We start from the raw sequence: 41574 nt of genomic DNA, 5'->3' as shown, positions 1-41574 counted from the left end.
CGGCGACCGGGCAGAGGGCGCCTGGCCGCGCCCTCTGCACTCCCCGGCCCTGCGCCAGCCCCGCCCGCCGCTGCGCGGTTCCCTCGCTCACGCCCGCTTCCCCGGGACCGGGCGCCATTCGCTCCTGCTCACCGCGCCCTTTCGCCGACGTCCTGTCGGCTCATCCCGGAACCGTGCCCTCCCTCGGCGGACCCGGATGGCGCTTCCCGCTGCGGCTGGTCTTTTTTTCTTTATGTTGCTTTTTCATGGCTGGCACTCCTGCGCCTGAGCTTCACACCTCGCCACTTTCAAGAATGAAAAAATGAATGTGCAGGCGGGGAGGGGGCGCCATCCGCAGCGCCGGGCGCAGAGTGACGGCCAGGGCGAGCCGGCAGGACGCCGGCGAGAGCGCGGGGTGAGCAGGAGCGAATCCGCGCGGTCCGTTAAGGCCGGAGGGATGCGTCCGGGAATTCGCGAGGACGGCGCGGGGCGCGGATTGCTAAGGGGCGCGCCCACCCGCCCCTTAGCCCGTCCGCATGCGAAAATGCCGCTGAAACTGCCAGAAGCCTGGCGGGCGGAACTCCCTCAGTGCCCCGCGCTGCTAAGCGCCCAGTCCCGCGCTGCCGCGCCCCTCCCCAGCAGACAAAGCAAACTGAAAACCGGCAGATAATGCGCCATTACTTCTGCGGTTGGGACAATTTTCCGAAACTCGTCGGCTTTTCACCTCGTCTGTTTACAGAAAATTCAGGACAGGCAAAATAGCGTTTATTTTCTCACCGTAATTGACTATGTCTGAAGAAGCCCTGCGTCAGCAGATCCAGAACCTGAAAAAACACAACGCGCGCCTGAAGCGCATTGCGCATGATGCGCGCAATAAACTCAGCGCCGCGCTGGATGGCACCGGACTCTGCCTGTGGCAGCTGGATATTCCCAGCGGCAAACTGGTGATATTCAACCGGCGCTGGGGGGCGATGCTCGGCTTTCAGCCGAAGGAGACTAAAGCGCGGTTTGATGCCTGGCGGGAGTGTCTGCATCCGGAAGATGCTGATGAGGTGCTGCGGGCGTTTTACGATCATATCGAAGGGCGGGCACCGTGGTATGAGGCGCTGCACCGTATGATTGGCAAAAATGGCAAAATTACCTGGGTGCTGGACCGCGGTCGCGTCAGCGAGTGGGATGCGGCGGGTAATCCACTGCGTGTGACCGGTACGCATATCGATATGACCAAAGAGAAAAATTATGAGGCTCAGCTTGCGCTGCTGGCGCATCACGATCCGCTGACGGGTCTCGCCAATCGCCATGCGCTCTCCGTTCAGTTTGCACAGATGCAGGCCGGAGGGCCGCTCTGCGTGGCGTTTATCGATCTGGACAACTTCAAACACGTCAATGATACGCTCGGTCATCGCAGCGGTGATGAAGTGCTGATCCAGCTCAGCCAGCGGATGCTGGACGCTCTGCCGCCTGTGGTGCTGGCAGGCAGGCTCGGCGGTGATGAGTTTGTGCTGCTGATGCCATTCCTGATCGACTACCCTAAAGTGCGGATTCTGGCGCAGGCGGTGCTGGAGGCGGCGCTGCAGCCGTTTGATGTCGACAACGGTCTCGCACAGATTGGCGCTTCAATCGGGGTGGCTCAGGTACGGGCAAAAGAGAGCTTTGATGATGCGCTGAAACGGGCGGACGAGGCGATGTATCAGGTGAAGCGTAACGGAAAACAGGGGATAAGGCTTGCTGCCTCCGGACAGGAGAGACGCGACGTTTAATTATTAAACGCATCCGCTGTCACCCCTGTTCGCGTAATGCGCCTAAACTTGTCTGTGATTATTGCTGCAGCGATCTCTGCCGGCAATAAAACTGCCTGTTATCGGCCACACACGGAGAATGAGATGAGCACTTTTCAGACTAAAGATGGCGTTACGCTCTGGTTTAAAGACTGGGGCAGCGGCCAGCCAGTGTTGTTCAGCCACGGCTGGCCGCTGGATGCGGATATGTGGGACAGCCAGCTGACTTTCCTCGCGGAGCGGGGCTATCGCGTTATCGCGTTTGACCGTCGCGGTTTTGGCCGCTCAGAGCAGCCGTGGGAAGGGTATAACTACGATACCTTCGCTGATGATATCCATGACCTGATCGAACATCTTCAGCTGGAAGAGATTACGCTGGTAGGGTTTTCAATGGGCGGAGGCGATGTCACGCGCTACATTGGCCGCTACGGCAGCGCAAAAGTAAAATCGCTGGTGCTGCTGGGTGCCGTAACGCCGGTGTTTGGCCGGAAAGCGGATCATCCGGAAGGTCCGGAACAGGCGGTCTTTGATGATATCAGGGCGGGATTACGCCAGGACCGTGCGCAGTTCATCAGCGATTTTGCCACGCCGTTTTATGGTCTGAATGCCGGACAGCAGGTTTCAGACGGGGTGCTGACCCAGACGCTCAATATCGCGTTGCTCGCTTCGCTGAAAGCGACTATCGACTGCGTTACGGCGTTTGCAGAGACGGACTTCCGGGATGATATCGCTAAAGTCGATGTGCCCACGCTGGTGATCCACGGCAGTAACGATCAGGTCGTACCCTTTGAGGCGACCGGCAAGCTGGCGCATGAGATGATTAAACATTCACAGCTGAAAGTGTATGACAATGCACCGCACGGCTTTGCTGTTACTCATCAGGATCGACTCAACGCCGACCTGCTCGCCTTTTTGCAGCAGCAGAAATAAAAAAAGGTCGCCTGCGGGCGACCTCCTCTGAACTGCAGGGCAGAGTTAATCTGCCAGCAGATGACCATACATCGTCAGCAGACGACGCGTCACGCCGTTGGTCCAGCCAAAACCGTCCTGCAGCGGATATTCGCCGCCGCCGCCCGGACGCGCCCGATCGCCGCTGATATCATATTTCTCAACCAGCTTGTGATGCAGCGAGTAGAAGTTTTTCACCGTCGTCAGCCAGTTCACCGCAATCTCAGTGGCCAGCGTCTCTTCACCGTAATGATTCAGCCCCACTACGGCCATCCACTGCAGCGGTGCCCAGGCGTTAGGCGCGTCCCACTGCTCGCCGCTCTCGACCATCGAGGTCAGCAGTCCGCCCTGCGTCAGCAGCAGCTGGCGCAGCGCAATGGCCTGCAGATGCGCCTGCTCAGGCGAAGCGAGGCCGAGGAACAGCGGTACAACCGCAGCGGCAGTAAAGGCGCCAAACCGCTCGTTGCGCCAGTCGTAGTCACGATAAACGCCTGCGGTGGTATCCCAGAGGTAACGGTTAATCGCCTGCTTGCGCGCATCCGCTTTTTTCTGCCACGCCAGCGCCGTCAGCTCTTCGCCCCGGGCGTGCGATAGCGTGGAGATCATCAGCTCCAGCTTGTAGAGAAACGCATTGAGATCGACCGGGATAAACTGCGTAGTACGGATACTCGCCAGTCGCTGCGGATCGCGTAGCCAGCGTGAAGAGTAATCCCAGCCGGATGCAGCACCGGCGCGCAGATCGCGGTAAACCTCACTGGCCGGACGGCTCGACTTGCTGGCCGTCTCCACATCTTCCACCCAGGATTCATCACGCGGTGTGTCGCGATCGTCCCAGTAGCGGTTGAGCAGAGAGCCGTCGGGCATGCGCACAACGTGACGATAAGCCTGATGCGGCATCAGCTCACCTGCGCCATCCATCCAGAACTGATATTCTTTCATCAGCTGGTCAAGGTAGCGTTTGGCACCGCGAATGCCATCCTCTTCAAACAGCTCCACCATCAGGGCAAATACCGGTGGCTGCGAGCGGCTGAGATAGTAAGTACGGTTTCCGTTAGGAATATGACCGTAGTTATCGATCAGCCAGGCAAAATTGTCCGCCATATGACGCAGCAGATCGTCACGTCCGGCATCAGCCAGCCCCAGCATGCTGAAATAGGAGTCCCAGTAATAGGTTTCGCCAAAGCGGCCGCCGGGTACCACGTAAGGTTTTGGCAGCGGCAGCAGCGAGGAGTGTGGCATATGCTGCTGAGGCATTTTTGTCAGCACCGGCCACAGATCATCGATGTGCTCTTTCAGCGTTTTATCCGGATTTGAGACATAAAAGCTCTCATTTACCTGCGGCAGGTAAAAGTGCTCATGAATAAACTTTTCCAGATCGAGATCGCCCGCCCGTTTGCGGCGACGATAGCGGATAAGAATATCCAGCGGATCGAATTTAGGCGCGCAGTCGGGAAATGTTTTGCTGTCAGCAAAAATATGAGAGGTCTGAACGTGTTCAAACATCTCCAGATAGCGATCGGCAGGCGTCAGCGCATCCGGTGCCGGCAGTCCCTGAATCAGCTCAGGTTCTGGCTCCGAATCTTCTGCGCCTTCACGCACGAACTCATGAGGATCGTATTGATACCCCAGATCAGCATGGGCTTCGTGTTCACCGAACACCTGGCGTGGCTGGTGGTTAGTATTAATAACAGCCTCCTGAAATTCCTGGTTGCTCAAAAGACAAATTATAGAGGGTTCGCGGTTGCAGACAACAATGCGAAATATCTATGAACGTAATAAATATTGTCGATGGATCGCCGTTTTTGCCTTTTTTTCAATATTAACAACGGCCTGTATTTAAAGATATTTAAGGTGTTTCTTAAATATACCTTCAGAAAGCGCACCGGATTAATCTGCAAATAAGAAAATCGCCAGTTTCAGGTGCCGCTCTCCCTTTTTTCTTGATCAATTTATGCGGTTGTTTTCTGCGCCCGTGCCCGACTTACGCGTTTCAGCCATCCGGGCGTCTGTGCATCCAGGAGATGCACAGGATCTCGCCGCGGTAAATTTTTGTGCCAGATGAGCAGGCGCTAAGCGAAAACGTTATTAATTACCTTTCGCTATAAACAGTTTTTTTTTAATTTTAATTTAACTAAAAAACGGCCGTGCAATAATTTTTACACTACGCTGGCGCAAACATCAGGCTGTCGTTTTGGTTGTTACCGTAATTAACAATCAAATGAACTGCTTAAAGAAGTAATCTCTTTTACAGCCGCTAAGCTTAATAACAACATTGTCACAATAGAGCAGGATAATTAACCTTAACTCAGTGATTTTAAACAGATAGTTTCTCGCAAAAACAATGATCTTAATCAAGATTTACTGGTATAGTTTTATTCACTCCTACTTTTCCGTTTGTTCCTGCCGGGGTTCTCACATTTGGCGGGAATTGATGACGGCGTAGCAGAAATTATTCTGTGCGCCATCTTTGTTAATAATAAGTAAAAATTCCGCGTAATTTTGTGGCAATGAGGTAAGCAATGTTTGGATTAGATGCTTTTCATCTGGCCAGGATACAGTTCGCGTTTACTGTCTCCTTCCATATTATCTTCCCGGCCATCACTATCGGGCTTGCCAGCTTTCTGGCAGTGCTTGAGGGGATGTGGCTGAAAACCCGTAACGAAACCTATCGCGATCTCTATCACTTCTGGTCGAAAGTGTTTGCGGTGAACTTCGGTATGGGGGTGGTCTCAGGTCTGGTTATGGCCTATCAGTTCGGGACCAACTGGAGCGGGTTTTCGCAGTTTGCCGGGAGTATTACCGGTCCGCTGCTGACCTATGAGGTGCTGACTGCCTTCTTCCTTGAGGCGGGCTTCCTCGGCGTCATGCTGTTTGGCTGGAACCGCGTCGGACCAGGCCTGCACTTCTTCGCCACCTGTATGGTCGCGTTAGGTACGCTGATCTCCACGTTCTGGATCCTCGCATCAAACAGCTGGATGCACACGCCGCAGGGCTACATCATCCAGAATGGTATTGTGGTGCCGGAAGACTGGTTCAAAATTGTGTTTAACCCCTCATTCCCTTATCGGCTGTTCCATATGTCGGTGGCGGCATTCCTTGCCAGCGCCTTCTTTGTGGGCGCGTCCGGGGCATGGCATCTGCTGCGCGGCAATGACAACCCGGCGATCCGCAAGATGTTCTCAATGGCGCTGTGGATGGCGCTGATTGTTGCTCCGATTCAGGCGATGATTGGCGATGCGCACGGCCTGAACACGCTGGAGCATCAGCCGGCAAAAATTGCTGCCATTGAAGGACACTGGGAAAACCCGCCGGGTGAAGCCACGCCGCTGATCCTGTTTGGTATTCCGGATATGGAAGAGGAGCGTACGAAGTATGCGCTGGAAATTCCTTATCTCGGCAGCCTGATCCTGACGCACAGTCTTGATAAACAGGTTCCGGCACTGAAAACCTTCCCGAAAGAGGATCGGCCTAATTCGCTGGTGATCTTCTGGTCGTTCCGCGTCATGGTGGCGATGGGGCTGCTGATGATCACGCTCGGCGTGTTCAGCCTGTGGCTGCGTTATAAACAGCGTCTTTACAGCTCACGACCGTTCCTGTGGTTTGCGCTGCTGATGGGACCATCGGGCCTGATCGCTATCCTTGCTGGCTGGTTCACCACTGAAATCGGACGTCAGCCGTGGGTGGTTTACGGCGTGCAGCGCACAATTGATGCGGTTTCAGCGCATGGCGACCTGCATATGAGTATCAGCCTGCTGGCCTTTATCCTGGTCTACTCATCGGTGTTTGGCGTGGGCTATGTCTATATGATGCGTCTGATCAAAAAAGGTCCGCACACCGGTGAAGGGAAAGATGTCCGTCACGGTGGTCCGGGTCAGGATAAGACGCCAGCGCGCCCGCTCTCTGCTGCACATGAGAGCCTGGATGCTTCGCAGGAGGGTAAATAAATGATCGATTTTTCCGTTATCTGGTTCGCCATCATCGTCTTTGCCACGCTGATGTATATCGTGATGGATGGCTTTGACCTGGGCATCGGTATTCTGTTTCCGTTTAACAAAGATGCCGTTGAGCGCGACATGATGGTTAACACCGTGGCGCCGGTCTGGGATGGTAATGAAACCTGGCTGGTGCTGGGCGGAGCAGGGCTGTATGGCGCCTTTCCGCTCGCCTATGCGGTGATCGCTGATGCACTGGCGATCCCGCTGACGGCTATGCTGATCGGCCTGATTTTCCGCGGTGTGGCGTTTGAATTTCGCTTCAAGGCGACTGAAGAGCATCGTGCATTCTGGGATAAATCGTTTATTGCCGGCTCGCTGCTGGCGACCTTCAGCCAGGGCGTGGCGGTCGGTGCGATGATCAACGGTTTCCCGGTTAAAGGACGTGAGTTTGCCGGTTCAGCTCTGGACTGGCTGGCCCCGTTCCCGCTGTTCTGCGGCGTGGGTCTGGTCGTGGCCTATGCGCTACTGGGCTGCACCTGGCTTATCATGAAAACCGAAAACGAACTGCACCGTAAAATGTCTGCGCTGGCTACGCCGCTGGTGATTGCGCTGCTGGTGATAGTCGGCATTATCAGCCTGTGGACGCCGTTTGCTCACGAAGCGATTTCGCAGCGCTGGTTTACCCGGCCAAACCTGTTCTGGTTCCTGCCGGTGCCGGTACTGGTTCTGCTCTGCTCGTGGGGGATCATGCGCGCCATCAAACGTGAGGCGCACTATTCGCCGTTCCTGCTGACGCTGGCGCTGATTTTCCTCGGCTTCTCCGGGCTTGGCATCAGCGTCTGGCCAAACATTATTCCGCCATCCGTAACCATCTGGGAAGCGGCATCGCCGCCGCAGAGCCAGGCCTTTATGCTGGTGGGCAGCCTGCTGATTATCCCGATGATTCTGGGCTATACCTTCTGGAGCTACTATGTGTTCCGCGGAAAAATCAAAGCTGACGCAGGATACCATTGAGATGCAAACGGAGGTCAGCAACATGAAACAGCACACTGAACACAAAGCGCCGCTCTGGAAGCGGGTGATGTGGCTGGTGATCATCTATGGTGCAAGCGTGCTGGCACTCGGCGTGGTGGCATCCCTGTTTCGTATGATGATGACCGCGGCAGGTATGCGTTCGCATTAATATCTGTCTGCAGCAGAGCGGCACAGCACAGCGTGCCGCTCGCCTTGCGTTAAAAAAAGTTAGTAACCTAAGCAATTAGTGCGCCGCCCTGAGCGGATCCTTTACTCTTCCTTACGTTGGTTAGGCGATTTTGTTATATTTATGTGACAAATAACGCATTAACGCGCGCTTTCCTGACTCATTCAATTAGAACCATGCTTAGCCTGAACCTGAAAAAGCAGTATATCTCTGACCTGGTTGACTGGATTGAAGCCAACCTGACCGATGAGCTTAATATCGATCTTATCACCCTGAAATCAGGCTATTCCAAATGGCATATGCAGCGCATGTTCAAGGAGATGACCGGCCAGACGCTGGCCTCCTACACGCGCAAACGCCGCCTGACTTTATCCGCTATGGCGCTTCGCTTAACCAGCATGCCGCTGATCGACATCGCCGTACGTTTTGGCTTCGACAATCAGCAAAATTTTACCCGCGTGTTCAAAAGCCATTTCTCGCTGACGCCTGGCGCCTATCGTCGTATTCCGGAAATGCGCATGAAAGCTTTTCACAGCCGCATCTCTGCGCCGCGCCCGTGGGTTAAAACACGGCTCGCCGAGAAACCGGAAATTCGTCTGAGTGGAGAGGTGGTGGAGTGGGAGTGCCGCTTTGGCGAATATATTGACCATCACAATCATATTGTGGCGCAGCATACACGCGACTTTATCGCCTTTGCCGGACAGCACGCCACGCGCGGCTGGCTCGGTTTTCAGTTCAGTCCCGGCGTGAGCTCGCTCGATCAGCAGCATATCAGCCTGTTTCAGGCGCTGGAGAGTGAGCACGCTGACGTTCTGCCGCAGCATGTGCAGAACTGGACCGGCGAGAGCGGGCTGTATGCAGAGATCGACTGGCATGGCGCGCCGGAAGAGATCAACGCCTTCACCGCCGAGATTTACTACAACCATCTGCCCGCGCTCGGCGTGGCACGCCGGCCCGGTAAAGATCTGCTCAGGCTCGATTTGAAATACAGTACGCCGCAGCTGCTGCAGGGCACCTTTCATATTCCGGTAGCACTGGAATAATCAGCAAATTGTGCGGCTAAATGTGACAAACCGCACAATTTTATAAACCCTGCGCCGGTAGCGGCGTAAAATTCTGCTCCGAAGCCTGACCTGCCGCGCCATGTGCTGGCAGCGCAGCATCAGGCTGGATGGCTCTCTGCATTCCCGGTCCGCTCCGGATCTTTAAATGAAACCCTAAATTATCATGCGACTTTTACCGTTGTTCTTGTCCGCGGCGCTTGCCGTTTTTTCATCGCTGGCCGGTGCGCAAATGGCTGAGCCATTTTCACCCCCCGGTGGCCTGCATCCGCACCAGCAGCGCTGTGCTCAGCAGGAAATTGTGGGTGATAACGCACTGCCTCAGTATGAAAACAGTGAGAACGTTTCTCGCTGCTGCAGCGATCTGCACGCCTGACACCTGCCGCCGCTCTCCGCTAATGCGACAACCGCATTTTTCGACATTGTTTCCCGGCGCGGTCACCGCTATCGTTTCGCCACGTAATGAGAATTATTTACATTAATTTAGCGTGGCGGCACAGGCGGAGTGCGCTGCTGCCGCTGCCGGGAGAAGTGAATTGTCACAGAAAAAGAGTCGTGCACCGCAGCGAGTGCGTAATGAGCTGCGCTTTCGTCATCTGACGGTAGCCAGCAAAACCCGTGTTGCCGGCGTCTTCTGGCGCATTGTATTTACCGGGGCCGATCTGGCAGGCTTTCATTCCCCCTCGTTTGACGATCACATCAAAGTCTTTTTTCCCTCCGGGCCGGGCTGCGATGTTGCGCTGCCGCAGCTGAGTGAAGAGGGCATCGTCTGGCCTGAGGGCGTGCGTCCCGCCGCGCGTGACTACACGCCGCTGGCGTTTAACGGCGTCGACTCTCTGATGCTCGATTTCTATATGCATGATGACGGAGTGGCGAGCGGCTGGGCAGCTGCGGCTAAGCCTGGCGACCGGATCGCGATGGGCGGGCCGCGCGGCTCCTGCATTATGCCGGTGGATTACGCCTGCCAGGTGTATGTCTGCGATGAAACCGGGCTGCCTGCTTTTAAGCGGCGCTATGCGGAGCTGCAGGCGCAGCACGTTCACCTGCTGGCGTTTACGGATGCCGCTATCGGACACGACTATCTGGGAGAGATGGAGGGCGTTACCGTTCACTGGCTGGGCAGCAACCGTATGGCGGCCACTACGCCAGCGCAGCTGACGGCAGAACTGGCTGCCATCGATTTTACCGGCGATGACTATTTTGTCTGGCTGACCGGAGAAGGCAATGCGGTGAAGCAGCTCAGCGACTATTTTACGCAGCAGCGCGGCGCGGATACGGACTTTGTCCGCGCCGTCGCCTACTGGCATCAAAAGTCACCTGAAAAGTAAGCAGCGGCAGATATCCCGCTGCCGGCGAGCGGCGCTAGCGCCGTTTGTCGGCATGGCCCAGTGAGCGATCCGGCCAGCAGTAGTCGCGCACGCGCTGTTTCAGCGTGACCGCATCCGGAAAACCGCCGTCGCGTTTGCGCTCCCAGATAACCTGACCATCCACGCTGATCTCAAAGACGCCGCCGGTACCAGGCTGCAGCGTGACCGCGCTGAGATCGTCGCTGAACGTCTGCAGCAGCTCCTGAGCCATCCACGCTGAACGCAGCATCCAGTTGCACTGGGTGCAGTAGTGCAGGGTAATCGCGGGCTTAGACATCGTTAACTCCCTGACGGCAATCCACTATCAGCCGGCCGCGCACGTTGCCCGCCAGCAGCTGTTCGGCACCTTCCTGCGCTTCGCTGAGCGGAATGATGCGGGTTATCTGCTGCAGCAGCGCGCTGTCGGCCTGTTCTGCCAGCCGCTGCCACACCTGCTGGCGCAGCGCCTGCGGACACATAACGCTATCGATACCGGTCAGCGTGACGCCGCGCAGAATAAAGGGGGCCACGCTGCCCGGCAGATCCAGTCCCTGCGCCATTCCGCACGCGGCCACCACGCCGTCGCGCCGCATCCCTGCCAGCACGTTGGCCAGCGTATGGCTACCCACGGTATCAATGGCGGCAGCCCAGCGCTCTTTTGTCAGCGGTTTACCCGGTTCGCTGAGTTCAGCACGATCGATTACCGCTGTGGCGCCCAGCGTATTGCACAGGTAGTCGCGCTCAGCCGTGCGTCCGCTGGCGGCGACCACCTCATATCCCAGGCGAGCCAGCAGGCTCACCGCAAAACTGCCTACGCCGCCGCTGGCTCCCGTTACCAGCACCGGGCCGTGCTGCGGAGTGATGCCCTGTTTTTCCAGCGCCATCACGCAGAGCATCGCGGTAAAGCCGGCGGTGCCTATCGCCATCGTCTGCTGCGGGCTGAGCGCATCCGGCACGCTGACCAGCCAGTCGCCGGAGACGCTGGCTTTCTGCGCCAGTCCTCCCCAGTGCTTTTCACCCACGCCCCAGCCGGTCAGCAGCGCCAGATCGTTCTGCTGCCACGCCGGATGGCGGCTGTGGGTCACGCGGCCCACAAAGTCGATGCCTGGCACCATGGGAAACTGGCGTACGATCGGCCCTATGTTGCAGATGGCGAGGGCATCTTTGTAATTCAGCGTGGAGTAGCTGATATCGAGGATAACATCCCGATCGGGAAGCTGTTGCTCGGAGAGATCCTGCAGGGAGGTGCGATACCCCTGCGCATCATTTTCAATGACTAATGCTTTGAACATGCCGCCTCCGGCGATGGGAAGTGTGCAGCCAATAGTACCCCTGATTGTGAGCGGCAGCAAAAAATGCCATTATCGCGACCGGCGGGTGTCCTGCACCGGTCACGCCGTTCCTTTCTGTGCCACTGGCACCCACTCATCCTGTTATGCCGGGGATTTGAGTTATGAACCCATTGAAAATAGCCGCCAGCGTGGCAATTGCGCCGGGCCTGAGCCTGAATACCACCCGCGATGTCGTGACGCTCGACACGACCGACTTTACTGACGTTGCCGCGGTGGTGCTCTCACTGGCGGATACGCGCAGCGGCGTACTGATGCTGCTGCGCCAGACCGGATTTAACCTGCCGGTATTTGTGGCTAACGCGTTTGATACTGCAGTGCTGGATCTGCCTGGCGTGACCGGAGAAATCAACGGCGCAGCTGAAGAGTGGCAGGCGCTGGAGCAGGCTGCGCAGCAGTATGAGGCCGCACTGCTGCCGCCTTTCTTTGATACCCTGACGCGCTACGTCGATATGCAGAATAGCACCTTCGCCTGCCCGGGCCATCAGGGCGGGGCGTTTTTCCGCCGCCATCCCGCCGGGCGGCAGTTTTATGAATTTTATGGTGAAAACCTGTTCCGCTCTGATATGTGTAATGCAGATGTCCGGCTGGGCGATCTGCTAATCCATGAAGGCTCGGCGAAAGATGCGCAAAAGTTTGCAGCCCGCGTTTTTAACGCCGACAAAACCTATTTTGTGCTGAACGGAACATCAAGCGCTAATAAAGTCGTCACCAATGCGCTGCTGACGCGCGGCGACCTGGTTCTGTTCGATCGCAATAACCATAAATCCAACCATCACGGCGTGCTGCTGCAGGCGGGCGCCACGCCAGTCTACCTGGAGGCGGCACGTAATCCGTTTGGCCTGATTGGCGGCATCGACGCGCACTGTTTCGATGAAAGCTATCTGCGGGCAGAGATCGCAAAGGTTAACCCTGAACGCGCCAGGCAGGCGCGGCCATTCCGGCTGGCGATTATCCAGCTCGGCACCTATGACGGCACCGTTTACAACGCGCGTCAGGTGGTGGACCGCATCGGTCATCTGTGCGACTACATTCTGTTTGACTCCGCGTGGCTCGGCTATGAACAGTTTATTCCGCTGATGGCAGCGGGTTCACCGCTGACGCTTACCCTGACGGAAGACGATCCGGGGATCTTTGTCACCCAGTCAGTACACAAACAGCTGGCGGGCTTTTCGCAGACCTCACAGATCCATAAAAAGGATAATCATATCCGTGGTCAGCAGCGCTTTTGCCCGCATAAGCGGCTGAACAACGCCTTTATGCTGCACGCCTCAACCAGCCCGTTTTATCCGCTGTTTGCCGCGCTGGATATCAACGCGCGTATGCACCAGGGCGAGGCAGGACGCAGCCTGTGGCACGACTGCGTCATACAGGGCATTGATGCGCGTAAAGCGATCCTGCAGCGCTGCACCATGATTAAACCGTTTCTGCCTGCTCAGGTACACGGCGCGCCGTGGCAGCAGGCAGACAGCGCCGCTATCGCCCGCGATCCGGCTTACTTTAGCTTTGAGCCCGACGCAGAGTGGCACGGCTTCAGCGGCTATGCGCCGGGCCAGTATCAGATTGACCCCTGCAAGCTGCTGCTTACCACGCCGGGCATCGACGCACGCAGCGGCGCGTACAGCGACTTTGGCATTCCGGCCACCATACTGGCGAACTATCTGCGTGAAAACGGCATCGTGCCGGAGAAGTGCGATCTCAACTCCATTCTGTTCCTGCTGACGCCGGCAGAAAGCGCGGAGAAGATGGCGCATCTGGTGGCGATGCTGGAGCAGTTTGAACAGCAGGTGCGCGAAGATGCGCCGCTGGCGGAAGTGCTGCCGAGCCTGTATCGCAAGCATGCGGAGCGCTATCGCGGCTATACGCTGCGCCGCCTCTGTCAGGAGATGCACGATCTCTACGTCAGTTTTGCCGTTAAAGATCTGCAGAAAGCGATGTTCCGCGCTGACTGTTTCCCGCCGGTAGCGGTCAATCCGCAGGATGCGCATCAGGCTTATATCCGCGGTGAAGTGGAGCTGGTGCCGGTCGCAGAAGCGGAAGGGCGCATCGCGGCGGAAGGGGCACTACCTTATCCACCGGGCGTGCTGTGCGTCGTGCCCGGCGAGGTGTGGGGCGGGGCGGTACAGCGCTACTTCCTCGCGCTGGAAGCGGGCATCAACCAGCTGCCGGGCTTTTCACCGGAGCTGCAGGGTGTGTATATCGCGGAACAGAGCAGCGGCTATAAGCAGCTGGTGGCGAATATGCTGACCTGAGCGTATCGCGCCCTGACCCGATCGGGCAGGGCGCGACAATCCGGCGCATTTAATAGCGGTGATAGCTGCGCTGCGCCTGGTTAACTTTATAGAGATAACGACGCGACTCGGCAGAAGGATGGCGGCTGGTCAGCGTCTGGTAGACATCGGCTGGCGACATATCGTTGATCAGCGAAAATGCGCGATCTTTATCGCTGGAGAAGACGCGCAGTACGCTGCCGGCACCGCCGTTATACGCGGTGATCACCGCATAGCGACGCGAAGTGGGATCCTGAATGCCGCCCAGATAGCTTTTCTGCAGCAGCGACAGATAAGCCGTACCGGCATCGATGTTGTTTTCCGGGTCCAGCAGATAACTGCGGCTCGGCTTGCCCCATTTACCTTTCATGCGGAAAACATCAACGCCGGCAGTATGCTGCACCACCTGCATCAGCCCCAGCGCATCAGCGTGGCTGACCGCATAGGGGTTAAAGCTCGATTCGGTCTGCATAATCGCCAGAATCAGTGAGGCATCGACACCATACTGCTCAGCAGATTTGCGCACCATCGGCAGATACTTATGTGCACGCTTGTCGAGATGGTTCGGCACCATCGGAATGGTTACCGACCAGATCACATGCAGCCCGGCGGTGCGTTTTTGCAGTTTGTTCTGGATCAGGTAGTCCGCAAAGCTGGCGGCGCGCCCCTGCCAGCGGATCGGCTGCCCGGTATTATCCAGCACCTGGCCATACAGCAGCGGCTCTTTACTGATCTTAATATCGTTAGCGTCAGAGTAGAGATCGACATTGCCCGGATCGTCGCCGATCAGCAGGGTGGTGACGATCGCCTGGCGCAGGCTGGCCATAGGATCGGTACCGGAGATGGTCTCAATGGTGATACTACCCTTGTCGAAGTTGATGTGACTGCGGGTGTAGTAGCTGTCACTGTACTTCACATAATCTTTCGGCCCGGCGATAAGGACTTCATTAATGCCCCAGATATTTTCAATATTGGCGGCAAACTGTCCCATCAGAATGTCAAAGCCGTTGGTATCTTTAACCCACTCTTCGTGATACTGCGATTTTTTTTGTCCGGAGCAGGAGATTAATAGCGGCGCGATCGCCAGCAGGGCTATCAGTTTTTTATTCATCGTGAATCTGTGCCTGACTCAAAAAAGCGGGCCTCAAAGGAAGGCCCGGAACGGTTATTTTTCTGGCGGGGTAAAACCTTCGATATGCACATCTTTGCCTTCAAACAGGAAATTGACCATCTCCTTTTCCAGCACTTTGCGATCTTCCGGATTCATCATGTTGAGCTTTTTCTCGTTGATCAACATGGTCTGTTTCGACATCCACTGCTGCCAGGCTTCTTTAGAAATCTCATTATAGATGCGCTTGCCCAGCTCGCCGGGATAGAGCTGAAAGTCCTGGCCTTCAGCGTCACGTTGCAGATAGGTACAAAAAATGGTGCGGCTCATTACTCTTCCTCTTCGATCGCGCGCGATGACAGTGACAGCTGCTGCGGATGGCGTAATTCATGCAGTAAACGCTCTACCGGGGCAGCAAGGCCCACTGACGGTGGTTGCGCTAAGTTATACCAGAGACCGCCCGCTTCATCCATCAGCGACCCGGCGGATGGCTCTGCCAGCCACATCGGCACAATATCCAGATGGAAATGGCTAAAGGTGTGGCGAAATGCCGTCAGCTGCTGCAGATCGCCGCTAATACCGTGCTGTGTCAGCCACTCCCGCAGTGCATCCTCGCTGCTAAACTGCGGAAAGCAGTAAAGGCCGCCCCACAGTCCCGTGGGCGGGCGCTGCGCCAGCCAGACATTATCGCCATTCTGCATCAGTAAAAACCAGCCGCTGCGCACCGGCAGAGTGACTTTGGGCTTTTTGCCCGGATAGTCAGCCCAGCTCTGGCTGGCATACGCCTCGCAGCCGCTATTGAGCGGGCAGATTTCGCACTTTGGCCGTGAACGGGTGCAGACCAGGGCACCCAGATCCATCATCGCCTGATTAAACTGGCTGACGCCCTGCGCTGGCGTCACTGCTTCGCTGATCTGCCACAGCTGCTTTTCAACCTCTTTTTTGCCAGGCCAGCCGCCTATGGCGTAGCAGCGTGCCAGCACACGTTTGACGTTGCCATCCAGAATCGGAAAGTGCAGGCCAAGCGACAGTGAAAGGATCGCCCCGGCGGTCGAGCGACCCACGCCCGGCAGAGCAGCAATTGCCGTGAAGTCCGGCGGGAACTCACCGCCGTGCTGATCCACGACCTGTTTAGCCGCTTTATGCAGGTTGCGCGCCCGCGCATAGTAGCCGAGGCCGGTCCAGAGATGCAGCACTTCATCCAGCGGCGCGGCAGCAAGATCGCGCACGGTGGGGAAGCGCGCCATAAAACGTTCAAAATAGGGAATAACCGTGGCAACCTGCGTCTGCTGCAGCATGACCTCTGAAAGCCACACTTTGTAGGGCGTCTTTTCCAGCTGCCATGGCAGCGTTTTACGGCCAAAGCGGTCATACCACTTCAGCACCTGTTGCGCGAATTGCGACGCCTGCATCATATGAAGGAAATTTTCCGTGTTTACTCTACAATCAGGCAGGAATTGCAGCACAGAGCGTCAGGGGTGTAAACCGGAAGATTGCAAAGGCTTGCTTCTGACCTTTAACTTTGCATAATGCCCGTTTCCCCGAACAGGCTAACCAGCAGGCTTCAACATGATAAATGACGTCATCACTCCGGAATTTGATGAAAACGGGCGGCCGCTGCGCCGTATCCGCAGCTTCGTACGCCGCCAGGGGCGGTTAACGAAAGGCCAACAGCTCGCGCTGGATCAATACTGGCCGGTGATGGGCGTTGAGTATCAGCCCGCGCCGCTGGACATGACCGCGCTGTTCGGGCGTGACGCACCGCTGGTACTGGAGATCGGTTTTGGTATGGGCGCCTCGCTGGTCACCATGGCGCAAAATAATCCGCAGCAGAACTTCCTGGGCATTGAAGTGCATGCGCCGGGCGTAGGTGCCTGCCTGGCATCTGCGAAAGAAGCGGGCGTGGAGAATCTGCGGGTCATGTGCCATGACGCGGTAGAAGTGCTGGAGCATATGATCCCGGATAACTCTCTGCGCATGGTGCAGCTTTTCTTCCCGGATCCGTGGCACAAAGCGCGTCACAATAAACGCCGTATCGTGCAGGCGCCGTTTGCTGAACTGGTGCATCGCAAGCTGAAGCTTGGCGGCGTGTTTCATATGGCCACCGACTGGGAAGATTACGCGACCCATATGCTGGAGGTGATGAACAGCGTAGCGGGTTACGTTAATCAGTCAGCCACCCAGGATTACGTGCCGCGTCCCGAGACGCGTCCATTGACTAAATTTGAGCAGCGCGGGCAGCGACTGGGCCATGGCGTGTGGGATCTGATGTTTGAGAGGGTAAAATAATGGCCGTACAGCGCAGTCGTCGTTTACGTAAGAAACTGCATATTGATGAGTTTCAGGAGCTGGGTTTCTCCGTAGCATGGCGTTTTGCCGAGGGAACCACCGAAGAGCAGATTGATGCCACGCTGGATCAGTTTATCACTGAGGTGATCGATCCAAACGGTCTGGCTTATGACGGCAGTGGTTATCTGGTATGGGAAGGCCTGGTCTGCATGCAGCAGACCGGAAAGTGCACCGATGAGCATCGTGAACTGGTGCGCAAGTGGCTGGAAGGGCGTGAATTGTCTGATATCCAGATAACGGAACTCTTCGACGTCTGGTGGGACTAAGTTGTAGTGCGACATTCGGCTGCGCATGAAGGCGCGCCCTGTAATGTTTTGCACCAGGGGCGCATTAATGCGCCCCCTGCGATGTAATTTGCCGCAGGGGCGCCATTCATGGCGCCCGTTGTAACACCGCGCCAGAGGCGCATTAATGCGCCCCCTACAATGTAATTTGCCGCAGGGGCGCCATTTATGGCGCCCGCGCCATTGGCCGCACAATACCCACCCCGCACAGCACATTCAGGAGATCTCATGATTCGTAAGGCTCTGTTCGCCGCGCTACTGCTGACGGCAGCGCAGGCACACGCTGACTACCAGTGCAGCGTTAATCCGCAGGATGATGTGGTGATCACCCCACAAAGCGTTCAGGTTGTCGGCAGCAACGGCAATCTCACGATGACTCCACAGGGTGATGTCACCTTTAACGGCAAAACGGTTACCGTTGATAACGCGGCACGTCAGCAGGCGATTGATTACCAGAGCGCGCTGCGTCGCGATTTGCCGTGGGTCAGCAACGGCGCAAAAACGCGCCTTGAACGCGGGCGCGCCGCACTGGATAAAGTGATCGTTGAGAAACTGGGCAGCGACAGCAATGTGCGCAACCGCCTGACCACGCTGGATGGCCAGCTGAAGCAGCAGATGAATCGCATCATTGAGCAGCGCCAGGATGGCCTGACGTTCCACCACCAGGCAATAAACCAGGTGCGCGCTGACGGACAGAAGCTGGTACAGAGCACGCTGGGCGGCGTACTGCAGGATAGCCTGAATGAGATGGGCACGCAGCAGGCGACCAGCGGCAGTAATCCGCTGCAGGCGCTGATGGGCAATCTGGGTGGTCTGCAGCAGTCGATTCAGACTGAATGGAACAACCAGGAGCGCGATTTCCAGAACTTTGGCCATGAGGTCTGCAACCGGGTCATCGCGCTGGAAAACCAGCGTAAAACGCTGGTGAAGAGTATTAACTAGCAAAAAAAGAGCGGCCACCGGGCCGCTCTGATTACATAAACAGTTCCAGCAACGAATTCAGGAACAGTTTGCCTTTCTCGGTGATCTGCCACTCGCTGGCGCTCTCAGTGACATAGCCTGCGGCGATAGCCTGATCCATTTGCACGCGGATCGCCTGCTCATCCAGCCCGGTATAGCGCTGAAACTCCGCGCGCGGTGCCGCTTCCAGCAGCCGGAACCGGTTCATAAAGAACTCAAACGGCTTATCTTCGTTTGCCACCTCATGCTGTTTATCAAGGTAGTTGCCCTTCATAAAGCCGCGCGGGTGTCGGGTTTTTACCGTCCGCACAATGCGACCATCAGGCTGCGTCAGCTTGCCGTGTGCACCGCAGCCGATACCGAGGTAATCTCCGAAGCGCCAGTAGTTGAGGTTGTGCTCACAGCGATAGCCCGGTTTCGCGTAGGCTGAGGTTTCATACTGCTGATAGCCGGCAGCCGTCAGCAGCTGATGTCCCTGCTCGTAGATATCCCACAGCGCATCATCATCCGGCAGCTGCGGCGGTCGTGAGCCAAACAGCGTGTTCGGCTCAATGGTCAGCTGATACCAGGAGAGATGCGGCGGGTTAAGCGCAATTGCCTGACGGAGATCGTCCAGCGCCTCTTCCAGCGACTGGTCAGGCAGGCCATGCATCAGATCCAGATTAAAACTGCGCAGCCCGAGCGCGGCGGCCAGTTCAGCGGCGCGTTTCGCCTCCTGCGGTCCATGAATACGCCCCAGCCGCTCCAGCTTCTGCGGACTAAAACTCTGCACGCCGATGGAAATGCGATTGATCCCCGCGGCCTGATAGCCGCTGAAGCGATCGGCTTCCACCGTGCCGGGATTCGCTTCCATGGTGATCTCCGCATCAGCCGCCAGCGGCAGGCGCGCCCGTACGCCATCCATCAGCGTCTGCATCGCGTGGCTGCTCAGCAGGCTTGGCGTGCCGCCGCCAATAAAGATTGTGCGTACCTCGCGTCCGGCGGTCAGAGGCAGGTCCTGCTCAAGATCCTGCAGCAGGTGCTGCACATACTCCAGATGCGGGACTTCCCCTTTCAACGCGTGTGAGTTGAAGTCGCAGTAGGGGCACTTTTGTACGCACCACGGAATATGGATGTAGAGGCTCAGCGGTGGTAACTCAGCCATTGCGCATCGCGTCCAGCAGCAGCGTTAACGCTTTACCCCGGTGGGAGAGGGCACGCTTATCCTCTTTGCTCAGTTCAGCGGCGGTTTTACCCGCTTCCGGTACAAAGAAGATGGGATCGTAGCCAAAGCCGCCTTCACCGGCCGCCGTACGGGTAATTTCGCCCGCCCAGCTGCCGTGAAACACCAGCGGTACCGGGTCAGCGGCGTGCCGCACATAGACCAGCACACAGTGAAACTGCGCCTGACGCGCGCCATCCGGCACATTTTCCAGCGCCAGCAGCAGCTTCTCCAGATTTTGCTGGTCGCTGGCTTCTGCGCCAGCATAGCGTGCGGAGTAGATGCCGGGCGCGCCGCCCAGCGCATCTACCGCCAGACCGGAATCATCCGCGATAGCCGGCAGGCCGGTTATCTGCGCCGCGTGACGCGCTTTAAGCAGCGCATTTTCAATGAAGGTCAGACCGGTCTCTTCGGCTGACTCCACGCCAAGCTCCGTTTGCGCCACGATATCCAGCCCGAAATCAGCGAGCAGATCGGCCAGTTCGCGAACTTTGCCCGGATTACCGGTTGCGAGAACAACTTTTTGCATAACAGTTCCAGATTAACAAATTACAGCAGATACCAGAGACCCGGGAACAGGTCCATGCCAAGGAAATTCAGCGCATAGAGCACCAGAATGACAATCATGGCGGAGAAGTCGATACCGCCCATAGCGGGCAGCATACGGCGAATAGGTGCCATCAGCGGTTCGGTAAGCTGTATCAGCACGTGATCCAGCGGCCCGCGTCCCTGACTGATCCAGCTCATCAGCGAGCGGATAATAATGACCCAGAACACCAGATTACCGGCTGACTTCAGCAGCGACAGCAGTCCTACCAGCAGATTGGTGGGATCAACCGAGAAAGCGCCGACCTGAATCAGCAGCAGAATCGGATACTTCAGCGTGGTCAGCACAAACGCCAGCAGCAGCGAGGCGGTATCGATGGGGCCGATAGCGGGCAGCACGCGACGCAGCGGTTTGATCACCGGCTGCGTAATCTTCACCACAAACTGCGCCAGCGGATTGTAGAAGTCGCAGCGTGACCACTGCATCCAGATACGCAGCAGCAGTACCATGACGTAGAGATCGATCAGCGTTTTGACTAAAAACGTCAGTGTTAACATGGAGTTCCTCAGTTATTGTTGTGAAGGTCGCGCATAATCCCGCGCGCCAAACAGGGCGGTGCCAATTCTTACCATAGTGCTGCCGGCCGCGATTGCCGCTTCCATATCGTCGCTCATGCCCAGTGAAAGCGTATCAATGGCGGGATAGTCGCGCTGCAGCGCATGAAACGCACTGGCCATCTGCTGGCAGACGGCCAGCTGGCGTGCATAATCCTGCTCGGGAGCCGGAATCGCCATCAGGCCGCGCAGGCTCAGGCGGGGCAGGGCGGCGATAGCAGCGGCCAGCGCCGGAACAGCCTCCAGCATGATGCCAGATTTACTGTTTTCGTCACTGATATTTACCTGAATTAACACGTTCAGCGGCGGCAGGTGCGCCGGACGCTGGTCGTTAAGCCGCTGCGCAATACGCAGGCGATCAACGGTATGACACCAGGCAAAATGTTCTGCGACCAGACGGCTTTTATTGGATTGCAGCGGACCGATAAAGTGCCACTGCAGATCGCCTTCCGTCATCAGCGCCGCGATCTTTTCCACCCCTTCCTGCACGTAGTTTTCGCCAAACGCGCGCTGCCCGGCGGCAACCGCTTCTGCGACAGCGCTCGCAGGTTTGGTTTTGCTTACTGCAAGCAACGTAATCTCTTCTGGCGCCCGGCCGCAACGCACGGCAGCGGCAGCGATACGCTCGCGTACCTGATGTAAGTTGTGCTCAATGGAAGTCATAGTCAGGAGAAATAAATGGATTTAGATGAAATTGTGGCCCTTAGTGTAAAGCATAACGCCGCCGATCTGCACCTGTGCAGCGGACATTTACCGCACTGGCGGCGGCAGGGCGTGCTGGAGCCGGTGCCGCAGCAGCCGCCGCTGTCATCTGCGTGGCTGGAGACGTTTGCTACGCGGTTTCTCAGCGCTGCGCAGCAGTCGGAGCTTGACGTCACCGGACAGGCGGACTTTGCCCTGACGCTCAGCAGCGGCGTACGGCTGCGTGCCAATCTTTTCACCCAGCGGCACGGATTATCACTGGCGCTGCGGGTGATTGCGCAGACAATCCCGCCGCTGGCGCAGCTGCGCCTGCCGCCTGCCGTGCAGCAGCTCCTGCAGCTGCAGGAGGGACTGGTTCTGATTAGCGGCGCAACCGGCAGCGGCAAGTCGACGACGCTGGCTGCACTGGTACAGGCGCTGAACCAGCAGCAGGCGCGGCATATCATCACTCTGGAGGATCCGATCGAGTTTGTGCACCGGAGTCAGCGCTCGCTGATTCAGCAGCGTGAAGTGGGGACGCACTGCCTCTCTTTTCAGCACGGGCTGAAAGCGGCGCTGCGTGAAGATCCCGACGTTATTCTGCTGGGTGAACTGCGCGACAGTGAGACGATCCGTTTAGCCCTGACCGCCGCTGAGACCGGACATCTGGTGCTCGCTACGCTGCATACCCGCAGCGCGGCGCAGGCGGTTGATCGTCTGGTTGATGTCTTTCCGGCCGAAGAGAAAAACCTGGTGCGCACGCAGCTGGCGGGCAGCCTGAAAGCGGTAGTGGCGCAGCGGCTGGTGGCGGCGAAAGCGGGCGGACGTGTTGCGCTGTATGAGGTGCTGATCGCCACGCCTGCGGTAGCCAGCCTGATCCGTGAAGGCAAAGGACATCAGCTGCCGGGCGTGCTGCAGACCGGTGCGCAGAATGGCATGCAGACCTTTGCGCAAAGTGAACAGGCACGCCGCGCGGAGGGCATTATTGACCAGGCAAGCGGATAGCGGAGCTGAAGCAGCACTGATGCTGCAGCTGTGCGCCCGGTCAGCTCCCGGCATCGGCTACACCTGCTGACCGGAGTGCGCTTTATCGCGTTTACGCCGCTTGCAGCGTCAGTGGGTTTCGAACCAGTCCTGCAAAATAATCACGGCCGACTGTGAGTCTACCTGTCCTTTCTGCAGTGCACGAAAGCCGCCGCGCTTAAAGAGATCGGCGCGCGCCTCAACGGTACTCAGGCGCTCATCCTGCAGCTCAACGCGTACGCCAAAGCGGCCGTGCAGGCGATTGGCAAATTTGCGTGCGCGGGCAGTCAGCGGCTGTTCGGTGCCGTCCATATTCAGCGGCAGGCCGACCACCACGTAGTCAGGCTGCCACTCCTTCAGCAGTTTCTCAATCAGGTTCCAGTCTGGCGTGCCTTCCTGAGCTTTCAGCGCTGTCAGCGGACGTGCGGTGCCGGTGAGCTGCTGACCCACGGCAACACCGATGCTTTTGGTGCCAAAATCAAAGCCGAGCAGCGTTGCATTCTGCATCAGGCGTGTCCCGCATCGCTGGTCATGTTATGAATATCGACACCCATGCTGCGGGCGGCTTCGCGCCAGCGTCCGGCAATCGGCGTCTGGAACAAAATTTGCGTGTCGGCCGGGGTCGTAAGCCAGGCGTTCTCCAGCAGCTCGTTCTCCAGCTGATCTTTTTCCCAGGCGCAGTAGCCGAGTGCGACCAGCACATTCTCCGGCTGCTGAGCAGTGCCGATCGCTTCCAGCACATCGCGCGAGGTAGTAATCACGGTGTTGTCTGAGATGCGAATACTGGAGGCATAAGTATGCTGCGCAGAGTGCAGAATAAAACCGCGATCTTCCGCCAGCGGGCCGCCGGCAAACACCGGTTTATCGAGCTTAATCGCCGGATCGCGCTCTGACGGAGTGATTTTTAGCTTCTTCAGAATACCCTCTACCGTCAGGTTCTCCATCGGTTTATTAATAATCAAACCCATCGCACCCTCTTCATTATGCTCGCAGATATAGACAACAGAGCGTTTGAACAGAGGATCCTGCAGAGAGGGCATCGCTATCAAAAAATGATGCTGTAAATTCATTGTCACTCATTTACCGAAGAGAACCGGCGCCAGTGCGGCAGCGCCGGTATCAAAGGGGTTAGGGAGTTTGCACTCCGGCTGCGTCCTCAGCCCAGACGTTTTTCGATCGCGTCCATCAGCATTCCGGTAACTGAAATCGGGAACGCCGCTTCAATTTCCCGTACGCAGGTTGGGCTGGTGACATTCACTTCAGTAAGTTTATCACCGATGATATCCAGGCCAACAAAAATCAGCCCCTTCGCTTTCAGCGTGGGACCGACACGTCGTGCAATTTCCCAGTCGCTGTCAGAAAGCGGGCGCGCTTCGCCGCGACCACCGGCTGCAAGGTTGCCGCGCGTTTCGCCGCCCTGTGGAATACGCGCCAGGCAGTAAGGTACCGGCTCGCCATCGACGACCAGGACGCGCTTATCGCCCTCTTTAATCGCCGGCAGATAATTTTGCGCCATGCAGAAGAACTGGCCGTGATTGGTCAGGGTTTCTGTGATCACGCCAAAGTTTGCGTCATCCTGCTTAACGCGGAAAATGGATGCGCCACCCATACCGTCAAGCGGCTTCAGAATGACATCACCATGCTCCTGCCAGAAAGCGCGCAGCTGCTCTTTATTACGGGTGACCAGCGTATCCGGCGTCAGATCCGCAAACCATGCAGTATAGAGCTTTTCGTTACAATCGCGCAGGCTCTGCGGTTTGTTTACAATCAGCGTACCCTGCTCTTCAGCCCGCTCCAGCAGATAGGTCGCGTAGATAAACTCGGTGTCAAAAGGTGGATCTTTACGCATCAGCACAACGTTGAGATCGGCCAGCGGGATAGTCTGCTCGCTGCCAAACTCATACCACTGCGAAGCATTCTGCTCCACGCTCAGCAGACGCGTACGGGCGTAGGTCACGCCGCCGCGCAGAGAGAGGTCGCCCATCTCCATGTAATGAATTTCGTAGCCACGACGCTGTGCTTCCAGCAACATGGCGAAGCTGGTGTCTTTTTTAATATTGATAGACGAAATCGGGTCCATCACAATGCCAAGCTTAATCATTATTCTCTCCTCAGAGGGGATATCAGCGACGTCCTTCCATGCGAAAGCGTCGTGCTGTGTAGTAGTCTGCGTCTCTTTTACGGCCCGAATTATCCCTTAACCGAGATCGCCAAACCTCACCTGAAGTGCCGTTATGGCGGTGAGGGCAGTGGTTTCCGTGCGCAGCACGCGCGGCCCCAGTAATATATCCGTAAAGCCCTGCTGCGCCGTCATGGCGATCTCCTCAGCAGATAATCCCCCTTCAGGGCCAATCAGCAGCCGCACCCGCTCAACCGGTTGCGGCAGGGTGTTGATGCTGTGGCTGGCGCGTGGATGAAGATTCAGCCTGATGCCCTCATCAGCTTCGGCACACCAGGCTTCCAGCGTCATCGCGTCACGAATCAGCGGTACGCGGTTGCGGCCACACTGCTCGCAGGCGGCGATAGCAATCTTCTGCCACTGCTGGATCTTCTTTGCCAGCCTTTCTGCATCCAGCTTCACGCCGCAGCGCTCAGAAAACAAGGGCGTAATCACGTTTACGCCCAGCTCTATCGATTTCTGGATGGTGAATTCCATTTTTTCACCACGCGACATCACCTGACCCAGATGTAAATGCAAGGGGGATTCCCGGTCATCAGGCTGACCGCTAAGAACCCTTACTTTTACACGCTTTTTATCCGCCTGGGTGATTTCGGCGTTAAAAGTCAGATTAGTGCCATCAAACAGTTCAAGCATCTGCCCGGCGCCCATGCGCAGCACGCGGCCAACGTGGTTAGCCGCGTCATCTTCAAGAAAGATTTCACTGTCAACAGAGAGCGGTTCGGGGTGATAAATGCGGGGTATACGCATGCGGTTCCTGCCAGCGTTATTGCCGCATCCCGTGATGCGGCGCAAAAATAATAAGCTAGTTTAGGGTAGCGCTTTTAGCGCTGGCAAGCGCGCTGTACATACGGGTTGTGATTTCCCTGCACCTGAGCAATACGGCTGTCGCGCTCGCACTCCCAGACGCTGACCGGATAGAGCTTATCCCAGGCGCTGAACAGCTGAGTCTGCTGGCGGGAGAGGCGCAGCTGATAGCGATCGCGCATGTAAAAGTAGGTGCGTGCAATGGCGCCGCGCGCGCGGGCCGGCGGTTCAGCCAGCTTCTGTTTGAAGTCGACTTTCATCGCGCACTGTCCGTAAGGCTGCTCGCCGCCGTTCCACTGGCTGTACTGGAAATTATTGCGATCGCCGTTAACCTCGCCGATGGCGGGCTGAAGATTATGCAGATCGCTCTCTATACGGCGATAGACCGGATCTTTGGCGCAGTTTTTTCGCCCTCCCTCCTGCCAGCACTGGCGCTGATGGCCAAATTCCCACGCCGGAACCACATGTTCCCATTCAATACGCCCGGCGCGGTTGGCATTTTTTCGTACGCTATAGCCGCAGCTTTTAAGATCGGGCACGCCTTTTTTTCCCTGCCAGCTGATTGTGCAGCCGCAGTAGAAATCGGGCGCATCCGCGTTGATTTGCGATGCGACCACTTTTGCCTGGCGAAAATTATTCTGATGAAACGAAGAGAAGCTGAGGCTGTACGCGCTAAGCGGTGCCAGCAGCAGAGGAAGAAGTAACAGCGTTTTGCGAGACATATTCCAGAAATTTACCCGATACCCAAAAAAGGGCGGCAGGGTAGCAGAATGACCGGAGCGGGGAAATGGGATTAGCGCGCTATATGCTGCTGAATTCGCCGGGCTGCAGCAGTGAACCACAGCGAACGCAGCGATATTCACTCTCTCCGCGCAGCACGCGATTATGCCGGCGCACGGTCAGCTGATGCTGCTGACAGCTGCAGCGATAGGTGAAGGTGTTGGTGCGCACCGAGTTCAGGGCAAACTGATGCGTACGGCGTGCCGGCACGCCCAGCACCGTCTCCATCATCCACTTCCACTCTTTGCCGTGCGGCGCGACGCGCCCGAAGCGCTTCCACACCAGCAGGTGCGCCAGCTCATGCGGCACCACTTCGTCGGTGAACGCCTGCAGATTCTCCTGCAGCAGCACCGGATTCAGCCGGATCTCCCACTTCTCCAGCCAGGCGGTACCTGCGGCAGTGCCGCGCTGCTGGTAGAGCAGCGCGGGTTCATCAAAGGTGCATTCAAGGCGCTGTGCGGCGAGCTGCAAAAAGTGCCGCAGCGATCGCATGACCGCCTGCTGACAGGCGACAGGTACGCGGGAAGTTTTCATGGCGCGCAGCATACCATACGCTGCGCTGGCGCGGCAGCGGGCAGTCGCGCCCATAAAAAAGGGCCGCCCGCAGGCAGCCCTTGTCACTCAGTAAAACATTACTGCTGACCGATGTCGCGCAGTTTTTTACCTGCCATCAGGTTACGCTCAATGTGCTCCAGCGAGACGTTTTTGGTCTCCGGGATCAGCACCAGCGTCAGCACAATGAAGAACAGGTTCAGGCCGGCATAGACCCAAAAGGTCGGCGCGTTGCCCAGCGTGTTCAGCATGGTCAGGAAGGTAGCGCCCACGATCATGTTGGCGATCCAGTTCGTGGTGGTCGAGACGGTAATCCCGAAATCGCGCCCTTTCAGCGGCTGAATTTCAGAGCAAAGCACCCAGATCAGCGGGCCGGCTGACATGGCAAAGCCGATGATAAACATCAGCAGCATCGCCACGGCGAAGTACTGTGCGCCCTGAGAGTGGATGCCCAGGTGCAGCATAGTGCCGAGAACGCCCATACCGGCCGCCATAACCATAAAGCCCAGCACCAGCGTCGGTTTACGGCCCCAGCGATCGACCAGACCGATAGCGATAAAGGTCGCCAGAACGTTGACCAGACCAACAATCACCGTACCCCACATCTGCTGCGTGGTGTTGGCGAAGCCGGCAATTTCAAAAATTTTCGGCGCGTAATACATAATGACGTTCATGCCGGTGAACTGCTGCATCACCTGCAGCAGCACGCCGAGGAACACCGCACGACGGAAGTTGCTGTTGCCCTGGAACAGCTGCCAGCCAGACTGTTTTACTTTCAGGCTCTCACGGATCTCATCCAGCTCACGTTTTGCCTGTTCGCTGGTGTCGCGCAGGCGATCCAGCACGCGCTGCGCATCGCGGAAGTTACCTTTCGCAGCCAGCCAGCGCGGGCTGTTTGGCAGGAAGAAGACGCCAACCAGCAGCAGAATCGCAGGGATAGTGATCACGCCCAGCATCCAGCGCCACTCTCCGGATGCGCTGAACGCGGTATCAGAGAGATAGGCACCCAGAATACCGATGGTGATCATCAGCTGATAGAGCGAAATCATACTGCCGCGGATTTTCTCTGGTGCAATTTCAGAGAGATAGAGCGGGGCAGTATAAGAAGCCACGCCAACTGCCAGGCCCAGTACTACGCGGGCAGCAATCAGCATCTCCGGGTTTGGCGCCATAGCTGACCACAGCGAACCGATAACAAACAGCACAGAGCCGGCCATCAGGCTCTTTTTACGACCCAGGTGTGATGACATCCAGCCGCTGCCGATTGCACCGACCGCCGCGCCAAACATCATCGAGCTGACAATCCACTCCTGCTGGTGAGCAGTAACGTTGAAATCTTTAGCGATAAAGGGCAGGGCACCTGCGATGACACCGATATCCAGCCCGAACAGCAGGCCGGCTAACGCCGCCAGAAAGCAGACAAACAGGGTCATCGCCTTGTTTGAGGTTCTGCTTTTGTGAGTATTACCAGGCATAAAGCCTCCGAAAGTTATTTGTCTTGTTTTTTATTAATGCTAAGAGACCTGTACACGATAAAAAGTGAGCGCGATCACACGAATGTAACCGCTTACACGCGCCGAAACCCTGTAATCCAGCATTTTTTGCCCGGAACAGTCTCTTCGCCAGTAAGGTATAGCACCCTTCAAGTTTCTGACATCGCTTTAAATATTGCCTATCAGACGACGCTGAAAATAACGCATTTTCAGAGTGATGACTACGCTGAAAAATCTCTAAATTACAGATTAAAAAAGAGTTTTAGAATGTAATCGTTAACACTTTGTTATCACAGCGGTGATAAGAGTGTAGCCAGTGAAAAATTTTATGCCCGGGAAAGCCTGAAGCCAGCTATGCCGCAGGATTTCACCCGGCAGGAAGCACGCAGGGCGATTAACGGCACGGCACCCAGGGGGCGCATTAATGCGCCCCCTGGTTCAGATGATGTACGCAGCCAGGGCGGCATAAATGCCGCCCCTGTGGTTACACATGACCCACCCCTGGCCCGGATGAGTTACGAAATCAGAGCGGTGGGGTACATTCAGGCATAAAAAAGCCCGCACAGAGCGGGCTATTAAACAGAATACTCTGCGCTTACAGGCCAGCGGCTTCGCGCAGCAGGGCGGCTTTATCCGTCTGCTCCCACGGGAAGTGTTCGCGGCCAAAGTGACCGTAGGCGGCGGTCTCTTTATAGATAGGTTTCAGCAGATCCATCATCTGAATCAGACCGTAAGGGCGCAGGTCAAAGAATTCACGAACCAGCAGCGTCAGCTGTTCGGTCGGTACTTTCTCAGTGCCAAAGGTTTCTACCATGATCGACGTTGGCTCTGCCACGCCGATAGCGTAGGAAACCTGAATCTCGCAGCGATCGGCCAGGCCGGCAGCAACAATGTTTTTTGCCACATAGCGCGCGGCGTAGGCTGCAGAGCGGTCAACTTTTGATGGATCTTTACCGGAGAAAGCACCGCCACCGTGACGAGCCATGCCGCCGTAGGTATCAACGATGATTTTACGGCCGGTCAGGCCACAGTCACCCATCGGGCCGCCAATAACAAAGCGACCGGTCGGATTGATATGGTATTTAGTGCTGGCGTTGATCCACTCAGCAGGCAGCACCGGCTTGATGATCTCTTCCATCACCGCTTCACGCAGATCGGCCTGAGAAACCTCTTCTGAATGCTGGGTTGAGAGCACGACAGCGTCGATGCCAACAATCTTGCCACCATCATACTGGAAGGTGATCTGGCTTTTGGCGTCCGGGCGCAGCCAGGACAGCGTGCCATTTTTACGCACTTCAGCCTGACGCTGCACCAGACGGTGCGCATAGGTAACCGGCGCAGGCATAAGCACATCTGTTTCGTTAGTTGCGTAACCAAACATCAGACCCTGATCGCCCGCACCCTGCTCCAGCGGATCGGTACGATCTACGCCCTGATTAATATCAGGTGACTGCTTGCCAATGGCGCTCAGTACGGCGCAGGAGTTGGCATCAAAGCCCATATCAGAATGAACATAGCCGATCTCACGTACGGTATTGCGGGTGATCTCTTCAATATCGACCCAGGCGCTGGTGGTGATTTCACCGCCTACCAGTACCATACCGGTTTTGACGTAAGTTTCGCAGGCCACGCGCGCTTTCGGATCCTGTTCGAGGATGGCATCCAGCACGGCATCGGAAATTTGGTCAGCGATCTTATCAGGATGTCCTTCTGATACGGACTCAGATGTAAAAAGGTGTTTAGCCATTCTGTTCTTTACCTTAGAAATGGGTTGAATTCGACTGCATAGCGCCAGTGAAAAACCTGCTTAGCGCCCCTTCAGGCAAAGCCACGAGCAGCAGGGAGTGTCAGCACGCCAGGCTCACACCGCCTGGAACTTATTCAGTTTAGATGGAAAACCATCTGGACGGCTATTTTAGGTTACCCGATGTGCATTTTACCAGAGCTTTTTCTGATTCGGTTTGTTTCAAAAAGCGGCTTACTGGAAGCTTTTGCTGACAGCGCGCGCAGGGCGGGGACAAAGATTTTGCAATTTTACCCGGCTGGCGGTATAAAACGCCGCTATTGATGCCAGGACGCCGTCAGGCGTTGCACGATCAGATACCGTGTCTGATTTTTTTCCGCTCCGTTTCCGCATGCTGCCCGCAGGCGCTGGAGGTGAGTAAAGTAATGAACCGTTCCCATCTGCTCTCTGGTTCACAGCGCATATTTTGCGCGCTGGCCTCTCTTTCTGCTGTTCACTCTTCCTGTTCTTTCTGTCGATGTTTGCCGCCGCGCAATCATGACGACATGCATAGCCATTAAACTGCGGCTGAAATCAGACACCAGCACACGCGCGTGATTTATACCCGCAGCCGTGCCAAATCCGATTGGATTTCCACTGACTGCAGCACGATGTTTTACACTTACTGGCAGTAACACCCGGGGTAACCTGATGAGGCGGGACACGCAGCATGAATAAGTTTTTAGCCGCAAACGCACCAGCAGTACCTGATAACTCTCTACTATTTCAACAGAAAACTGAGGTTCGCGATGTCTGACGACATGAAGAATATCAAGGGTTCGTCAGCTGGCGAACAGGGTGTCCTCCGCTCAATGCAGGAGGTGGCGATAAGCGATCAGGAAGCGAGCCGTATGCTGCGCACCTATAACATCGCCTGGTGGGGCAACAACTATTACGACGTAAACGAGCTGGGCCATATCAGCGTATGTCCGGATCCCGATCGGCCTGAGGTGCGGGTTGACCTGGCGAAGCTGGTCAAAGAGCGCGAGGCTGACGGTCAGCGTCTGCCGGCGCTGTTCTGTTTTCCGCAGATCCTGCAGCATCGCCTGCGCTCCATCAACGCGGCGTTCAAGCGCGCACGCGAATCCTATGGTTATAAAGGCGACTACTTCCTGGTTTATCCGATCAAGGTTAATCAGCACAAGCGCGTCATTGAATCGCTGGTTAACTCGGGTGAACCGCTGGGCCTTGAAGCGGGCTCAAAAGCAGAGCTGATGGCGGTACTGGCGCACGCGGGCAAAACGCGCACCGTTATCGTCTGTAATGGCTATAAAGATCGTGAATATATCCGGCTGGCGCTGATCGGTGAAAAGCTCGGCCATAAAGTCTACCTGGTGCTGGAAAAAATGACCGAGGTCCGTCTGGTACTGGAAGAGGCGGAGCGTCTGAATGTGGTACCGCGTCTCGGCATCCGCGCGCGCCTGGCCTCGCAGGGCTCGGGTAAGTGGCAGTCGAGCGGTGGTGAGAAATCGAAGTTTGGCCTGGCGGCATCTCAGGTGCTGCAGCTGGTGGATATCATGCGCAAAGCTGGCCGGCTTGACAGCCTGCAGCTGCTGCACTTCCATCTCGGCTCGCAGATGGCGAATATCCGCGATATCGCGACTGGCGTACGCGAATCTGCCCGCTTCTATGTTGAGCTGGCAAAGCTTGGCGTAAATATTAAATGCTTTGACGTCGGCGGCGGCCTGGGGGTGGACTATGAAGGCACCCGCTCCCAGTCTGACTGCTCGGTAAACTATGGCCTGAATGAGTATGCCAATAACGTTATCTGGGCGATTGGCGACGCCTGCGAAGAGCATGGTCTTGAACATCCGACGGTGATCACTGAGTCAGGCCGCGCCGTAACGGCACACCATACCGTGCTGGTCTCTAATATCATTGGCGTAGAGCGTAATGAATTCAGCACGCCGGTCGCACCTGATACGGATGCACCGCGCCCGATTCAGAGCCTGTGGGATACCTGGCAGGAGATGCATGAGCCCAATGTGCGCCGTTCGCTGCGTGAATGGCTGCATGACAGCCAGATGGATCTGTTTGATATCCACACCGGCTACTCATCCGGCACCTACGATCTGGGACAGCGCGCGTGGGCGGAACAGCTCTATCTGAGCATTTGTCACTATATCCAGCAGCATCTGGATCCGAGCAATCGTGCACACCGCCCGATTATCGATGAGCTGCAGGAGCGTATGGCAGATAAAATCTACGTTAACTTCTCTCTGTTTCAGTCGATGCCGGATGCCTGGGGTATCGATCAGCTCTTCCCGGTTATGCCGCTGGAAGGTCTGAACAAGATGCCGCAGCGTCGCGCTGTGCTGCTGGATATTACCTGTGACTCCGACGGGACAATCGACCATTACGTTGACGGTGACGGGATCGCAACCACTATGCCGATGCCTGAATATGATGTGGATAATCCGCCAATGCTGGGCTTCTTTATGGTGGGTGCTTATCAGGAGATCCTCGGCAACATGCATAATCTATTTGGTGACACCGAAGCAGTAGATGTGTTTGCTTTCCAGGATGGCAGCGTGGAAGTGCAGTTATCAGATGAAGGGGATACCGTCGCTGACATGCTGGAATATGTACAGCTGAATCCGGACGATCTGATGACGCTATTCCGCGATCAGGTGAAACAACAGCAGGATATAGATGAAGAGCTGCGATCGCAGTTCCTTGCCGAGTTTGAAAGCGGCCTTTATGGTTATACCTATCTTGAAGATGAATAATCAGTAATAACGTATCGGGCCCTGCGGGGCCCTTTTTTTTTGCTGTAAAATTTTTTCTGGTTTGTGACGTAATTCACTATTTCATACGAGCGCCACTTCCTCGTTTTCTTCTGCCGCTGCTGTCCGATCAATTTGGCTTAAAAATCAATATCCTCTACCGGTACTGCTCGCTCTGGCTCTGCATTTTCTTATGTATTGATAAATTTTTTTATGTTTCGCTTATCCTTAAATCATAATTTATTTATGTTTTTAATAAATAAGAGATGTTTTTAGCTGTGATGCATCTGGCGCATTTACTGGCTCCAGGTTTCCTGAAAAATAGCCGGTTATCGCTAAAGTGAAACGCTAATAACGCTGCGCCTTAACATTAATTTAACTTAAAATCAGTAATATAACGCTAAGTGAGGCGCGGATGCTCGCGCGGTGCAAGAAAACAGGCTTATTTACAGGTGCCAGTTATAGAATATTACCGGAACGGTTGTCAGAAAATGATTGGTTTTAGCTATCATTTCAGGGCCATTTTTAGCTGAAAACTATTTTTCAAAATGTAAATTGCAGGCTAATCTCCAGTTGTTATAGTAATTTTTGTCGATGTTTCGATTTAAGATAACATGAATAAATCTGATCTTTAGAGTCTTATCAGCAGCGTCTTCAGGAAGGGTGCCATGACCGAGCGTTTTAATCCGGTTTTCTTGCTGGAACCCGTTCATAGTCTGACCGGAGAGGTGACTTCATGGGAGCTGCTGACACGTTTTAAAGAAAAAAAAGCGACAACTACACAACGCAATCCCGACAGAGAAGAGCATTTTTTCTCTCTGCTTTCTGCCGATGAGAAATGGCAGCTATTCCTTCACCAGGTCGAAAATATTATTCAGCTTAGTCAGCAGGGGCTTAACCAGGTTATCAGCGTAAACGTAGACAGAGATATTGTTGCCGGCATATTTGCAGACGAAGTCATTCAGGAAAAACTGGCGTCTGTTGCATTATTGCGGCTGGAAATCTCTGCATTTTTCACCTCGCGTTTTAATAGTGAGGATCTGCTGACCCTTAAAGGCGTAGCGAAAATTACGCCGGCTCCTCTCTGGCTCGACAATTTTGGTCCGGGTTATTCAAGCCTGACCATGCTTGACAGCGGAATATTTGAGATCGTCAAGATTGATAAAGCGTTTTTCTGGCAATTCAGCGAAGACCGCACCTTTGACATTCTGCTTAATCACCTTAATCAATTATGCCGCGGCGTCATTGTTGAGGGGGTTGAAAATCAGCACTATGTGGATCTGCTTGCGCATAAGCCCGTTTATGGCATGCAGGGTTACCACTGGCAGAGTGTTTATCTTGATGATTTATTTGCGTAATTCAGCACACAGCTTTGCGATTATGGTCTGCGCAGAAAGTCATTTCAGCTGAAAAGGTAGGCGTGCCTGCTGCGCTTATATTCACTTCTGAATCACGCTTCTGTATTCCGCATAACGCCTGTTGTCCTTTCTGAATCCGCAATTAAACCTGTTCAGCGCTGTTCTTACTCTTTTACCGGAATAAGAATGGCCGATGAAGGATGTAAGTAATTCACTGAATTACTTGCGATAGCAAGCGGTATCTGATGATACCGGGCGTGCCAGTAACGCTCATAAACTTATATCTGCGCGGGATCCCGATAACATGAACAATATTTCTATCACGCCCAAAGGTGGGACGATTGCTAACGAAGTGAGCGGTACTCAGGTTACGCTGAACGCACCCAGTGTGGTTAAACTTAACCTGAATCAGGCTGACATTAAGGCTTTCACACGCAATGGTAATGATTTAGTCGTAACCACTAAATCAGGTGAAACACTTGTTATTCATGATTTTTACAGCGCCAATGGCGACAGCGATCTGGTCCTGCAGGACGATCGCGGTGCGCTCTGGTGGGTTGAAGATCCCGGCACAGAGGGCTTTCAGTATGTGTCGATCGACAGCACTGAAGGTCTGCTGGCAGAAAACGTAACGGATAACGGCACGATTGCCGCATTCGGTATTGGCGGCGCGGCTCTGGCCGGTATCGGGGCGCTGTTTGCGACCGGCGGCGGTGGCGGCGGTGGCGGTGGCGATACGGATAATTCCGGCGGCGGCACTAATCCTGGTAACGGAGGCAACAATCCTGGCGGGGGCGATCCCGGCAACGGTGGCGGCAATCCTGGTAACGGCGACACCACCGCACCCGATCCGGCCGGAAATATCGTGGTCAGCGACAATGTCGGCAGCAGCCAGGGGCCGTTACTCAACGGGCAAACCACCGATGACAATACGCCAACGCTAACCGGTACGGCGGAAGCGGGAGCCGTGGTTAAAGTGTATGACGGTTCCGTTCTGCTTGGCAGCGTCACGGCGGGAGCAGACGGGCGCTGGAGCTTTACCACACCGGCACTGAATAACGGCAGCCACACGCTGAGCGTGACGGTCACCGATGCGGCAGGCAATGTCAGTCCCGCCACCAGCGGGTTCGTGATCAATGTCGCCGCCGGCATCGCACCTACCAGCAGCACGCTGGAAATCACCGATGACAGCAGCCCTGCGCTGCGTACGCTGCCGGACGGGTCCAGCACGCGTGACACCACCCCAACCCTGAGCGGGCTGGCGGGCGCCAATGAGCTGGTTACGCTCTATAACGGCACTACCGTACTTGGCAGCACGCTTGCCGACGCAAGCGGGCAGTGGAGTTTTACGCCTGCAGCGCTGCCGGATGGCAGCTACGCCTTCCGCGCGGTAGCCACCGATGCCGCCGGAAATAGCACATCATCCGTCACGCTGACCATTACTATTGATACGGTGCCGCCAGCCGTCGCCAGCGATCTGCTGCTCAGCAGCGACAGCAGCGGCCCGCTCGCGCCAATTGCCACGAATGGCGTGACCCGTGATACCACGCCGGTGTTAAGCGGCAGCGCTGAACCAGGCAGCGTCATCATCGTACGTGACGGCACGACGGTACTGGGCAGCGCTATCGCAGACAGCGACGGGCGCTGGAGTTTTACCACCCCGGTGCTGAGTGAAGGCAGCCATACTCTTACTACTACCGTGACGGATGCGGCAGGCAATACCGGCCCCGCTTCCGCTCCGCTGCAGCTGACGGTTGATACCACGGCTCCGGAGGCGATAACCGATCTGCGGGTCTTTGACGACGCGGGCGACAGCCAGGTTGAGCTGGCGCAAAACGCCACTACTGATGACAATACGCCCGTGCTGAGCGGCAGCGGGGAGCCGGGCGCCTCGGTCAGCATCTACGATGGTGACGTACTGCTTGGTGTGGCCCTGGTTGATGTTAACAGCAGCTGGCAGTTTACCACCCCTGCGCTCAGCAACGGCGCGCACAGCTTCACCGTTATCAGCACTGACGCGGCCGGTAACATTGGTCCGGCCAGCACACCTTTCACGCTTAACGTCCAGGCGGATCTGCCGCCAGCGACCACGCCGCTGGAAGCGGTAAGCACCGGTGATAATACGCTGCAGCCGCTGACCGACGGCGCGACCACGCGCAGCGAGGAGTTAACGCTAAGCGGCGTCAGCACGCCGGGCAACCTGATTACACTCTTTGACGGAAACACTGAAATCGGCAGCGTTGTCGCCGATAGCAACGGCCAGTGGTCGTTTGCCCTGCGCGGCCTGTTCCAGGGGCTGCACAGTTTCTACCTGCGTACTACCGATGGCGCAGGCAACGTCACGCAAAGCGCGCCGCTGAATATCACCGTCGACAGCGTGGCACCGGCAGCGGCTGATGCGCTGACGCTAACCGGCAGTGACGGCAGCACCGTAGTCAATATCGCGCCGGAGAGCACCGTTAACGATGCCCGGCCGGTGCTGAGCGGCACGGCGGAGCCGGGTGCGCTAGTGACGATTCGTGATGGCAACACCGTGCTGGGCAGCGTGACCACCAACAGCGACGGCAGCTGGCGCTTTACCACGCCGCAGCTGGGTGAGGGCAGCCACAGCCTGACCACCACCGTAACCGATCTGGCTGGCAACAGCAGCCCCGCCTCTGCGCCACTCACGTTTACCGTGGATACAGTCGCACCAGCGGCGGTCAGCAATCTGCAGGTCACTGATAACGCAGGCGCTAGTACCGGCCCGCTGACTTCAGGGCAGCTCACCGATGACAACACGCCGACGCTGAGCGGCACGGCCGAAGCGGGCAGCGTGGTGCGCATTTATGACGGCGACGTGCTGCTGGGCAGCGCCGTTGTGGATAGCAACGGCAGCTGGAGCCTGACGCTGCCGGCGCTGAGTAACGGTCAGCATAACATTACCACCACCGTGACCGACGCTGCAGGGAACGTCAGCCCGGCGTCACCGGCGTTTACGCTGGCGATTGATGCCGGCAGCGTGCCGGCAACCAGCTCACTGGAGGTAACAGATGACAGCGGCAGCACGCTGGTTACGCTGGCAGATAACGACAGCACCGGCGATAACACCCCGGTGCTGAGCGGCGTCGCCACCGCTGGCGACGTGGTCAGACTCTATAGCGGTACTACGCTACTGGGCAGCGTCGTCGCAGACGGTGACGGCCAGTGGCGCTTTACGCCTGCCGCGTTAGCCGACGGCCCCTATGCGTTCCGGGCGGTTGCCACCAGCGCAGCGGGGACGGAGACCTCCTCATCGGTTATCAATATCACCATCGATACCAGCGTGCCCGCCGCGCCGTCCGGCGTTCAGCTCAGCAATGAAAATGGCGATCCGGTTACGCCAGGCAGCAGCACCAATCTCACTACGCCGACGCTGAGCGGCACCGCGGAGCCTGGCTCCACGGTGACCGTCCGCGACGGTGATACGGTGCTTGGCACCGCCACCACGGATGCTCAGGGCAACTGGAGCTATACCACGCCGCCGCTCAGCGATGGCGAACACGCGCTGACCAGCACGGTCACCGATGCGGCCGGCAATACCGGCCCCGCTTCTGCACCGGTGGCGGTAACGGTAGACACGCAGCCACCGGCCGCCGCCAGCGGTCTGCAGCTGAACAACCAGGAGGGTAACGCGCTGCCGGCGGGCGGTGCCACGAATGAAACCACGCCGACCCTCAGCGGCAGCGCCGAGCCGGGCAGCGTCATCACCGTTTCTGATAATGGCGATGTTCTGGGCAGTACCGTGGCGGGCGGCGACGGCAGCTGGAGCTTTACGCCGCCGCAGCCGCTGGATGAAGGCGCGCACGCGCTTACCACCACCGTAACCGATACGGCGGGCAACACCGGGCCGGTCAGTGCCCCGGTCAGCGTGGTGATCGACACTACTGCACCCGCGATCGCCAGCGATTTGCTGCTGAGCAACGGGCAAAACGGTAACGAAATCACCGGCATCACTAACAGCACTAAGCCGGTACTCAGCGGAAGCGCTGAGCCAGGCAGTACCGTCACCGTTTCTGATAACGGTAACGTGCTGGGCAGCACCACCGCCGGTAGCGACGGCAGCTGGAGCTTTACCTCACCGGTACTGCAGCCGGGTGAACATAGCCTGACCACGGTTGTCACCGATCCGGCTGGCAACAGCGGGGCAGCGTCCACGGCAGTGGTGTTTACCATCGATACGACTGCGCCAGCGGCACCCGCTGCTCTGCAGGCGGCTAACGATGAAGGTACTGCGCCGGTTCCGGTTAACAACGGTCTGACGAATGACGCCACGCCGCTGCTGAGCGGCAGCGGCGTGGCCGCAGGCAGCGTGGTGACAATTTCAGATGGGGATGAGGTACTGGGCTCCGTTACCGTGGGAGAGGGGGGAAGCTGGAGTTTTGCCCCAGACGAACCGCTGGCAGACGGTGAGCACAGCCTGACGGCCGTCACCACCTCACCGGCAGGAAACAGCAGTGCGCCTTCTGCACCGCTGGTGCTGACCATTGATACTACACCGCCCGTTGCGGCAGGCGGCCTGCAGCTGAGTAACGATCAAAACGGTAACGCCATCAACGCCGGCGGCGTAACTAACGACACCTCGCCGGCGCTGAGCGGCAGCGCTGAGCCAGGCAGCACGGTCAGCGTCTATGATAACGGCACGCTGCTGGGCAGCGTCAGCGCTGACGGCACCGGAGCGTGGCGCTTTACGCCGGAAACGCCGCTGGCAGCCGGACCGCACAGCCTGACTACTACGGTCACGGATGCGGCGGGTAACCGCGGCGATGAGTCTGAACCGCTTAACTTTACGGTTGAAACCACGCCGCCGCCTGTGGCGGACGATCTGGTGCTGAGTAATGACAGCAGCGGCACGCTGGTGACGGTCACCAACGGGACTACCAGTGATACTACCCCGGTGCTGAGCGGCACGGCGGCTGCGGGCAGCACGGTAACGGTACTTGACGGCACCACGGTGCTGGGCAGCGTGGTCGTGGATGACGGCGGTACATGGCGCTTTACGCCAGAGTCGCCGCTGAGCGAGGGTCCGCACAGCCTGACGGCTACGGTAACCAGCCCGGCGGGTAACGTCAGCGAGCCTTCTGCTGCGCTGGTGTTTACCGTTGATACTATTCCGCCAGCGGCGGCAGGCGAGCTGCAGCTCAGTAACAACGACGGCGAAACGCCATTGCCGGTTGATAACGGCGTGACCAACACGACGTCGCCGGTGCTGAGCGGCAGCGCCGAACCGGGTGCGCTGATCACCGTTTCCAATGGCGACACGGTGCTGGGCAGCGTAACCGCCGGTACAGACGGCAGCTGGAGCTTCACGCCAGAGGCACCGCTGCCTGAGGGCGATTACAGCCTGACCACTACCGTTACCGATCTGGCGGGCAACGTCAGCGCGCCATCGGCACCGCTGAATTTCACCATTGATACAACGGCACCCGAAGCTGCAGAGGCTTTGCAGGTCAGCAATGAGGCGGGCGGCGTGGCGCGCCCTGTCGATGAGGCCGGTGCGACTAATACCACCTTGCCGGTGGTAAGCGGCACGGCGGAAGCGGGCAGCATCGTGACCGTGTATAACAACGGCGAAGTACTGGGCAGCGTTACTGCAGGCAGTGACGGCGGCTGGCGCTTTACGCCGGATGCGCCGCTGGCTGAGGGCGATTACAGCCTGACCACGCGAGTGACTGACGCCGCCGGTAACACCGGCGCGGCCTCCTCTGCATATAACTTCACCATTGATACCACAGCCCCTGGCGCCGTAGTCGACCTGACCGCGAGGGATGACAATAACGCACCGATCACCGGCGTCACCAACGACGCCACACCGGTGCTGAGCGGCAGCGCTGAGGCAGGTAGCCTGGTAACGCTCTATGACGGAACAGCCGCTATCGGCTCTGTCCGGGCAGACGCAGACGGGGCCTGGCGCTTTAGCGACACGGTCCTGACCGATGGCGCACATACCTTACGGGCCACCGCGACCGACGCCGCAGGCAACGTCAGCGTTACAGGCAACTCTGTGACCCTGACAGTGGATACCAGCGTGCCGGCTGCACCTGCTTTCTCCGTCACTTCCGGCGAAGGCGTGCCGGTTGCCAGTAACGGCTACACCAGCGACAGTACGCCGCAGCTCAGCGGTACGGCCGCCGCCGGCAGTCTCATCACTATTTATAATGACGGCACGGCTATCGGCAGCGTGGTAGCCGGCGGGGATGGCGGCTGGCAGTATACGCCCGCAGCCCTGGATGATGGCAGCTATGCGCTGAGCATTACGGAGACAACGCCAGCGGGCAACGTCAGTCCGGCCTCGGCCGTAACCACGATTAACGTGGATACGCAGGCACCGGAAGCGGCGCAGAACGTGCTGGTTAACAATAATGAAGGCAGCACGCTGGTGCCGATCAACAGCGGTGACGTGACTAACGATGCGACGCCGCAGCTGCTTGGTTCAGCCGAGCCGGGCAGCGTGGTACTGATCTATGACGGTACCGCGCAAATTGGTTCGGTTACCGTGGGCAGCAGCGGCAGCTGGCAGTTCACGACCGGCGCACTGACGCAGGGCGAGCATAACCTGAGCACCATTGTCAGCGACGCAGCCGGGAACACCAGTCCCGCTTCGCCCACAATCACCTTTACCGTGGATACGGTCGCACCGGCTGCGGCCACTGAGATCGCGCTGGTGAACAACAATGGCGTTACGCCGCAGGCGATTACATCCGGCTCCACCACCGGTGACAACACGCCTGAGTTCTCCGGCCGGGCAGAGCCTGGCAGCACCATCGTCGTGTCTGATGGCAATCTGATCCTCGGGACCACCACGACCGATGCGCAGGGCAACTGGAGCTTCTCGCCGATCCTCAGCGACGGCCCGCACAGCCTGAGCGTGACGGTAACCGACGCCGCCGGCAACAGCAGCGCGCCGGGCGCGCCGATCGCCTTTACCGTGGACACCAGCCCGCCTTCCGCCGTGACGCAGCTGACGCTGAGCAACGATAACGGCACCGCGCCGGTAGCGATTCCCAACGGGGGCCTCACTAATGATGGCACGCCGCTGTTCAGAGGTCGCGGAGATGCGGGCAGCATTATTACCCTTACCGATCAGAACGGTACGCTGCTGGGCTCCACCACGGTAAATGGGCAGGGAGAGTGGCAGTTTACGCCTGCCACCGCGCTGGCAGACGGCAGCTACATCTTCAGCGCCACGGCATCTGACACGCTTGGCAACGTCAGCGCACCGGTGACCTTCAGCGCGATCGTTG

The 41574-nt window shown here is 57.2% G+C and carries 34 protein-coding genes (1 of these 34 cut by a window edge); 16 read left to right on the top strand and 18 right to left on the bottom strand.

What is annotated here, in order from left to right; all coding sequences use genetic code 11:
• Positions 1 to 767: 767 nt before the first annotated feature.
• A complete protein-coding gene (locus B4056_RS14490; RefSeq protein WP_094111538.1) occupies positions 768 to 1739 on the top strand; it encodes a sensor domain-containing diguanylate cyclase in 972 nt (323 codons plus the stop codon).
• 123 nt (positions 1740 to 1862) lie between these two features.
• Complete coding sequence (locus B4056_RS14485) at positions 1863 to 2687, top strand: alpha/beta fold hydrolase (protein WP_071668595.1); 825 nt, start codon at positions 1863 to 1865, stop codon at positions 2685 to 2687.
• Between the two features lie 45 nt (positions 2688 to 2732).
• Here the strand turns inward: B4056_RS14485 and treF are convergent, their stop codons facing one another.
• Positions 2733 to 4391, bottom strand: coding sequence for an alpha,alpha-trehalase TreF (gene treF, locus B4056_RS14480; protein ID WP_094111541.1), 1659 nt, complete (start codon positions 4389 to 4391; stop codon positions 2733 to 2735).
• An 833-nt stretch (positions 4392 to 5224) separates the two neighbouring features.
• Here treF and B4056_RS14475 point away from each other — a divergent pair.
• From B4056_RS14475 to B4056_RS14450, 6 genes are all read left to right on the top strand, one after another.
• Entirely contained in the window at positions 5225 to 6649 is a 1425-nt protein-coding gene (locus B4056_RS14475; RefSeq protein ID WP_039380115.1) for a cytochrome ubiquinol oxidase subunit I, read from the top strand.
• Complete coding sequence (gene cydB, locus B4056_RS14470; RefSeq protein WP_039380114.1) at positions 6650 to 7654, top strand: cytochrome d ubiquinol oxidase subunit II; 1005 nt, start codon at positions 6650 to 6652, stop codon at positions 7652 to 7654. It abuts the gene before it with no gap.
• Positions 7655 to 7676: 22 nt separating this feature from the next.
• A complete protein-coding gene (locus tag B4056_RS14465; RefSeq protein WP_369826793.1) occupies positions 7677 to 7823 on the top strand; it encodes a DUF2474 domain-containing protein in 147 nt (48 codons plus the stop codon).
• Positions 7824 to 8017: 194 nt separating this feature from the next.
• A complete protein-coding gene (locus B4056_RS14460; RefSeq protein WP_039380113.1) occupies positions 8018 to 8884 on the top strand; it encodes a helix-turn-helix domain-containing protein in 867 nt (288 codons plus the stop codon).
• A 250-nt stretch (positions 8885 to 9134) separates the two neighbouring features.
• Positions 9135 to 9278, top strand: a complete 144-nt coding sequence (locus B4056_RS14455; protein WP_233496306.1) for a cytochrome P450 — start codon at positions 9135 to 9137, stop codon at positions 9276 to 9278.
• Positions 9279 to 9438: 160 nt separating this feature from the next.
• On the top strand, positions 9439 to 10230 hold the full coding sequence (locus B4056_RS14450; protein ID WP_094111536.1) for a siderophore-interacting protein: 792 nt from the start codon (positions 9439 to 9441) through the stop codon (positions 10228 to 10230).
• A 34-nt stretch (positions 10231 to 10264) separates the two neighbouring features.
• Here B4056_RS14450 and B4056_RS14445 read toward each other — a convergent pair whose 3' ends face one another.
• Positions 10265 to 10546, bottom strand: coding sequence for a SelT/SelW/SelH family protein (locus B4056_RS14445; protein WP_039380110.1), 282 nt, complete (start codon positions 10544 to 10546; stop codon positions 10265 to 10267).
• Positions 10539 to 11540, bottom strand: a complete 1002-nt coding sequence (locus tag B4056_RS14440) for an MDR family oxidoreductase (RefSeq protein WP_094111535.1) — start codon at positions 11538 to 11540, stop codon at positions 10539 to 10541. The genes B4056_RS14445 and B4056_RS14440 overlap by 8 nt, the downstream gene beginning before the upstream one ends.
• 161 nt (positions 11541 to 11701) lie before the next feature.
• On the opposite strand from B4056_RS14440, the gene B4056_RS14435 reads away from it, so the two are divergent.
• On the top strand, positions 11702 to 13849 hold the full coding sequence (locus tag B4056_RS14435) for an ornithine decarboxylase (RefSeq protein WP_288655100.1): 2148 nt from the start codon (positions 11702 to 11704) through the stop codon (positions 13847 to 13849).
• 49 nt (positions 13850 to 13898) lie between these two features.
• On the opposite strand, the gene mltC is transcribed toward B4056_RS14435, so the two are convergent.
• From mltC to mutY, 3 genes are read right to left on the bottom strand one after another with little or no spacing between them, the layout of a single operon-like run.
• On the bottom strand, positions 13899 to 14978 hold the full coding sequence (mltC, locus tag B4056_RS14430) for a membrane-bound lytic murein transglycosylase MltC (RefSeq protein ID WP_039380107.1): 1080 nt from the start codon (positions 14976 to 14978) through the stop codon (positions 13899 to 13901).
• 54 nt (positions 14979 to 15032) lie between these two features.
• Positions 15033 to 15305, bottom strand: coding sequence for an oxidative damage protection protein (locus tag B4056_RS14425; RefSeq protein WP_039380106.1), 273 nt, complete (start codon positions 15303 to 15305; stop codon positions 15033 to 15035).
• Positions 15305 to 16390 carry an A/G-specific adenine glycosylase gene (mutY, locus tag B4056_RS14420; protein ID WP_288655099.1) on the bottom strand — a complete coding sequence of 362 codons (1086 nt, stop codon included), beginning with the start codon at positions 16388 to 16390 and terminating at the stop codon, positions 15305 to 15307. Before mutY ends, B4056_RS14425 begins: the two co-directional genes overlap by 1 nt.
• A 154-nt stretch (positions 16391 to 16544) precedes the next feature.
• Here mutY and trmB point away from each other — a divergent pair, with 154 nt between their 5' ends.
• From trmB to B4056_RS14405, 3 genes are all read left to right on the top strand, one after another.
• Positions 16545 to 17264 carry a tRNA (guanosine(46)-N7)-methyltransferase TrmB gene (trmB, locus tag B4056_RS14415; protein ID WP_039380104.1) on the top strand — a complete coding sequence of 240 codons (720 nt, stop codon included), beginning with the start codon at positions 16545 to 16547 and terminating at the stop codon, positions 17262 to 17264.
• A complete protein-coding gene (locus B4056_RS14410; RefSeq protein WP_071668591.1) occupies positions 17264 to 17590 on the top strand; it encodes a YggL family protein in 327 nt (108 codons plus the stop codon). Before trmB ends, B4056_RS14410 begins: the two co-directional genes overlap by 1 nt.
• Before the next feature lie 246 nt (positions 17591 to 17836).
• Complete coding sequence (locus tag B4056_RS14405) at positions 17837 to 18550, top strand: DUF2884 domain-containing protein (protein WP_094111533.1); 714 nt, start codon at positions 17837 to 17839, stop codon at positions 18548 to 18550.
• A 31-nt stretch (positions 18551 to 18581) separates the two neighbouring features.
• On the opposite strand, the gene hemW is transcribed toward B4056_RS14405, so the two are convergent.
• The 4 genes from hemW to B4056_RS14385 are packed head-to-tail and all read right to left on the bottom strand — an operon-like array spanning position 18582 to position 21593.
• Entirely contained in the window at positions 18582 to 19712 is a 1131-nt protein-coding gene (gene hemW / locus B4056_RS14400) for a radical SAM family heme chaperone HemW (RefSeq protein WP_094111532.1), read from the bottom strand.
• A complete protein-coding gene (gene rdgB / locus B4056_RS14395; protein WP_104085455.1) occupies positions 19705 to 20298 on the bottom strand; it encodes an RdgB/HAM1 family non-canonical purine NTP pyrophosphatase in 594 nt (197 codons plus the stop codon). Before rdgB ends, hemW begins: the two co-directional genes overlap by 8 nt.
• 20 nt (positions 20299 to 20318) lie before the next feature.
• Complete coding sequence (locus tag B4056_RS14390; protein ID WP_039380096.1) at positions 20319 to 20873, bottom strand: YggT family protein; 555 nt, start codon at positions 20871 to 20873, stop codon at positions 20319 to 20321.
• A 12-nt stretch (positions 20874 to 20885) separates the two neighbouring features.
• Positions 20886 to 21593, bottom strand: a complete 708-nt coding sequence (locus tag B4056_RS14385; RefSeq protein ID WP_039380094.1) for a YggS family pyridoxal phosphate-dependent enzyme — start codon at positions 21591 to 21593, stop codon at positions 20886 to 20888.
• 15 nt (positions 21594 to 21608) lie between these two features.
• On the opposite strand from B4056_RS14385, the gene B4056_RS14380 reads away from it, so the two are divergent.
• The gene (locus B4056_RS14380; protein ID WP_288655096.1) at positions 21609 to 22616 is read left to right on the top strand and encodes a type IV pilus twitching motility protein PilT; all 1008 of its coding nucleotides are present in this window, start codon (positions 21609 to 21611) and stop codon (positions 22614 to 22616) included.
• A gap of 108 nt (positions 22617 to 22724) precedes the next feature.
• Here B4056_RS14380 and ruvX read toward each other — a convergent pair whose 3' ends face one another.
• The 8 genes from ruvX to metK form a co-directional block, all read right to left on the bottom strand.
• Positions 22725 to 23141 carry a Holliday junction resolvase RuvX gene (gene ruvX, locus B4056_RS14375; protein WP_039380089.1) on the bottom strand — a complete coding sequence of 139 codons (417 nt, stop codon included), beginning with the start codon at positions 23139 to 23141 and terminating at the stop codon, positions 22725 to 22727.
• On the bottom strand, positions 23141 to 23704 hold the full coding sequence (locus B4056_RS14370) for a YqgE/AlgH family protein (RefSeq protein WP_039380087.1): 564 nt from the start codon (positions 23702 to 23704) through the stop codon (positions 23141 to 23143). Before B4056_RS14370 ends, ruvX begins: the two co-directional genes overlap by 1 nt.
• A gap of 86 nt (positions 23705 to 23790) precedes the next feature.
• Positions 23791 to 24735, bottom strand: a complete 945-nt coding sequence (gene gshB / locus B4056_RS14365; protein ID WP_039380084.1) for a glutathione synthase — start codon at positions 24733 to 24735, stop codon at positions 23791 to 23793.
• 96 nt (positions 24736 to 24831) lie between these two features.
• On the bottom strand, positions 24832 to 25563 hold the full coding sequence (rsmE, locus tag B4056_RS14360) for a 16S rRNA (uracil(1498)-N(3))-methyltransferase (RefSeq protein ID WP_039380081.1): 732 nt from the start codon (positions 25561 to 25563) through the stop codon (positions 24832 to 24834).
• A gap of 74 nt (positions 25564 to 25637) precedes the next feature.
• The gene (gene endA, locus B4056_RS14355) at positions 25638 to 26342 is read right to left on the bottom strand and encodes a deoxyribonuclease I (protein ID WP_039380079.1); all 705 of its coding nucleotides are present in this window, start codon (positions 26340 to 26342) and stop codon (positions 25638 to 25640) included.
• A 79-nt stretch (positions 26343 to 26421) separates the two neighbouring features.
• Positions 26422 to 26934: a SprT family zinc-dependent metalloprotease gene (locus tag B4056_RS14350; RefSeq protein WP_139803626.1), complete on the bottom strand. Its 513-nt coding sequence runs from the start codon at positions 26932 to 26934 to the stop codon at positions 26422 to 26424.
• Between the two features lie 98 nt (positions 26935 to 27032).
• Positions 27033 to 28427, bottom strand: coding sequence for a sugar porter family MFS transporter (locus tag B4056_RS14345; RefSeq protein WP_065648236.1), 1395 nt, complete (start codon positions 28425 to 28427; stop codon positions 27033 to 27035).
• Between the two features lie 613 nt (positions 28428 to 29040).
• Positions 29041 to 30192, bottom strand: a complete 1152-nt coding sequence (gene metK, locus B4056_RS14340; RefSeq protein ID WP_071668584.1) for a methionine adenosyltransferase — start codon at positions 30190 to 30192, stop codon at positions 29041 to 29043.
• 785 nt (positions 30193 to 30977) lie between these two features.
• Between metK and speA the strand changes: the two genes are divergently transcribed.
• From speA to B4056_RS14325, 3 genes are all read left to right on the top strand, one after another.
• Positions 30978 to 32957, top strand: coding sequence for a biosynthetic arginine decarboxylase (speA, locus tag B4056_RS14335; protein WP_039380074.1), 1980 nt, complete (start codon positions 30978 to 30980; stop codon positions 32955 to 32957).
• Between the two features lie 665 nt (positions 32958 to 33622).
• Positions 33623 to 34312, top strand: coding sequence for an EAL domain-containing protein (locus tag B4056_RS14330; RefSeq protein WP_094111530.1), 690 nt, complete (start codon positions 33623 to 33625; stop codon positions 34310 to 34312).
• A gap of 304 nt (positions 34313 to 34616) precedes the next feature.
• A protein-coding gene (locus tag B4056_RS14325; protein ID WP_288655094.1) for an Ig-like domain-containing protein crosses the window boundary here: on the top strand, positions 34617 to 41574 show its 5' portion. Its footprint extends 806 nt past the window's final position; only the first 6958 of its 7764 coding nucleotides appear in the window; the start codon lies at positions 34617 to 34619; its stop codon lies beyond the right edge, outside the window.

This window comes from Pantoea sp. UBA7232 (assembly GCF_002473195.1).
Lineage (GTDB): Bacteria > Pseudomonadota > Gammaproteobacteria > Enterobacterales > Enterobacteriaceae > Pantoea > Pantoea eucrina.
Note: the sequence above shows the minus strand (reverse complement) of the source record. Positions and strands in the feature narration are given on the sequence as shown.

Bases quoted from the DNA above. Each gene is read 5' to 3' on its own strand.
- B4056_RS14490 (WP_094111538.1), top strand. From the start codon at position 768: ATGTCTGAAGAAGCCCTGCGTCAGCAGATCCAGAACCTGAAAAAACAC.
- B4056_RS14485 (WP_071668595.1), top strand. From the start codon at position 1,863: ATGAGCACTTTTCAGACTAAAGATGGCGTTACGCTCTGGTTTAAAGAC.
- B4056_RS14475 (WP_039380115.1), top strand. From the start codon at position 5,225: ATGTTTGGATTAGATGCTTTTCATCTGGCCAGGATACAGTTCGCGTTT.
- cydB (WP_039380114.1), top strand. From the start codon at position 6,650: ATGATCGATTTTTCCGTTATCTGGTTCGCCATCATCGTCTTTGCCACG.
- B4056_RS14465 (WP_369826793.1), top strand. From the start codon at position 7,677: ATGAAACAGCACACTGAACACAAAGCGCCGCTCTGGAAGCGGGTGATG.
- B4056_RS14460 (WP_039380113.1), top strand. From the start codon at position 8,018: ATGCTTAGCCTGAACCTGAAAAAGCAGTATATCTCTGACCTGGTTGAC.
- B4056_RS14455 (WP_233496306.1), top strand. From the start codon at position 9,135: ATGGCTGAGCCATTTTCACCCCCCGGTGGCCTGCATCCGCACCAGCAG.
- B4056_RS14445 (WP_039380110.1), bottom strand. From the start codon at position 10,546: ATGTCTAAGCCCGCGATTACCCTGCACTACTGCACCCAGTGCAACTGG.
- B4056_RS14440 (WP_094111535.1), bottom strand. From the start codon at position 11,540: ATGTTCAAAGCATTAGTCATTGAAAATGATGCGCAGGGGTATCGCACC.
- B4056_RS14435 (WP_288655100.1), top strand. From the start codon at position 11,702: ATGAACCCATTGAAAATAGCCGCCAGCGTGGCAATTGCGCCGGGCCTG.
- mltC (WP_039380107.1), bottom strand. From the start codon at position 14,978: ATGAATAAAAAACTGATAGCCCTGCTGGCGATCGCGCCGCTATTAATC.
- B4056_RS14425 (WP_039380106.1), bottom strand. From the start codon at position 15,305: ATGAGCCGCACCATTTTTTGTACCTATCTGCAACGTGACGCTGAAGGC.
- mutY (WP_288655099.1), bottom strand. From the start codon at position 16,390: ATGATGCAGGCGTCGCAATTCGCGCAACAGGTGCTGAAGTGGTATGAC.
- trmB (WP_039380104.1), top strand. From the start codon at position 16,545: ATGATAAATGACGTCATCACTCCGGAATTTGATGAAAACGGGCGGCCG.
- B4056_RS14410 (WP_071668591.1), top strand. From the start codon at position 17,264: ATGGCCGTACAGCGCAGTCGTCGTTTACGTAAGAAACTGCATATTGAT.
- B4056_RS14405 (WP_094111533.1), top strand. From the start codon at position 17,837: ATGATTCGTAAGGCTCTGTTCGCCGCGCTACTGCTGACGGCAGCGCAG.
- hemW (WP_094111532.1), bottom strand. From the start codon at position 19,712: ATGGCTGAGTTACCACCGCTGAGCCTCTACATCCATATTCCGTGGTGC.
- rdgB (WP_104085455.1), bottom strand. From the start codon at position 20,298: ATGCAAAAAGTTGTTCTCGCAACCGGTAATCCGGGCAAAGTTCGCGAA.
- B4056_RS14390 (WP_039380096.1), bottom strand. From the start codon at position 20,873: ATGTTAACACTGACGTTTTTAGTCAAAACGCTGATCGATCTCTACGTC.
- B4056_RS14385 (WP_039380094.1), bottom strand. From the start codon at position 21,593: ATGACTTCCATTGAGCACAACTTACATCAGGTACGCGAGCGTATCGCT.
- B4056_RS14380 (WP_288655096.1), top strand. From the start codon at position 21,609: ATGGATTTAGATGAAATTGTGGCCCTTAGTGTAAAGCATAACGCCGCC.
- ruvX (WP_039380089.1), bottom strand. From the start codon at position 23,141: ATGCAGAATGCAACGCTGCTCGGCTTTGATTTTGGCACCAAAAGCATC.
- B4056_RS14370 (WP_039380087.1), bottom strand. From the start codon at position 23,704: ATGAATTTACAGCATCATTTTTTGATAGCGATGCCCTCTCTGCAGGAT.
- gshB (WP_039380084.1), bottom strand. From the start codon at position 24,735: ATGATTAAGCTTGGCATTGTGATGGACCCGATTTCGTCTATCAATATT.
- rsmE (WP_039380081.1), bottom strand. From the start codon at position 25,563: ATGCGTATACCCCGCATTTATCACCCCGAACCGCTCTCTGTTGACAGT.
- endA (WP_039380079.1), bottom strand. From the start codon at position 26,342: ATGTCTCGCAAAACGCTGTTACTTCTTCCTCTGCTGCTGGCACCGCTT.
- B4056_RS14350 (WP_139803626.1), bottom strand. From the start codon at position 26,934: ATGAAAACTTCCCGCGTACCTGTCGCCTGTCAGCAGGCGGTCATGCGA.
- B4056_RS14345 (WP_065648236.1), bottom strand. From the start codon at position 28,427: ATGCCTGGTAATACTCACAAAAGCAGAACCTCAAACAAGGCGATGACC.
- metK (WP_071668584.1), bottom strand. From the start codon at position 30,192: ATGGCTAAACACCTTTTTACATCTGAGTCCGTATCAGAAGGACATCCT.
- speA (WP_039380074.1), top strand. From the start codon at position 30,978: ATGTCTGACGACATGAAGAATATCAAGGGTTCGTCAGCTGGCGAACAG.
- B4056_RS14330 (WP_094111530.1), top strand. From the start codon at position 33,623: ATGACCGAGCGTTTTAATCCGGTTTTCTTGCTGGAACCCGTTCATAGT.